General features: G+C 52.3%; 53 protein-coding genes and 1 pseudogene (2 of these 54 cut by a window edge). 11 read left to right on the top strand and 43 right to left on the bottom strand.

What is annotated here, in order from left to right; translation table 11 throughout:
• The 14 genes from BLT35_RS14280 to BLT35_RS14345 all read right to left on the bottom strand — a co-directional run.
• Positions 1-609, bottom strand: the 5' end (the start) of a protein-coding gene (locus BLT35_RS14280; RefSeq protein ID WP_074728562.1) for an AMP-binding protein. 951 nt of this gene lie to the left of the window's left edge; 609 of the gene's 1,560 nt are visible here — the first part of the coding sequence; its start codon is at positions 607-609; its stop codon lies off the left edge, out of view.
• Positions 587-1,111: a (2Fe-2S)-binding protein gene (locus BLT35_RS14285; protein ID WP_054817503.1), complete on the bottom strand. Its 525-nt coding sequence runs from the start codon at positions 1,109-1,111 to the stop codon at positions 587-589. The genes BLT35_RS14280 and BLT35_RS14285 overlap by 23 nt, the downstream gene beginning before the upstream one ends.
• The gene (locus tag BLT35_RS14290) at positions 1,108-1,992 is read right to left on the bottom strand and encodes an FAD binding domain-containing protein (RefSeq protein WP_074728564.1); all 885 of its coding nucleotides are present in this window, start codon (positions 1,990-1,992) and stop codon (positions 1,108-1,110) included. The genes BLT35_RS14285 and BLT35_RS14290 overlap by 4 nt, the downstream gene beginning before the upstream one ends.
• Positions 1,993-2,045: 53 nt before the next feature.
• Positions 2,046-2,501, bottom strand: a complete 456-nt coding sequence (locus BLT35_RS14295) for an SRPBCC family protein (RefSeq protein WP_074728567.1) — start codon at positions 2,499-2,501, stop codon at positions 2,046-2,048.
• The gene (locus BLT35_RS14300; RefSeq protein WP_074728569.1) at positions 2,498-4,939 is read right to left on the bottom strand and encodes a xanthine dehydrogenase family protein molybdopterin-binding subunit; all 2,442 of its coding nucleotides are present in this window, start codon (positions 4,937-4,939) and stop codon (positions 2,498-2,500) included. The genes BLT35_RS14295 and BLT35_RS14300 overlap by 4 nt, the downstream gene beginning before the upstream one ends.
• Complete coding sequence (locus tag BLT35_RS14305) at positions 4,936-5,541, bottom strand: nucleotidyltransferase family protein (RefSeq protein ID WP_074728571.1); 606 nt, start codon at positions 5,539-5,541, stop codon at positions 4,936-4,938. Before BLT35_RS14305 ends, BLT35_RS14300 begins: the two co-directional genes overlap by 4 nt.
• Positions 5,538-6,650, bottom strand: a complete 1,113-nt coding sequence (locus BLT35_RS14310) for an XdhC family protein (RefSeq protein ID WP_074728573.1) — start codon at positions 6,648-6,650, stop codon at positions 5,538-5,540. The genes BLT35_RS14305 and BLT35_RS14310 overlap by 4 nt, the downstream gene beginning before the upstream one ends.
• A 106-nt stretch (positions 6,651-6,756) precedes the next feature.
• Positions 6,757-7,524, bottom strand: a complete 768-nt coding sequence (locus BLT35_RS14315) for a helix-turn-helix domain-containing protein (protein ID WP_074728575.1) — start codon at positions 7,522-7,524, stop codon at positions 6,757-6,759.
• 16 nt (positions 7,525-7,540) lie between these two features.
• Positions 7,541-9,082, bottom strand: coding sequence for a class I adenylate-forming enzyme family protein (locus tag BLT35_RS14320; RefSeq protein ID WP_074728577.1), 1,542 nt, complete (start codon positions 9,080-9,082; stop codon positions 7,541-7,543).
• 396 nt (positions 9,083-9,478) lie between these two features.
• Complete coding sequence (locus BLT35_RS14325; RefSeq protein ID WP_074728579.1) at positions 9,479-10,183, bottom strand: glycerophosphodiester phosphodiesterase; 705 nt, start codon at positions 10,181-10,183, stop codon at positions 9,479-9,481.
• Between the two features lie 108 nt (positions 10,184-10,291).
• Entirely contained in the window at positions 10,292-11,131 is an 840-nt protein-coding gene (locus BLT35_RS14330; RefSeq protein WP_074728581.1) for a carbohydrate ABC transporter permease, read from the bottom strand.
• Complete coding sequence (locus BLT35_RS14335; RefSeq protein WP_074728641.1) at positions 11,121-12,080, bottom strand: carbohydrate ABC transporter permease; 960 nt, start codon at positions 12,078-12,080, stop codon at positions 11,121-11,123. Before BLT35_RS14335 ends, BLT35_RS14330 begins: the two co-directional genes overlap by 11 nt.
• A gap of 6 nt (positions 12,081-12,086) precedes the next feature.
• The gene (locus tag BLT35_RS14340) at positions 12,087-13,400 is read right to left on the bottom strand and encodes an ABC transporter substrate-binding protein (RefSeq protein WP_074728583.1); all 1,314 of its coding nucleotides are present in this window, start codon (positions 13,398-13,400) and stop codon (positions 12,087-12,089) included.
• Positions 13,401-13,681: 281 nt separating this feature from the next.
• Complete coding sequence (locus BLT35_RS14345; RefSeq protein WP_062409791.1) at positions 13,682-14,677, bottom strand: ComEC/Rec2 family competence protein; 996 nt, start codon at positions 14,675-14,677, stop codon at positions 13,682-13,684.
• 319 nt (positions 14,678-14,996) lie between these two features.
• On the opposite strand from BLT35_RS14345, the gene BLT35_RS14350 reads away from it, so the two are divergent.
• The 6 genes from BLT35_RS14350 (at position 14,997) to ssuD (ending at position 19,864) form a co-directional block, all read left to right on the top strand.
• On the top strand, positions 14,997-15,548 hold the full coding sequence (locus tag BLT35_RS14350) for a TetR/AcrR family transcriptional regulator (protein ID WP_054817497.1): 552 nt from the start codon (positions 14,997-14,999) through the stop codon (positions 15,546-15,548).
• 94 nt (positions 15,549-15,642) lie between these two features.
• Positions 15,643-15,798, top strand: a complete 156-nt coding sequence (locus tag BLT35_RS14355) for an SMR family transporter (RefSeq protein WP_082660873.1) — start codon at positions 15,643-15,645, stop codon at positions 15,796-15,798.
• Between the two features lie 119 nt (positions 15,799-15,917).
• A complete protein-coding gene (locus BLT35_RS14360; RefSeq protein ID WP_074728645.1) occupies positions 15,918-16,721 on the top strand; it encodes an ABC transporter permease subunit in 804 nt (267 codons plus the stop codon).
• A 23-nt stretch (positions 16,722-16,744) separates the two neighbouring features.
• Positions 16,745-17,815 (top strand): taurine ABC transporter substrate-binding protein, encoded by a 1,071-nt coding sequence (locus tag BLT35_RS14365; protein WP_074728585.1) that lies wholly within the window; start codon positions 16,745-16,747, stop codon positions 17,813-17,815.
• A gap of 34 nt (positions 17,816-17,849) precedes the next feature.
• On the top strand, positions 17,850-18,722 hold the full coding sequence (locus tag BLT35_RS14370; protein WP_083351303.1) for an ABC transporter ATP-binding protein: 873 nt from the start codon (positions 17,850-17,852) through the stop codon (positions 18,720-18,722).
• An 11-nt stretch (positions 18,723-18,733) separates the two neighbouring features.
• Entirely contained in the window at positions 18,734-19,864 is a 1,131-nt protein-coding gene (ssuD, locus tag BLT35_RS14375) for an FMNH2-dependent alkanesulfonate monooxygenase (protein WP_074728587.1), read from the top strand.
• A gap of 71 nt (positions 19,865-19,935) precedes the next feature.
• Here ssuD and BLT35_RS14380 read toward each other — a convergent pair whose 3' ends face one another.
• From BLT35_RS14380 to BLT35_RS14420, 9 genes are all read right to left on the bottom strand, one after another.
• Positions 19,936-20,784 (bottom strand): SDR family oxidoreductase, encoded by an 849-nt coding sequence (locus BLT35_RS14380; RefSeq protein ID WP_062409793.1) that lies wholly within the window; start codon positions 20,782-20,784, stop codon positions 19,936-19,938.
• Complete coding sequence (gene uxuA / locus BLT35_RS14385; RefSeq protein WP_054817495.1) at positions 20,784-21,857, bottom strand: mannonate dehydratase; 1,074 nt, start codon at positions 21,855-21,857, stop codon at positions 20,784-20,786. Before uxuA ends, BLT35_RS14380 begins: the two co-directional genes overlap by 1 nt.
• A 94-nt stretch (positions 21,858-21,951) precedes the next feature.
• Positions 21,952-23,055 (bottom strand): type I phosphomannose isomerase catalytic subunit, encoded by a 1,104-nt coding sequence (locus BLT35_RS14390; RefSeq protein ID WP_062409794.1) that lies wholly within the window; start codon positions 23,053-23,055, stop codon positions 21,952-21,954.
• A 31-nt stretch (positions 23,056-23,086) separates the two neighbouring features.
• Positions 23,087-23,914, bottom strand: a complete 828-nt coding sequence (locus BLT35_RS14395) for a carbohydrate ABC transporter permease (RefSeq protein ID WP_054817493.1) — start codon at positions 23,912-23,914, stop codon at positions 23,087-23,089.
• Positions 23,914-24,870, bottom strand: coding sequence for a carbohydrate ABC transporter permease (locus BLT35_RS14400; protein ID WP_054817492.1), 957 nt, complete (start codon positions 24,868-24,870; stop codon positions 23,914-23,916). Before BLT35_RS14400 ends, BLT35_RS14395 begins: the two co-directional genes overlap by 1 nt.
• 75 nt (positions 24,871-24,945) lie before the next feature.
• Positions 24,946-26,265: an extracellular solute-binding protein gene (locus tag BLT35_RS14405; RefSeq protein WP_074728591.1), complete on the bottom strand. Its 1,320-nt coding sequence runs from the start codon at positions 26,263-26,265 to the stop codon at positions 24,946-24,948.
• Positions 26,266-26,412: 147 nt separating this feature from the next.
• On the bottom strand, positions 26,413-27,072 hold the full coding sequence (locus BLT35_RS14410; protein WP_062411046.1) for a GntR family transcriptional regulator: 660 nt from the start codon (positions 27,070-27,072) through the stop codon (positions 26,413-26,415).
• Positions 27,073-27,237: 165 nt separating this feature from the next.
• Entirely contained in the window at positions 27,238-27,993 is a 756-nt protein-coding gene (locus tag BLT35_RS14415) for a response regulator (RefSeq protein ID WP_062409797.1), read from the bottom strand.
• Positions 27,986-29,587, bottom strand: coding sequence for an ATP-binding protein (locus tag BLT35_RS14420; RefSeq protein ID WP_082660877.1), 1,602 nt, complete (start codon positions 29,585-29,587; stop codon positions 27,986-27,988). The genes BLT35_RS14415 and BLT35_RS14420 overlap by 8 nt, the downstream gene beginning before the upstream one ends.
• An 88-nt stretch (positions 29,588-29,675) precedes the next feature.
• On the opposite strand from BLT35_RS14420, the gene BLT35_RS14425 reads away from it, so the two are divergent.
• Together BLT35_RS14425 and BLT35_RS14430 are read left to right on the top strand one after the other, a co-directional pair.
• Entirely contained in the window at positions 29,676-30,704 is a 1,029-nt protein-coding gene (locus BLT35_RS14425; protein ID WP_074728593.1) for a DctP family TRAP transporter solute-binding subunit, read from the top strand.
• Positions 30,705-30,815: 111 nt separating this feature from the next.
• The gene (locus BLT35_RS14430; protein WP_074728595.1) at positions 30,816-32,120 is read left to right on the top strand and encodes a dicarboxylate/amino acid:cation symporter; all 1,305 of its coding nucleotides are present in this window, start codon (positions 30,816-30,818) and stop codon (positions 32,118-32,120) included.
• A gap of 249 nt (positions 32,121-32,369) precedes the next feature.
• Here BLT35_RS14430 and BLT35_RS26250 read toward each other — a convergent pair.
• A pseudogene (locus tag BLT35_RS26250) lies at positions 32,370-34,049 on the bottom strand (SulP family inorganic anion transporter).
• Positions 34,050-34,221: 172 nt separating this feature from the next.
• Positions 34,222-34,545, bottom strand: a complete 324-nt coding sequence (locus tag BLT35_RS14445; RefSeq protein ID WP_235594164.1) for an ArsR/SmtB family transcription factor — start codon at positions 34,543-34,545, stop codon at positions 34,222-34,224.
• A 204-nt stretch (positions 34,546-34,749) separates the two neighbouring features.
• Between BLT35_RS14445 and BLT35_RS14450 the strand changes: the two genes are divergently transcribed.
• Positions 34,750-35,262, top strand: a complete 513-nt coding sequence (locus BLT35_RS14450) for a Crp/Fnr family transcriptional regulator (RefSeq protein WP_054817483.1) — start codon at positions 34,750-34,752, stop codon at positions 35,260-35,262.
• Positions 35,263-35,274: 12 nt separating this feature from the next.
• Here the strand turns inward: BLT35_RS14450 and hmpA are convergent, their stop codons facing one another.
• From hmpA to BLT35_RS14475, 5 genes are all read right to left on the bottom strand, one after another.
• Complete coding sequence (gene hmpA / locus BLT35_RS14455; protein WP_074728649.1) at positions 35,275-36,522, bottom strand: NO-inducible flavohemoprotein; 1,248 nt, start codon at positions 36,520-36,522, stop codon at positions 35,275-35,277.
• Positions 36,523-36,699: 177 nt separating this feature from the next.
• Positions 36,700-37,515 carry a carbohydrate ABC transporter permease gene (locus BLT35_RS14460; protein WP_074728601.1) on the bottom strand — a complete coding sequence of 272 codons (816 nt, stop codon included), beginning with the start codon at positions 37,513-37,515 and terminating at the stop codon, positions 36,700-36,702.
• Between the two features lie 17 nt (positions 37,516-37,532).
• The gene (locus tag BLT35_RS14465) at positions 37,533-38,405 is read right to left on the bottom strand and encodes a carbohydrate ABC transporter permease (RefSeq protein WP_062409801.1); all 873 of its coding nucleotides are present in this window, start codon (positions 38,403-38,405) and stop codon (positions 37,533-37,535) included.
• 3 nt (positions 38,406-38,408) lie between these two features.
• Complete coding sequence (locus BLT35_RS14470; RefSeq protein ID WP_074728603.1) at positions 38,409-39,707, bottom strand: ABC transporter substrate-binding protein; 1,299 nt, start codon at positions 39,705-39,707, stop codon at positions 38,409-38,411.
• A 27-nt stretch (positions 39,708-39,734) separates the two neighbouring features.
• Entirely contained in the window at positions 39,735-40,913 is a 1,179-nt protein-coding gene (locus BLT35_RS14475; protein WP_074728605.1) for an LLM class flavin-dependent oxidoreductase, read from the bottom strand.
• 206 nt (positions 40,914-41,119) lie between these two features.
• On the opposite strand from BLT35_RS14475, the gene BLT35_RS14480 reads away from it, so the two are divergent.
• The gene (locus tag BLT35_RS14480) at positions 41,120-42,019 is read left to right on the top strand and encodes a helix-turn-helix transcriptional regulator (protein WP_074728607.1); all 900 of its coding nucleotides are present in this window, start codon (positions 41,120-41,122) and stop codon (positions 42,017-42,019) included.
• 67 nt (positions 42,020-42,086) lie between these two features.
• Here BLT35_RS14480 and BLT35_RS14485 read toward each other — a convergent pair whose 3' ends face one another.
• The 13 genes from BLT35_RS14485 to BLT35_RS14540 form a co-directional block, all read right to left on the bottom strand.
• Positions 42,087-43,427, bottom strand: coding sequence for an LLM class flavin-dependent oxidoreductase (locus tag BLT35_RS14485; protein WP_074728609.1), 1,341 nt, complete (start codon positions 43,425-43,427; stop codon positions 42,087-42,089).
• 124 nt (positions 43,428-43,551) lie between these two features.
• Positions 43,552-44,730: an amidohydrolase gene (locus BLT35_RS14490; RefSeq protein ID WP_074728612.1), complete on the bottom strand. Its 1,179-nt coding sequence runs from the start codon at positions 44,728-44,730 to the stop codon at positions 43,552-43,554.
• A complete protein-coding gene (locus BLT35_RS14495) occupies positions 44,700-45,746 on the bottom strand; it encodes an LLM class flavin-dependent oxidoreductase (RefSeq protein WP_074728614.1) in 1,047 nt (348 codons plus the stop codon). The genes BLT35_RS14490 and BLT35_RS14495 overlap by 31 nt, the downstream gene beginning before the upstream one ends.
• A gap of 25 nt (positions 45,747-45,771) precedes the next feature.
• Positions 45,772-46,641, bottom strand: a complete 870-nt coding sequence (locus tag BLT35_RS14500) for a LysR substrate-binding domain-containing protein (RefSeq protein ID WP_054817481.1) — start codon at positions 46,639-46,641, stop codon at positions 45,772-45,774.
• Between the two features lie 235 nt (positions 46,642-46,876).
• Entirely contained in the window at positions 46,877-48,916 is a 2,040-nt protein-coding gene (locus BLT35_RS14505; protein ID WP_074728617.1) for an ABC transporter ATP-binding protein, read from the bottom strand.
• 12 nt (positions 48,917-48,928) lie between these two features.
• Positions 48,929-49,822, bottom strand: a complete 894-nt coding sequence (locus BLT35_RS14510; protein ID WP_074728619.1) for an ABC transporter permease — start codon at positions 49,820-49,822, stop codon at positions 48,929-48,931.
• Between the two features lie 17 nt (positions 49,823-49,839).
• Positions 49,840-50,769 (bottom strand): ABC transporter permease, encoded by a 930-nt coding sequence (locus BLT35_RS14515; RefSeq protein ID WP_074728621.1) that lies wholly within the window; start codon positions 50,767-50,769, stop codon positions 49,840-49,842.
• Between the two features lie 12 nt (positions 50,770-50,781).
• Positions 50,782-52,395 (bottom strand): ABC transporter substrate-binding protein, encoded by a 1,614-nt coding sequence (locus BLT35_RS14520; RefSeq protein ID WP_062411049.1) that lies wholly within the window; start codon positions 52,393-52,395, stop codon positions 50,782-50,784.
• Between the two features lie 157 nt (positions 52,396-52,552).
• The gene (locus BLT35_RS14525) at positions 52,553-53,626 is read right to left on the bottom strand and encodes an LLM class flavin-dependent oxidoreductase (protein ID WP_074728623.1); all 1,074 of its coding nucleotides are present in this window, start codon (positions 53,624-53,626) and stop codon (positions 52,553-52,555) included.
• Between the two features lie 216 nt (positions 53,627-53,842).
• Entirely contained in the window at positions 53,843-54,376 is a 534-nt protein-coding gene (locus BLT35_RS14530) for a GNAT family N-acetyltransferase (RefSeq protein ID WP_062409810.1), read from the bottom strand.
• The gene (locus BLT35_RS26985) at positions 54,369-54,533 is read right to left on the bottom strand and encodes a hypothetical protein (RefSeq protein WP_160327391.1); all 165 of its coding nucleotides are present in this window, start codon (positions 54,531-54,533) and stop codon (positions 54,369-54,371) included. The genes BLT35_RS14530 and BLT35_RS26985 overlap by 8 nt, the downstream gene beginning before the upstream one ends.
• 22 nt (positions 54,534-54,555) lie before the next feature.
• A complete protein-coding gene (locus BLT35_RS14535) occupies positions 54,556-55,023 on the bottom strand; it encodes a DinB family protein (protein ID WP_074728625.1) in 468 nt (155 codons plus the stop codon).
• 375 nt (positions 55,024-55,398) lie between these two features.
• Entirely contained in the window at positions 55,399-56,631 is a 1,233-nt protein-coding gene (locus BLT35_RS14540) for an MFS transporter (protein ID WP_367888798.1), read from the bottom strand.
• 512 nt (positions 56,632-57,143) lie between these two features.
• On the opposite strand from BLT35_RS14540, the gene BLT35_RS14545 reads away from it, so the two are divergent.
• Positions 57,144-57,671, top strand: the 5' portion of a protein-coding gene (locus BLT35_RS14545; protein WP_074728629.1) for a Crp/Fnr family transcriptional regulator. The gene runs 147 nt beyond the window's last position; only the first 528 of its 675 coding nucleotides appear in the window; it begins with the start codon at positions 57,144-57,146; the stop codon falls past the right edge of the window.

Here is a 57,671-nt window from a genome sequence, read left to right on the forward strand (position 1 = left end):
CATGACGCCTATGGTGCTTTCCTGAACTTCATATTGGTTTTGGATAATATGGGCGATCGCCGCCGTGTACTCATTTTTGTGGCTTCGCGGTACGCCTTTGGGACGTCCGGTCGTGCCTGACGTATATAGCATGAGACAAATGTCATCATCGTGAATTTTCGGCTGAACCGGTTTTCCCGATCCCTTTTCCCGCAATTGTTCGTACGTCACATCGGCACCCTGCGCGCCCTGCACGCTGATTTTCAAAACTTGCAGGTCTTTGACCGCTTCCAGCACCGTTTTTTCGCTTACCGGTTCATAAATGATGGCTTTAGCTGCCGCATCCTGTACACAATACTTGATCTCCTCCTGGGACAGCCGAAAATTGATCGGAGTAAAAACGGCTCCAAGCTTTTGGACCGCCCAATACAGCGTCACCATTTCGAGGCGGTTTTTCAGTACCGGCACTACCCGGTCGCCCTGTTCCACCCCCATGGCTTGCAGAGCGGAGGCCACCTTATTAATTTCAACGTTGATCTCTCTATAAGTGAACCGGGTGTTCCCCTGAATGAGAGCTTCGAACTGAGGATGCCTCTCGACCGCAAATTCAAACAGTGTCCCCAGATTCATTGACGTTCTCACCGTCCTTTCGTCTGATCGCCTCTTTCTCAATCGCTTCAATAATCCCCTTGTAACCGGTACATCGGCATAAATGGCCTGACAGCATTTCCTTAATCTCATCTGTCGTCGGGTCGGCATAAGTACCCAGGAATTCGACAGACGACATGAGGATACCAGGGGTACAGAAGCCGCACTGCAAAGCGTGGCACTCGTTGAATGCCTCCTGCAGGGGATCCGGCCTGTCGTCTTTGGCCAAGCCTTCCACAGTTGTGATCTCCATGCCCTCCGCCTGGACGGCGAACATCAGACAGCTTCGGACCGCCGATCCGTTCACCAGTACGGTACACGCTCCGCAGACTCCATGCTCGCAGCCGATATGCGTACCAGTTAATCCGCAATCCTCGCGCAGAAAGTCGCTCAGCAGCTTTCGAGGCTCCACGCGTTCGGCGTACACCTTGCCGTTAATGTTCACACGAACCTCTATCGTTTCGTTAGCGGACACTTGAATCATGCGTCCCCCTCCTTTCCGGTCGCTCTGTGGTAAGCGGCTTTTATTGCCTTCTTGGCGAATACGCCCGCCAAATGAAGCCTGTATTCCCGGGACGCATGGAGATCCCCTTCCGGATCGACATGAGCGGAAGCCAGCGTTCCCGCTTCTTCCAATATTGACTCCGTCAGTTTCTCTCCTAGAAGGAGGTCCGCCGCCTCTTCCGCCAGCAGCGGAACGGCATCCACTCCGCCCAATGCGAGCCGTGCGGTTGTAATTCGTCCCTCTGCATCGGTATCGATCACACAGGCGGCCGCCACCAAGGCAAAGTCGCCATGCCGCCGGCTGTATTCGTGAAACGAGTACCCCTTGGGCATCCCCTTCAGCGGGATTTTCAATTCCGTAAGCAGCTCGCCGGGCATAATGTCAGTGGTCAGATACGTGATGAAAAACTCGCGCAGCTCTACCTCCCTGGTTTCGTCGGCGCTTTGAATGACGGCTCTTCCATTCAGCGCCAGCAGTGACAAAGGAAGCTCTGCCGTAGGATCCGCATGGACCACGCTGCCGCCTACGGTCCCCCGGTTGCGGGTTTGCATATGCCCGATGAACGGAACCGCCTCCGACAGAAGCGGGCTTAGCTCCCGAATCAGTCCCGAGCGCTCCACATCCCGCTGCCGGGTCGTGGCGCCGATTCGGATCCATTCGTCCTCCCGGCGGATATAGTTCATATCCTGCAACCCGCTGATATCAATCAAGCACCCCGGAGCAGAGAGCCGCATATTCAAAATCGGTATAAGACTTTGTCCTCCGGCGATAAGCTTTCCCTCGTCCCCGGACTGAGACAGCAATTGAAACGCTTCTTCCACCGTCGAGGGACGGAAGTAATCAAAGGATGCCGGTTTCATGCCCTTCCCTTCCTCTCGTAGCTAGGCTTGTGTTCTATGCTTTAGAACCGTTCCTACGCCGATTGTTGGTCATTTTCAATTTCTTTTTTTATTTTTTTGAAAAAATCGCTGATAATCAGCTTCGCCACTCCACCCAGCATTCTTTGCCCGATCGCTGCCACTTTCCCGCCGACCTCCGCGTTATAGCTGTAAAAGAGCGCCGTTTTTCCATCGTCCAGCGAGGTCAGCCGAAGCTGCCCTTCCGCATCCAGAAAGCCCGGCCCTCCTTCCCCATGCACAATTAACTTGTAACTGGCCGGGGCCTGCACATCGGCCAGCGTGATCGTCGCGTCATATTTTCCCTTTACCGCCGCAATACCGACCGTAAGATCCGCACGGTATTTTCCTTCCTCCACCAGCTCCAGCTTCTTGCATCCCATGATGCACTCTGCCAGCACATCGGGATCCATTAATTTGTTCCATACCTGATCGATAGGCGCATTCAAGCTGATTTCACCACTGCCGTTCATATAACCGGTTCCTCCTTTAACAACTTCGTTCTATTTCGGGCTTCCTGCATTAAAGTCCATATTCGATTCGGCGACAAAGGCAAGCTGTCAATCGAGATACCCAAAGGCGAGAGAGCGTCGGCAACCGCATTCGCGATCACAACCGGGGCGCTCATGGTGTTCCCCTCGCCCAGGCCTTTGGCGCCCAACGGCGTCAGCGGGGAAGCCGTTTCGCAATGCTTGATCGTCACCCTCGGCATTTCGGTCGCCGTCGGGCACAAGTAGTCCATGAAGCTTCCGGTAAGAAAGTGACCGTTTTGATCATATACCAACTCTTCGTATAACGCTCCGCCGAGCCCGTGAGCCAATCCTCCCATAATTTGACCGTCAACGATAAGCGGATTGAGCAGTTTGCCGGCATCATGAATCGTGATATAGTCGAGGATCTTTACTTCTCCCGTATCCGCATCGACCTCGACCGTGACCGCATCAGCCACAAAGCCGTAGGTGGCCGAACCGTTAACAAAGTCGTTCTCATCCGGCGGAAGCGCAGTCGGGATGGAATAAAAAGCGGTTTCATGGATGCCGGGCTCCACCCCCGCCGGCAGGCCCTGCGGGTTCCAGTGCGCCGAGCCGATGAGTCTTTTCAATGAAATTTGCTGCTGCGGATCGTCCAAGGCCACCACTTTACCGTTCTGAATGTCCAGACTCTCTGTCGGCTTGTTCATTTGACCAGAAGCAATATACAGTAATTTTTGTTTAATTTTTCCAGCCGCTTGATAAACGGCGCTTGACCCGATCGGGGCAAACCGGCTGGAATAGCTCCCCGATGCCACCGACCAGGGACTCGTCAGGGTATCCATCTCGGCAATCACCCGGACTGACCGCGGATCTACGCCCAGCACTTCCCCTACGATTTGGGCCGCAACCGTTTCATGGCCTTGACCGGTTGGCGTCGTGCTGATGCGGACGGAAATCCCGCCTGAGGGATCGATCGATACGGTGGCCCCTTCGGCGCATCCCGATTTGGGCAGTGACTTCGCCCGCTGCTCCGGAGTGAGGGCAATAGTGATATACCCCATATTCGATCCGGAAGGTTCTACGATACACGCCAACCCGATTCCCAGATATTTGCCTTCCTTACGGGCCTGCGCCTGACGCTCCCGGAACCGCCTATAATCGACGCTCTCCAGAGCTTTCTCAAAGGCAGCGTGATAATCTCCGCTGTCGTATATCCCTCCGGAAGCGGTATGATAAGGAAATTCCTCCGCCCGAATCAGATTTCGTCTGATGACATCCGCCGGATCCATTCCAAGCTTGTCGGCGACCATTTGCATGATCCGTTCGAGCGGAAAATACAGCTGCTGACCGCCATATCCCCGAATCAGACCCGTAGGGCACTTGTTTGTCATGACGGCGATGGTTTCCATAAACAGATTTTGAATCCGGTACGCTCCGGTACTGTTGGAGTGCGTTCGATACAGGCAGGCCGGCTCAGGAGCCCGGATGTAGCCGCCGACGTTATCGACCATTTTCATCTTCAACCCTGTTACGGTTCCGTCCTTTCGCACCGCCGCCTCGATCCAGGTCACCCTGTCGGTTCCGCTGGAGCTGGCCATCAGGTGCTCCTGACGGTCCTCGATCCATTTGACCGGCAGCCCGAGCTTTTTGGAGACCACTCCCATCAGGACCATGTAAGGGAATACGCCCGATTTGATGCCGTAGCTGCCGCCCACATCCTTGGGGATGATGATCCGCAGATGATTGCTCGGCATTTGCAGCGCGGCCGCCATCACCGACTGCAGCGTGAAGGGCCCGTGAAAATTCGACCAGATTGTCAAATGGTTGCCGCTGGACTCGTAATGGGCAATCACCCCATAGGTCTCTACCGGGGTGGCGCTGTATTTTGGATACAGAAACTTATGCTTTAATACGATATCCGCTTCAGCAAAAGCTTGATTCACATTCCCGTAATCAAAAGTACGATGATTGGCGACATTGGAGCCGACCTCCTCATGGAGCAGCGGGGCATCCGCTTCCAGCGCTTCTTCAATGTCAACCACGGCAGGCAGCGGTTCGTATTCCACTTCAATCGCCTCAAGCGCATCCTCCGCCAAATACCGGTTTTTCGCTACGACCACAGCGACAGGCTCGCCTACAAATCGCACTTTCCCGACGGCCAGCGAATAATATTTTACCGGCGCGGTAACTCCTACGGGGAACGGCGCTGTCATCCCCGCAATGTCCTGTCCGGTAACAATCCCCTTTATCCCCGGCATTTGCGCCGCCCTGTCCGTTCGAATCGCTTTGATTTTTGCGTGGGGATACGGGCTGCGCAGGATCGCCGCATGATGAATATTGGGAAGCGGATTCATGTCCTCAATGTAGGTGCCCTGTCCCGAAGTCAGTCTGGCATCTTCCACCCGGGACATCGGCCGGCCAATTCGATTCGGATTCATCGATGGAAGCCTCCCTTCTCCTTCAGTCTTTCATAGTCTTCATAGACATCAATATCTTCCGGCTCGGCTGCCGGCACATGGACCAGCCGCCGCGCCTCCGCGTATTTCTTGATCAGCTCCCGCCCGCCTTGATCGCCGGTGACCTGCTGCAATTCATCGAATACCGTCCGGCTAAACAATACGGGGTGACCCGGCTTGCCCTGATACGCGGCCTGGACTATCGGCGCCCCGCTGTTCTCGTAATCCGCCAGCACTTGCTCGATGACGGACGGATCCATTCCCGGCTGATCCGCCAGCAGCATGCATCCCGCATCCGCCGATACGCGGGCGAGGTAATCCACCGCTAAACGGAGAGAGGAGCTCATCCCAAGATGGGACTCGGAGTTGGACAAGACGACCAGAGGCAAATCGTGAATGGCGGCGGCCAGTTCGGGAAATTCGGCATTAACGACAACGACGACGCCGGCCGCTTTTACACGCAGGGCTTTTTGGGCCACATAGCGGAGCATCGGCTCCTCCCCAATCGGCAGAAGCTGCTTCCGCATGCCCATGCGTCTGGAATAACCGGCGGCAAGGATGACTAACCATACCGATCGTTTCATAGGTTCACCACGAGAAGCCCGCCGCTATACTGCCGTTCATGCAGGAGCCCCTTGCGCAGCCGGAGGGATTGGCCGCTGCGCGCGTTTTTGCGGCAAACCAGTTCGGATAGAATGCTTAAAGCGATCTCCTCCGGCGAATCCGCTCCGATATCCAGACCGACAGGGGAGTGAAGCTTTTCCAATGACTCCTCGTTCAGCTCTCCACAGTCCGCCTGAATCTCATCGAGCATACGCTGAATCCGGTTGTGGGATCCCAGCACCCCCAAATACGAGATCGAACCGGGGAGCAGCGATTGAACCAGCATGCGGTCCAGCTCGTAGTTGTGCGTCATCACGACAACATAAGCTTCATTCATAACGGACATATGCGAATATTGATGTCGGGACATCAGCACACGCTCATCCGCTGCCGCAAAATGATCCCGATCGAGGTAATCCTGGCGATGGTCCGCTACGGTCACATGCCAGTGAAGCCTCTTGGCTCCCTCCACCAGCGGAACGGCATCTGCACCGGCCCCGAATATCATCAATCTGGGCCTGGGCTTCACCGTTTCTACAAACAGCTTAACGGAAACGCCGTGTACCGTATTGTTCGCAAGTCCGCACGTTACACCGGCACTGGCAGGATCCCCGAATTCCGTTTCCCCGCGGTTTAAAAGCAAGTATGAGCCCGCCGGAACCCGGGCCGGATCTTTCGATTCCAGCACCAGGCCCGATGTATATTCATTAAGAGCGGACACCCTTTGTTCAAACGCTTGCAGCTGCCGCTGCGCTTGTTCGGGTCGATGCACGGGGTCAAAAGGCTGAAGCCAAATCGTCAGGGCGCCATTGCAGCCCACTCCCAATCCCCAGAACAGGTCGCCTTCCGACCTGAAATCATAGCGGATCTCCCGGGGGATGCCCGTGTCTATCACCTGCCGCGCATGCTCGAGCAAATCCCCCTCTACACAGCCGCCGCTGAGCGTTCCGATGACGCTCCCGTTTTCCAGGACCAGACACCTTGCTCCTTCCCGCCGGTATGCCGCACCATCCACATCCACAATCGTCGCCAATGCGGCTCGTTCCTTGTTCGTCCAACATTGCTGCAGCGCTTTCGCGATCTCAAGCATGTGTCATTCACCTCACTCGTCGTCTCTGCGAGTCCGTATTTTTATTGTAAAAAAGATTCGTCAGGAACGGTTTTGTTATTGCTTTAATCTCATTTTAACAATTATGCTAATTATTCATTAAATTGGAAAACAAGCTTCGGTACTCTGTAGGCGTCTTCCCTTCCAGCCGCTTAAAGGTTGTGGCAAAATAGCCGGCATTCGCAAATCCGGTATTATTCGCAATGACTTCAATCGGCAGCGAGGTCATTTTGATAAGCCGCTTCGATTGTTCCACCCTGTATTTCGTCAAGTATTCGATAAACGTAACGCCCATCTCCGCTTTAAACAAACGGCTGAAATGAGAAGCGCTAAGATACACCCAATCGGCCACTTCGTTCAAGGTAATCGGTTCGTAGAAATGGTTGTGAATATACCGGATTACGCTTTGAATCGGATTTCCGAGATCCATCTCGACCGGTTTGGAGGGGGATGGCGGGGTCCCCAAATAATTGGTTTCCATCATTAACCCCGGAAGCAGAAGGCCGTCCAAGGCCGTAAGCAGCTCCGTGTCAGTAAGCGGTTTCAGAAAATATTTGGAAAATCCTGCGTTTATGGCCATTTGTACGGTTTCGAACATTTTCAAATACGTCGCTACGATGATCGAAACCTTCGGATTCATTTCCATCATCTTTTTCCCCAGCTTGATCCCGTCCAAATCGGGCAAAGACAAATCCAGGATGACGATGTTCGGCTGATTTTGCTTTAACAGAAACAACCCCCGCTCGGCAGAAGCCGCTTCATAAACGGAGAGGTAGTTGTACTGGCTTTCTTCAATGATTAAACGAATGGCTTGGCGACTTTCCGCTTCATCGTCTACAATCAGTAGTCCAGTCAAGACCGTCCCTCCTGCCTTATAATTCCGTGATCGTTAAATGTTCTTTCCGCAATTCGCGGCGCAGCGTTTTTCCCGAAGGGCTTTTTGGAATCTCGTTGACAAAAACGTATTTCCGCGGCCGTTTGAAATTGGACAGCTTGGGATGCTGCTTACAGAACTGATCGAGCTCCTGGGCCGTGAGACTGCTGTCTTTGGGTACGATGAATGCGGCAACAATCTGTCCCCAGCGTTCATCCTCCTCACCCATAACTACGACTTCCCATACCTTAGGGTGCTGAAGCAAAACCTCCTCCACTTCCGTAGGAGCAATGTTTTCTCCCGCCGAAATCACCATTTCATCCACTCGGCCGACCACATACAGATCTCCGTCTTCATCAAAGTATCCCAAATCGCCCGTATGATACCAATGATTCCGGATCGCTTTTCTAGTTGCGTCCGGCCGGTTCCAATACCCTTTAAAGGCTTCTATCGATTCGGCCTGGACCGTGATTTCCCCGATTTCTCCCGGGCGGATGATGGTATCGGAAGAAGAGGCTTGGGAGCCGTCGGTTGGAACCAGCCGGATTTTTTGATGAATCCCGGGCCTTCCGGCGCATCCCGGCTTTTTATCCAGGTTCGAACAGGTGGTGAAGGTATAGATTTCCGTACTCCCATAATGATTGATAAAGTGAGCCGGTTTTAACATCTCAAAACACTTTTTGGTTAGCGCCGCAGACATCGGTGCACCTGCATAGCCGATTTTCTGAAGAGAGGACAGATCAAAATCTGAAAAACGGGGATCCTTCAACAATTCCAGGTACATGCTCGGATACATATAGAGGCAGGTGATCTTTTCTTCAGCCAGAAGCGCAAGGGCTTTTCGAACGTCGAAGTCCGGGGATAGCACATATTTGCCGTTCAATACGCACATGGAAAGAAGCGAGCGGATCCCCATCGTGTGATATAAAGGCATGGCCCCCAGCGTGCTGTCGAATATTTCATAGCGGTTTTGGATAATGTGCGCCATCGTGGAGGCATATTCATTTTTGTGATATCTCGGGACCCCCTTGGGCACCCCGGTCGTGCCTGAAGTGTACAGCATGACGGCTATATCGTCGCTATCATTATGGGAAAAACCGGAAAAATCGCCGATCCCTCTGGAAATCAACTCCTGATAAGAAAGGTCGCCTTCATCCGGATCGAGACTGATAAGAATGGGACGCTCATTAAATTTGGCGCATTGAACGGAGCGCTGACTGAATTTCTCGTATACAACGATTTTGGGTTCCGCATCATTGATGCAGTACTGCGTATCCTCGGGAGAAAGGCGAAGGTTAATCGGCGTAAAGATCGCGCCCAGTTTTTGTACGGCCCAAAACAAACAAACCGTCTCCAGCCGGTTTTTGAGCAGCGCCATAACCCGGTCCCTCTTGACGATTCCCAGTTTTTGAAGAGAAAAGGCCAGCCGGTTTACTTCTTCATTCAATTGCTGAAAGGTCAACACTTTATGGTCCTGCACAAGAGCGATTTTGTTCGGGTATCTCTCAATGGCATAATCAAACGCTGTTCCCAAATCCATTGTGACCGACTCCTCAAACGTTTGTTATTTCTATTGTACAATGATGGCGGCACTACAGTTTTTGTAATTTTGATATTCGGTCTTTTAGAAACCGATCACATTTTTTTCCTTTCTGTAATAAACATTCGTTAATGACCGGCAAAAACCCTCTTGCCTTGAGGCTAATATCGCTTTCACATTCGGCCGATCGAAAGAAAAGAGCTTCTGAAGCGAAGCCCTTTCGAGGAAGAACCATTCGTGGTTTAGATGAAGCTTTTGATGGGGTCTGTCTGACCACCGCCGTGCAGTCCCAACGCGCGCCTCTCCCGGCGCTCGTTGCAGTGGTCGCGATAAAGCGGGGAAAATGTTCAATTTATTTTCAGCTTTACAGCAGTCTCCGATGACATACCAGTAATGCTAAGCTTGCCTCAAAGCAGCCGCCCAGCCCTCCAAATTGTTCGTGCAGACCAGCAGGTCGGAATAAGCGGTCAAAGAGCTTAGCGTCTTCTCGTCGTCCGGTGTCCAGACGATCAATTGAACGTTCTCGGCCCGGCACATTTCCATATAGGCCTGTGTCAAAAAAACGTACTTCATCGACAAGTAACGGATGTTCCATTCCTTCATATACGGGAAAACCGCCGGAGCTGCACCATAAATAATCAGCCCCAAATCAAGCCCGTTATGCAGCTTGCGCGTCCGTTCGACGGCATAGTGGTCAAAAGAAGTCACAATAACCTGCTTCTCCATCCCGGTGCGCCGGATCACATCCACTGCCGCTTCTTCCAAGCCCGGATAAAAATCGCCGGTTTGCTTCAGCTCTATATCAACAATCATTCTGTCCTTGGCGAACAGCAACGCTTCTTCCAATGTCGGAATGCGCTCGCCATCCCCCGCATCCAGCTCGCGAAGCTCCTGAAGCGTATAAGACTTGACGAGTCCTTGCCCATTCGTTGTCCGATTGACGCTGGGGTCATGAATGACGACGGGAACCCCGTCGCGTGTCAGATGCACGTCAAGCTCCACGTGGGTAAAACCAAGCTCCAAAGCGGCTCGGAAGCCGCGTATTGTGTTTTCCGGGAATTTTTGAGGATATCCTCGATGGGCTAAGCCTTTGATTTCCATCCATCACTACCTCCATATTATGAACTATTCCATGATTCCGAAGCAGCCTTCCCCTGCCAGCCTACTACTACCTGTTACCATATCTCCCGAATTTGTGCCGCGGTATATTTATTTAAAGGTTGAATTGGCCATAGCGGCCACAATATGCTTTTGCATAAGCGAAAAGATAATCACAATAGGGATGATCGCCATCACACTCGCCGCCATGATGATATGAAACTCCATGGCTTCGTTGCCGGCGATGGAATCGCGCAGCATGGCAATCCCGACGGTCAATACACGCATCTCGTTGGAATTGGTCATGATCAGCGGCCAGAAGTAGGAGTTCCAGCCGGATATAAAAATGAGAACGCCCAGCGTCACAACGGTCGGAAGCGCCATAGGAAGCAGAATGCGGTACAGCAACCCGAACCGGCCGGCACCGTCGACGCGGGCCGCTTCCAATACATCGTTATTGAGGGACTTCAGCGCCTGACGAAGCAGAAAGATGCCGAATGCCGATGCGCCGTGCGGGACGATGAGCGCCCAATAGGTGTCCAGCCAGCCCAGCTTGGACATCATGACATATACGGGCACGAAGGTGACCTGATCCGGAACAATCATAGCTGCGAGCACGAGGAAAAACAAAGGCTCCCTTCCCGGAAAACGCCCCTTGGCAAAGGCGTACGCCGCCATGAGCGATACGTTCAATTGCAGCACCACCATCCCGAGGGACATGATGAGCGTGTTGCCGAAAAAACGCGCATAGGGAATCACCTGAAAGGCTGCCATATAATTTTCCCATGCGAACGATTGGGGCCATAATGTCGGAATGGCCGACCTCATTTCAAACTGGGTCTTCAGGGAGCTTACCAGCATCCAAAACACAGGAAAGAACATGAGCAAGGTCACGATGACCGCAGCTGCGGCTCTTACCGCGGCCGTCAGACGGTTTCGGCTACCCCTCATAATGCACCTTCTTTCGGCTGATCATCCATTGTACAAGAGTAAGCGCCAGAATCATCACAAACAAAATGATGACCAAGGCCATAGCCCGCCCTGTCTTGAATTCGTCGAACGCCATGGTGTAAATCCAGTAGACCAATGCGTTGGACGCCTTCAGCGGCCCTCCGTTCGTCATAATGTCTACCGATTGGAATACCTGCATGGATGAGATGAATGTCGTGATCACCAGAAATAATGTCATAGGCGACAGCAAAGGCAGCGTAATATGACGGAATAAATGGTACCGGCCGGCACCGTCGATGGACGCCGCCTCATAATATTCTGACGGTATGCCGCGCATACCGGCGATAAATAAAATCATCGCAAAGCCCGCGCCTTTCCACACGGAAACGGCCACAAGCGCGGGAAGCACCGTCTTTTGATCCACCAGCCAATTGACCGGCTCGAATCCAAGCATGCCTATGAGATAATTAAGCAAACCGTATTGATTGTTATAAATCCAAATAAATACCATCGCGGCTACGACCATCGATACATAATAGGGCAGAAAGATCACGCCGCGCATAAAGGCGTAAAAGCGGGAATTGGCCACATTAAACAGCAGCGCCAGCAGCAATCCCGCGACCAGCGTGAACACGACGTCCATCCCGGTATAGATCATGGTGACCTTCAAAGATTGGTAAAAATCCTCACTGGTTAACAATCGGACATAATTGTCCGCCCCGACAAATTTTTTGATGGGACGGGTCATGTTCCAGTTTGTGAAGCTGATATAAATGGAATAGAAGAGCGGATAGTACAAAAAGAGACCTAAAAATCCCAATGCCGGCAAAGCAAACGAAAAATCCTTCAGGGCTTCCCACCGTAGGGGACCGGATCGGCGGCGGGAGGAAGCGGCTTCCGTAACGGACGCCGCCTTCCCGCTGTGATGAGCATGCCATTCCTTCTTCATGTTCATTTACTCGAAATCCGCCAAGATATCGTTTATTTTGTTAGCGGCTTCCTTCATCAGGGGGACCGGGTCTTCATTGTTTAACGCCATTTTCCCCATCACTTCCAAATACTGCTTGCTGAATTCCGGATAAGCCGGATGCTGAAGGCGAGGGGTCACGCTGTCGAAATTATCGAATACCGCTTTATACTGCGGCCATCTTTTGAAATATTCGCTGCCTTCGTTCGAGGAAATCGCCGATTTGCGCGTCGGCAAATAGCCAACCGATTCGGCCCACTTAATATTGTGTTCGGAAGACGTCATGAACTCGATGAATTTCCAGGCGGCTTCCTTCTTTTTCGCATCCTCCTGCTCCATCATGACGATACCCGCTCCCCCGATATTGGAGGTGCGCTGTTTGTCACCCGGCAGGAACGATACGCCCACTTCAAACCCGGCATTTTCCCGATACATTTTCAGCATGGCGGACGTGTGCTGAACCATGGCGATCTGACCGTTCAGGAACATTTGCCGCATGTTGTCGGATGCCCCTTTTCCATATCCGATATGCATGTGCCCTTCATTTTTCCACTTATAGAATTTTTCAATATAGCGTAGTGACTCCGGTGTCTCCACAGCCGATTTTTTCATATCGGAGGTGAGGATCGTTCCTCCGCCGTTCACCAGCCACGGATCGTAGTACCAGGTATCCCAGCCCGGCACGGAGAAGGCATAGCGAACCGTCTTTCCATTCTCCTTCTGCGTCACCTTCTCGTTGAAGGCGTCAATGTCGCTCCACGTTTGCGGAGGCTGCACGCCCAGCTGATCCAGCAAGGTTTTGTTATACACGAATACGCTTGTGCTGACAATCAGAGGGAAGCCGTACTGCTTGTTGTTATATGCGTAAGCCTGCAGCATCCCTTTGGAGAAGTCATCCAACTGCACCTTGTCTCTTTGAATCCATGGCGTTAAATCGGCGAATACACCGCTGTTGGCAAAGTTCGGCAGGGAGGATACTTCCACGTTGGTAACGGCCGGCACGTCTCCCGCCGCAACGGCTGCCTGCAGCTTTTTATGGAGTTCGGCGTAAGCGCCTTGGAAAACGGGTTCTACCGTAATATGGGGATATTTCTTGCTAAACTCGGCGACCATGTAGTTCAAGCCTTCCATTTGGGCCTCGGCATGGGAGTGCCAGTATTGAATGGTTACCGGAGTAGTATCATCCTTCAACCCGGCATCCGCCTGAGCCGTTCCTTCCGTCGTTGTTCCGCCGGAGCAGGCAGCCAAGCTCGCCGCCAGTGTACCGGCTGCCATCGCTGTCATCCATTTTTTCATTTTCATGCCGCATTTCGGCTCCCTTCACTAGTAAAAATCATTGGAAATTAAAAAAGAGACTTCAAGAAACCCGACCAAAAGACAGACCACCCCCTACAAAATACATCGTAAGCAGCGCGCTTTTGGGTTTTCTCATCGTCTCCACCCGTCCGCTTCATTATGAAATTGTTTCCATATCCCGCTTGTAAGCATCAGGCATGGAGCTTTAAGCAGAATCTTGTGCTACCAACGGAATCAAGATTAATCCCAGTCTACTACCCGATTGTTATGAGAATGTTATGGTATTGTTATGGTTTTGTAATGTTTTGACGAGTTTGCTCGGGATACACGGTCACCTTTTCACCGTCGGACACAAACAAGACGTTTCCATTCAATCCGGTGCTGTATACCGTCGCGTTTTCCTTCTCATAGCGTTTAAGAATATCCAGGCTTTGCAAAACATTCGCGCTGATCATTACAATCTCCGGCCGAACGCTTCTAATAAACGGGCCGGACGAAGAGGTCATGTCTCCGTGATGCGGGGCGTGCAGCAGCTTGGCCTGCAGACGATCTCCATACTTCTCGACGAGAGCGTATTCCTGGTTTTTGTACAAGTCGCCTGTCAAAAGAATGCGGTTGCTCCCATGGGTAATCAGCAGCACCAGCGAATGATTATTCAACTCCTCGGTTCCCCATTTTTCGAAAGACCCGGGCGTTGTGCCGACCGGAGGATTCAACACCTCGACCGTTACATCCGATGCCCACGAAAGCCGGTCTCCTTCAAGGAGCTTCGTCTGCGGAATGCGCTTATCCTCCAGCAGCTTCTGCACCTTCCTGTACGTTTCCGTATCGTGAGGAATTCCGTTGTGATAGTATGCCCCTACCGGTTTCGTCAGAAGAAGCGTGGTTAACCCGCCGATATGATCGATATGCGGATGGGTGCTGAGAACCGCATCAAGCTTATGGATGCCAAGCTTGTTAAGCCTCTCCTCGATTTGCGGTCCGGCGGATGGAATACCGGCATCGACAAGCAGCTGCCTGCCGTCAGGAGCCGTAAGCAGGATGGCGTCACCCGATTTTTCCCCGGCTTCCAGGTCAAAGTATCGGATGGCCAGTTTGTCTTGATGCAGTGACGTGTCATAAAACGCCGCTTTCTTTACCGGATTCGAAAACGATTCGCCTTCAGCCGCCCCCCCGCTTGTGCTCGGTTCGCCCGTACAGGACACGAACAGCAGCAAAGCCGTCACAGCCGCGATACCTGTCAGCTTCAATCGCCGGAACCGATTCTTTTTGTGCTCCATCATTCATCACCTCCTGCAACCAAATGAATATCCAAGCCTTGCACAGTACAAGCGGATAACGTTCTAAGGTTAACCTTCGATTGTTAGGACAGTGTTAATGGAGTGTAAAACATATCTTGGACCGCGCGCGGAACCTTCCCGCATGAACGGACCGCTATAGAACGATAGGTAGCCAGGCTTCTCTCGGGATTTCCCGCATCGGTTTCGAAGCGAATTCATTGAGCAGGCCGTATCTAATCCCTATTTTATATATAGGAATTATACGAATTTTGTATTGACGACTGTACCGTCCGGACAGTATAGTAAATTATGGAGGTGAGCCATGAACCGAAATTCGAAACGCACCACGATTTTGCAGGTAGCCTGCCGGCTGGTCAGAAAGTTGGGGGCTTCCCATCTGACGCTGGATGCCGTTGCCAAAGAGGCGGGCGTTAGCAAAGGCGGTCTGCTCTATCACTTTCCCACGAAAGAAGCGTTGATTCAGGCTGCCCTGGATGACTTTCTGGACCGGTTCGATTCGGACACGGATGAAGAAGCCGCCCGCAACACGGCGCTTAACAACCGGTGGGCGCAGGCGTATCTGATCAAGACGTTCGAGATCAGCAAGGAGGATCTGGAGATGAGTTTCGGTATTCTGGCGGCCGCCGCGAATCAACCCAATCTGCTTGAACCCATGCGGCAGCGGTACCTGCTCTGGCAAAGCCGGATGACGGAGGAATGCAAAGACCCGGTTGAAGCGACGGTTGCCCGGCTGGCGGCGGACGGATTATTCTTTTGCGAGCTGTTCGGGTTCGCTCCGCTCGACGATCAGCTTCGTTCCGAAGTGCTGGCCTACCTGCTGACTAAGGTGGAGAGCCGTGAACCGCAACCGTAGGGGGCGGCCGTACGTGTACTTTGGCGGGCTCGGGCGCCCGGACTGAAAGCTCCCACGGCTTTCCGGCGACGGTACCGGGGGGCATCCCGCCGGTTTGCGCTGCAGGGAGCTGCGCCTTTACGCCAATCAGGCCTGTCTCCTCCCGATCGGTACGGCTTGCGCCGTATTCACAGGAATCGGCTCAGCCGGTTCCGTGGCGGCAGGCATCCTGCTGTTCCATGAAACATACAGCAAACGGAAGCTGTTCTAAACTAAGCGCCATCGCTGCGGGCATGATCGGACTGCGCCTTATTTCGTCATTTTGCCACAAAAACCTACTATTTCAATCTGATTAATAAGTTTCGAACGAAAGGATGTGATCGTGTGGCCATCAAAATCCGCCAATCCAACGGCCGCCGGTCGTCCCCGGGAAATGGCTTTTATCTCGCCATTTCCGCCTGCTCGGTCATCGCCGTCCTGCTGTTATGGTGGATAGCCAGCCGCCATGCGTGGGTAAACCCGCTGTTCCTTCCCTCCCCTTCGGAGGTATGGTCGGCATTCGCCGATATCGTCCATGAGGGTTACAAAGGATCGACCCTGCTTGCCCATATCGGCGCAAGCTTCCGGCGGATTTTCCTCGCCTTGATCCTGGTCTTCCTTACAGCGGTGCCGCTTGGGATTGTCTGCGGGAGAAATCGTCTGCTCCGCGCCATCTTCGATCCGTTCATCGAGTTTTACCGGCCGCTTCCGCCGCTTGCCTATTACTCGCTGCTGGTGCTCTGGTTCGGGATTCAGGACACGTCCAAAATTGTTCTGCTGTTCCTCGGCGGCTTCGCCCCGATGTTCATTGCCGCCGTGTACAGCACCCGCCGCATTCCCGTCGACCGGATCAACGGAGCCCGCTCGTTAGGCGCGAACGGACTCCGCCTGTACCTCTTTGTCATCTTCCCTTCCTGTCTGCCCGATCTGTTAACCGGCCTGCGGACGGCGGTCGGAGTAACCTACGCCACCCTCGTGGCGGCGGAAATGGTCGCAGCCGTTTCGGGCATCGGCTGGATGGTGCTGGATGCCAGCAAATATTTGCGAAGCGATATTATTTATGCCGTGATCATCATTATGGGCATCATTGCGATTCTCATCGATTTGGCGATAAGGCTGCTGATTCGGCGGGTATCCCCCTGGATTGAACAATAACAATGGATTAGGAGCGATTAACCATGAACCGATTCGTCAAAATATCTTCCCGTTTGTTCGCCGTTTCCCTCATTGCTTCGCTGCTGCTGCTTATTGCCGCCTGCGGCGGCGGCACAAAGGAAACGACCGGTACCGGCGCCACATCTGCCGGCGAACCCAACGCAGAGCTGCCCAAAGAAATCCGTATCGGCTACCAGGTATCCCCGAACGGCGAACTGATGGCCAAAGCTCTCGGACTCGCAGAGAAGAAATTTCCCGGCGTAAAAATTTCTTGGCTGAAGTTCGATTCCGGACGGGACGTCAATACCGCCATCGCCAGCGGAAGCATCGACTTTGGCCTGGTCGGTACACCGCCGGGCGCTTCGGGCATCGCCCAAGGGCTGCCGAACCAAATCTACTATATACATGACGTCATCGGAGAGAGCGAAGCGCTTGTCGTGCAGGAGAAATCCGGTATCCGGTCGCTGCAGGATTTGACAGGCAAAACCATCGCCACGACCTTCGGCTCCACCTCCCACTTCAGCCTGCTGTCGGCGCTGAAACAAGCCAATATCGATCCAGGGACGATCAAAATCATCGACATGCAGGCGCCGGATCTTCTTGCAGCCTGGCAGCGGGGAGACATCGACGGCGCTTATACCTGGCAGCCTGTTCAATCGAAGCTGCTGGCCGCAAGCGGCAAGGTCATCATCAACTCGAAAGAGGTTGCCGATCAAGGCGCACCGACCGGCGAATTCGGCGTCGTCCACAACGACTTTATCGCCAAATACCCGAACGTCGTCAAACAGTATATCGAAGTGCTTGACGAAGGAACAAAGTATTACCGCGACCACCCGAAGGAAGCGGCCGAGTCGCTGTCCAAAGAGCTTGGCCTGACGCCGGAGGAAACGCTCAAGGCGATGAACGAGATTACCGTGCTCGACGCCTCCCAGCAGACGGACGCCAAATATATGGGAACGCCGGAACAGCCGGGCGTATTCGGTGCGCTGCTGAAAGCAACGGCCGACTTCCTCGTTGAGCAGAAATCCATTAAAAGCGCGCCGGATGCCGCTGTCTTCCAAAAGGCCATCCGCAGCGATCTGTATACCAAGTAACGCAACAATCCTATCTCGGAAAGGTGGCATGATCATGTGCGCATATGTTGAATCGCCAGCCGTTCCCGGCCTGACGGAACCCGGTCGACCGGCGTTATCCGCTTCTCCTCCAAAACCGGCGGACACGGCGGGGATCCGACTGACGGACATTGCGTTAACGTACCGTCAAGGCTCCACACCGCTGCATGTGCTTCAGGACATCAACCTTGCTCTGGAACCCGATGAGTTCGTTTGCGTGCTGGGGCCTTCGGGCTGCGGCAAGTCCTCCTTGCTGAACATTATCGCGGGCTATTTGGAACCGACCGACGGCTCGGTGCGCATCAACGGCGCGCTTCATACGAAGCCCGATCCGCAGGTTGGCGTCGTCTTTCAACACGCCAACCTCTTCCCGTGGCTGACCATTGCCGGAAACGTTGCATTCGGCCTGCGGATGGCCGGCGTCCGCCGGAAAGAGCGCAGGCGCATAGCCGCCGACTATCTGGCCCTGGTCGGATTGGAAGCGGCGGCCGACCTGCTGCCGCATCAGCTTTCCGGCGGTATGAAGCAGCGCGCCGCATTGGCGAGGACGCTGGCCGCGAAGCCCAGCATTGTACTGATGGATGAACCGTTCAGCGCGCTGGACGCCCTCACCCGGGAATCGATGCAGCTGCATTTACGCGACATTTGGCGGCGGACGCTTACATGCATGTTTTTCATTACCCACGATGTGGACGAGGCGCTTCTGCTGGGCCGTCGTATTTTGGTCATGCAGCCGGACCCCGGGCGGATCGTGCAGGACTTTGTCAATCCGCTGTTCCGGCGGGAAGGCGGCGTGTCGTTCAATGAACTGCGCGCCGACAAGGAATTTGCCGCATTACGGCAGCATTTGGTGTCCCTGATCGCAGGAGGCCGTACAGCACAATACTAGGAGGAATCGACGTGGAAATGTTTTGGTATTTGCCCACGATGGGCGATGGGAGGTATCTGGGCACCACAAAAGGCGCCAAAATCACGAATATGCACTATTTCCGCCAGATCGCGCAGGCGGTGGACCAGCTCGGTTATTCCGGAATGCTTGTTCCCACGGGACACGCCTGCGAAGACGGATGGGTCGTGGCTTCGGCGCTGATGCAGGCGACGGAGAAGCTGAAGTTTCTCGTTGCGGTCCGTCCAGGCGGTATTTCGGTAAGCATCGCCGCCCGGATGGCGGCGTCGTTCGAAAGGCTGTCGTCCGGACGGCTGCTGATCAATGTGGTGACCGGCGGCGATCCCATCGAAATGAAGGGCGACGGCATCTTCCTCTCACACGGAGAGCGTTACGAAGCGACCGACGAATTCCTGACGGTATGGAAACGGCTGATGAGGGGCGAAACCGTTACCTTCCACGGAAAACATATCCGGGTGGAAGGGGCGAAACTGCAATACGTCCCTTTCAGCCGGCAGTCTCCGCCGCTCTTTATAGGCGCCTCTTCGGAGGCGGGCCATGCCGTGGCTGCCAAGCATATCGATACGTACCTGACGTGGGCCGAAACGCCCGCCATGGTAGCGGAAAAAATCGCCGATGTGAGAAGCCGCGCCCAAGCCCTCGGCCGCCGGATCAAATTCGGACTTCGCGTCCAGATTATTGTCCGCGAAACGGCGGAAGAAGCATGGGCGGCAGCCCGGAAGCTGATACAGTATGTGTCTGAAGAGGACGTTCGCGAGGCGCAGGCGATGCTCGAACGGTTCGATTCCGTCGGCCAGCGCCGCATGACCCAGCTCGTACGCGACAATCGGCACAAGCCGGAAATCAGCCCGAATCTTTGGGCCGGAATCGGTCAGGTGAGAGGCGGCGTTGGAACCGCACTGGTCGGCAGCCCCGACGAAGTGGCCGAACGGCTGAAGGAATATGCGGCTCTTGGAATCGATACGTTTATCCTTTCCGGTTATCCGCATCTCGAAGAAGCGTACAGAATTTCGGAGCTGCTGTTCCCGAGATTGCCCGTCACGTATCCCCAACGGCCGAAGGAAACGGAATGGACGCCGATGGGCGAGCTGCTGGCGGAAAACATAAAGCCCAAATCATCTTGAACAAACAAAAGCCCCTCCCAACAAGAGGGGCTTTCCCGACATTTTCGGACAGCTTTCGCACCGCCTGATCATCAGACCCCTGAATACGCCATGAATCCGCCGTCTACCGGAATCGTAATTCCGGTTACGAAGCCCGACATCTGCTCATCGGCCAACCAGATCATCGTTCCCAGAAGATCTTCGGGAGATCCGAATCTCCGCATCGGGGTATGGGCCAAAATTTTATTCGATCTTTCCGTTAAAGACCCGTCTTCGTTGGTTAACAGCTTCCGGTTTTGTTCGGTCAGGAAAAAACCCGGAGCAATGGCATTGACGCGAATGCCCACATTCGCCATATGCACCGCCAACCATTGAGTCAGGTTGTCAATCGCGGCTTTGGCCGCACTATAGGCAGGAACCTTGGTCATCGGGGACGGCGCGCTCATAGAGGACATATTAATGACCACCGCGCCTTTGCGGTTTATCATTTTCCTGGTGAAGATTTGTGTCGGAATGAGCGTACCCATTAAATTCAAATCAAAAACATATTCGAACCCTTCTTTGCTCAAATCAAAAAAAGTCGTGATTTCATGATTATCAATATCTTCCAATTTTAAGATTTCATTCGTCGTCGTTCCTTTGGGATGATTACCTCCCGCTCCGTTGATCAGGATGTCGCAAATGCCCAGCTCTTTCGAAATGATTTCCTCGGCCTTCTTTACGCTCTCCACATCCAATACGTTGCAGGGGACAGCTATGGCCGTACCGCCTGAATTTCTGATTTCCTGAGCCACCTTTCGGCCCTTTTCTTCATTCAGATTCAAAATGGCCACTTTGACGCCTTGTCGTCCAAGCTCTTTGGCCATGGCCCCGCACAGGACTCCGCTTCCACCGGTAACGACCGCGACTTTCCCTTGCAAATTGCTGTTCAACTGCAGCATTACGCTCTCTCCTTTTGCAGTCTGTCTAGTGTATCCCAGATTCCCCACAGGTACATGATGCCGAGAGCCCTGTCATAAAGCCCGTAACCGGGACGGCACTCTTCATTCCAGATATGTCTGCCGTGGTCGGGTCTGGCATACCCGGTAAACCCGTTTTCATGATAAGCTTTGACGATATCATATATGTCTACCGAACCGTCCCGGGTTCGATGGGAAGTCTCAATAAAATCGCCGTTATCGTACACCCTTACATTGCGGATATGGGCGAATGGAATCCGGTCCGCGAACTCCCGAACCATCTCCGCTATATTATTGTTTGGATTCGCGCCCAAAGAACCGCTGCAAAGCGTGACGCCATGGTATGGATTATCGACAAGCTTTAACAGCCTTCTGATGTTCTCCCGATTGGTGATAATTCTCGGCAGTCCAAATACGGACCACGGCGGGTCGTCGGGGTGAATCGCCATACGGATGTAGTTCGCCTCGGCTACGGGAATAATCTGCTCCAGGAAATAGTGCAGGTTATTCCATAAATCTTCCTCCGTTACATGCTTATAGGCTTCGAATAATTGGGAAAGATAAGCTAATCTCTCCGGCTCCCAGCCCGGTATCGTAAACTTTGGATTGTCCGCAATTTGATGCACCAATTCCATCGGGTCTATCTGATCCAGCTTCGCCTTTTCATAGAAGAGGGCGGTGGAGCCATCCTCCAGCTCCTTGTACAAGTCGGTTCGTATCCAATCAAAAACCGGCATGAAATTGTAGCAAATCACCTTTACACCAACGGACGCCAGCTTCTCTATCGTTTTTTTATAGTTTTCAATATACTGATCCCGGGTAGGAAGACCCAGCTTAATATCCTCATGAACATTCACGCTTTCCACGACATCGATGTTGAACCCATAGTGTTCGGCATGGTTTTTAACTTCAATGATTTTGTCCATGGGCCACTCTTCCCCTACGGGAACGTCATGAAGCGCCCATACGATACCCTCTACGCCGGGGATTTGTTTAATTTGGTCAAGAGAAACATGATCGTTTCCCTCGCCAAACCATCTGAATACCATTCTCACGCTTGCTCCTGCCTTTCAGTCATTATCGGGATTCCACACAGTAAACATGCACATCAGCTTTCCAACGGCCTCCAATCGGGCAGCAGCCCGCATCTTATTCGGGAGGATAGCAAAGAATCACTTTCATCGGCTCCTTACCGGTATTGATCCAGTTCACTTGCTCAAGAACGGCAGGAAAAAAGATCTCGTCCGCTTGGCTGACGTCCTGGGCTTGCCCCCGGCAAACGATGGTTCCCGTGCCGGAAATCACAATAGCGATAGAAAATGTGCCGTTCCCTTCGACCTGCAGCTCGTCTAGAATCTCCAGCAAATGCATGCGGAACCGGTCTGTAGAGCTTTGATCTATGAGTGCGTACTCGCTTCCGCCGGCCAGCTGTCTGACTAAAGCCGGTTCTTTCTTCCATCGGCTCAATGTTTCCTGTTCGTCATAGGCTTCATAATGGAAGCATTCCAGCATCCGCTCAAAGCCTAACCCTTGATGGCAGGCGAAATCCGGCAGCGAATGGCCTCTGGGCGTCGTTCTTTCCACCCGCAAGGTGTAATCCGTAGGCTCTTGAATTTCGATTAAAAAGCATCCGCTCCCGATGGCATGCGGAACCCCGCCTTCCACAAGAAAGACATCGCCCGGCTGCACAGGAATTTTATGCAGCGCGCCGATCATGCCCGGAATATCCTGATCTTCAAAAAGCTGCTTCCATTTGGCCTGCGTCATTCCCGGTTTGAACCCGAGCAGCACATACGGATCTTCCCCGCCGATGGTGCGGCCTCCGAGAATATACCAGGCCTCCGTTTTGCCGAATACGGATTGGAAGGCGGATTGCGCGAATTCACGGTCCGGATGAACCTGAATCGTCAGCCGCTCCCCGGCGTCCAGAACTTTCACCAGCACCGCCGTTTCGGAACCATATTTCGCCGTATGCCGACGGCCTAAGATATCTTCCGGATTGGAACGGATGAGATCCTTTAAAGTGATGGACTTTCCATTCTCCAGTACAATCTCGCTTAATCCTTCCACCACTTCTTCTCTTCCTGCATTCGAAGCGATCACCGTCGAGGCTACCCATTCCTCGGGAAAAGAGCTGTCCGATGGATGGGAGCCGCCCTGCCACCGCTCCAGGCATTCCCCTCCGGCATATGTTCGCCAAACCCGGTTTCTCGATAATTTAAACGGCTTTAATTCGATCTGATTCGCAGCCACGCTTTTCACCACCTGCAAAGTCTAAAGGATTCTACTTCAGTCCGGTCATACTCACGCTTTCGATAATATATCTGCGCAAGAAGATAAACACTATGAGAATCGGCAAAACGGAAATCACTGCACCGGCTGAGATAATATTGAGCTCTATTCCGAATGAAGATTGCAGCATGGCCAGCCCAAGCTCCATCGTATAGTAGGTTTTCTTCCCCATGACAAGAAGCGGCCAAACGAAAGCATTCCATGCCTCGATGTAGGCAAAAATGGCCAGTGCGCTCATCGGAGATTTGCAAAGCGGAACAATAATTCTAACAAAAATTCCCCACTCCGACGCACCTTCCACTCTTGCGGATTCAATGATTTCATCGGGAATTTGTTGAATGATGTTTTGCCTCATGAAGAAGATCCCGAAGCTCATAATCAAATAAGGGATAAACAAGCTTTGGAAGGTATTGATTAAATCCAATTCCTTCATTTGCAAATAGAGCGGGATCATATAAATCTCAAAAGGGACGATCGCCGTTGCCAGAACGAGCGCAAACAAGAAGTTCTTGCCTTTGAACCGGAACTTGGCGAATATATATCCCGATAACGTCGAAGTAAAAACGATCGACGCCGCTGAGATCAAGGCCATGCCCAAGCTGTTTCTCAAGTACAGTGGAATTTCCACTTTACTAAACACCTCTGCAAAATTGTGCAGGTTCCATTGCTGCGGCCACATACTGGGCGGCCATTGGTTCAGTTCCGGAGCTGTTTTGAATGCCGTCAGAATCATCCAGATAAAAGGGATCAGCATGACGATCGAGCCCAGCATCAGAACGCTTCCCGCCAGTATGTTTTGTAAACGTACAGTACGAATCATCAGCTCAGCCCCTTCTTCGAGGACGTTCTTTCTTTAGCCAATCCCAATTGAATCAACGTTAAAGCGAGTACGATCAAGAATAAAATAACGGCTTCGGCAGAAGCATATCCCATTTTAAAGAAGCGGAATCCGTTCTCGATCATGTCGTACACAAGCACCCTTACCACATAACCCGGAGCGCCTTGCACGTCGGATGCCAGAATATAGATTTGACTAAATACATTGTAGCTGTGGATTAAGGTGATGACCGAGACAAACACCGTGATGGGCTTGAGAATCGGCACCGTAATGTGCCAAAACGCCTTAATCCCCGTCGCTCCGTCAATGGCAGCCGCTTCGTAGTATTCTTTGGAAATCCCTTTAAGCCCTACCATGAAAATGACCATATTGTACCCGAGCGTTTTCCATACGGTCAGCATAATGACCGAAACAATAGCCAGCTTGGGATCCAGCAGCCACGCTTTGGAGGAAATGCCGAAGAATGAAATAAAGTAGTTCATTAATCCATTGTTCGCATCCAGAATCCATTTCCAAATCACCGTCACCGGAACCATGGGTGCAATAAAGGGCAGGAAGTAGATGGCCTCATACCATGACTTGAACCGAACCTGGTTTAATATAAGCACGGCTAACATTAAAGCGAACGGTACGCTGAATAGAAAGACATTAAAAGCGATAATCGTCGTGTTTTTCAACGAGATCAGAAAGTTTTCATTCTGGAACAAGGTGATGTAGTTTTGCAAGCCGATAAACGGCTTCTTAGGAGAAACCATGTCCCATTGAAACAGACTCATATAGAACGTTTTGACAATAGGAATGAGACGGATATAAGTAAATAAGGCAAGGATCGGCAGCAATCCCAGGAAACAAAACCAAGTCGCTGATCTTGTCAGTTTATTGGAACGCTTCACACGTTTAGCCGGCGAACCTTCCGGTTTAATCGTTGTTGATGACAAGAGAACGATTCCCCTTCCATTAGGATATTGACAGATCCGGCCATACAATGACCGAATCTGCCAATTTGTCATTGATTATGGAGCCAGATGTCCGTATTGTTTCAAGATGTCATTCGTTTCCTTGGCAGCCTCGGCCAACAACGCTCTGATTTTGTCCGGATTGTCCACTAAGCTGGCATCGGTAAATATTTTATTGGCAAGCCTGTCTGCAAACTTGGTCATAATTTCATCAAACTCCGGCAGTGGCGGATACGTTTCCAATTCACGTTTTTCAAAGAAGCTCTTATATTGAGGGACTTCCTTGAACAGGCTCTCCAAATCCAAATCCTCCCTTGCGGGCTGCCAGCCGGTCATGCGCATCAGCTCCACTTGATTTTCAGGCTTCATCATAAAGCGAATGAAGTCCCAAGCGGCCGCCGCAACATTGCCTTCCGCCGACTTGCTGACATGGAAGTTAAAAGGAACAACCAAAGTCGCCTTCGGCATGGGGGCCGTATCATACTGCAGATTTGGAGCTTTCTTCTGAATATCGCCGACCACCCAGGACTCCCGTGAGAAGAAGGCCGCCGCTTCCATTTCAAAAGCTTCTGCATCGTGCTTCAATGTCGGATCATCGGTTTTATATTTGTGAACCATGTCCACATACATTTGAACCGTCTTCAAACCCGCATCGTTGTCATAATTCGCTTTATATTGCCCGTCGCTTATTTTCTTCACGACGCTGCCGCCGTTTTGCATGAGCAAAACCCAGAATTTCTCGGCAACGCCGCTGCCGCCGCCGCTCAAGCGGAGAGATTGTCCGGCTCGAATCAGCTTTCCGGACGCGTCTCGTTTTGCTGTTTTTTGCGCATACTCCAAATATTGATCCATCGTGGTCGGAGGACCGCTAAGACCCGCTTCTTCAAACATTTTTTTGTTATAGAATAAAACGGCTTTCGATATATGAAGCGGAATGCCGTATACATTGCCGTTATAATTTGCGGTCTCCGAAATGATCTTAGGGAAGCTGCTCTCCGTGTTGACCAATTTGGCCAGATCTTCCGGGGCCTTATGCAGCATATCGCCTTCAATATATCGCAAAGCCACGACAGGATTGATCGTTACAATTTCCGCCGCGCTTTGGGAAGGCAGGGCCGCTGCAATTTTCTTTTCAAAGTCACGCAGAGGAAACGATGAAATCGTCACGTTTACGTTGGGCTTCTCTTTTTTATATTCTTCAGCCATTTTCTTATACCAGGGATCGATTTCCGGATGGCCTCCCCAAAGATTCAATTCAACCGGTTCCGTAGAAGCGCTGCCGGGTGAAGCTGGCGCCTCTTCGTTACTTGAACATCCTGCAAGCAGCGTTGTTGCTGTAAGAACAGCAAGCGGAATGGAAATGAGTGCTTTCTTCATGTTTTTGACCTCCTAATGATCATATGAATTAAAGCGTTTACAAAAAGAACCTTCATCCGTTGCCCCTTATCACCACCTTATGTTAATTCAGAATATGTATCCGCTTTCAAATCCGATCCGCTCCTTGTTTGCAAGGAAGCGCTTTATCTATTTGAAAAAGGCGGGATATTTCATTTTCAACGCATCCCGATCGTGAATAACCAGATTCAGATGCTGCCGTATGATGGTTTCAGCCCGATCGGACTGCCGTTCTTTGATCACTTGTACGATCTCTTGATGCTGCATCAGAATGTCGGTCCAATTGTAATCCGTAGCCAATCTCAGCATACGAATCCGGTCCAGGTCCATCTTCATGGATTGAATCGTCTGCCATGAGCGCTTTTTATTGCAGCCTTCAAAGATCGTTTGATGGAATTGCTCGTCCAGTTCAAACAATTTGGTATAGTCGTGCTCCTGAGTGCAAAGCTCCTGCATTCTCAGATTTTTTTCAAGCTCAAAGAGATATTCCTTTGGAAAATGGTCACAAGCCAAAAGAATGACGGCTTTTTCTACCTGCTCGCGCATAAATCTGGCTTCTTCCACCCGTTCCAGATCAATCAAAGAAACAACGGTACCTTTTTGCGGATAAATTTCCAGCAGGCCCTCTTGAGCCAAGCGAAGAAAAGCTTCCCTTATCGGGGTTCGGCTCACTGTGAATTTTTCAGAAATCTCATTCTCCGAAATGTTGGTTCCGGGTTCCAACTGCATGTTTAAAATGTTTTCTCTTAGTAATTGATACACATGATCCCGGGTAGATCTGGCCATCATCTTTCTTCCCCATTCCAATCTGGATCAACTCCTCCCACACTAGTATACAACCACACTACCATTCTTGTATATAAGTTTTTTTAAAAAAATCAACAAAAAAACGATCGTAAGCAAGGTTGTTTTTCAACCGTTCCCGCGATCGTCCTATCTATTTCGTTATCGCACTTATTTTTGGTCGTTTTGATCATGCAGCAATTCATATCTATTGACGGGACGGCCTATCGTGCCGTAATGTACCTCGAGACGCACGATCCCGCGTTTCTCAAGAAATTCCAGGTATCGTCTTGCCGTCACGCGGGAGATGCCTACTCCTGCAGCCGTTTCCTCCGCGGACAGGCGGCCGCCCTGATGCTCCATGACGCTGAGCACCTGTTTAAGCGTCGCCGCATTAAGCCCTTTAGGCAGATCGTCAGACGAAATTTGCCAATAATCCACCGGCGTTTTCTTCATTTCCGCTTCACCTGCGGATTCGCCGCTAATCAGAATGTTATCCAACTGATCCTGGGTTACCGATGCTCCGGGCTTAAGCGTCATGTGCCGTTCACGGTACCGCTCCAACGTCTTGTGAACCCGTTCGATCTTGAACGGTTTAATGATATAATCAAACGCGCCGTTGCGCATCATTGAACGCACGGTCTCGGCATCTTTGGCAGCCGTCACGACGATCACGTCGACAGGCATCGTTGCAGAGCGGATGCGCTGCAGGGTGGCAATTCCGTCAAGCGAGGGCATGAAGATGTCAAGAAAGACCAGATCCGGCTTCAACTGCTCAATCAGCTTCAGTCCCTCTAAACCGTTGGTTGCCATGCCTACAACATGAAAACCTTCCACCTGCTCCACAAACTGGCGGTTCACTTCCTGGACCATAGGATCATCCTCAATCAACAGCACCCGAAAATACGGCTTCTCTGTGTTATTCATCACGTGTACCTGTCCCGCCTTTCATCGGAAATATGATTTCCATCGTTGTGCCCAAACCGACCGACGATTCACATGTTAACTTGCCGTTGCCTTTGGTTACAATATCGTTCAGCAAATACAGGCCCATCCCCCGATTCTCCCCCTCCTTGGTGGAAAAACCGCGTTCCAGCATGCGGTCAATCGTCTCTTGCGACATGCCGCACCCGTTGTCTTCGACCGCGATGGACAGCAGTTCCTCATTCTGCTCAATGCTGACATATACTTCTTTATGCTCGGCTTCCACATCGGCAAGGGCATCGAAGGCATTTTCGATCAGGTTACCGAGCAGCAGTACGAAGTCATGGCGGTCAAGAAGCTCCGGAAAGCGTTTCAATCTGCTGTTCGGGTTAATGCGGAGCTCAATGCCAAGCTCCTTGCCGCGGCTGATCTTGCCCAGAAGCAGTCCGGCCACGCCGTCATCGTCAAAATGCTGCTGCAGAAACCGCGTAATCTCTTCCTGCTGATCTGCGATTTCGAACAGGTAATTGAGCGCCTCCTGCTGTTTTCCAAGCTGAATCAATCCCGCCGCGGTGTGTATCTTGTTCATATGCTCATGATTTTGCGCCCGTAGAGCATGGACAAATTCACGTACGCCGGTCAATTCCTCGGCCATCCTCGTCACTTCCGTCCGATCCTGGAAGATCCCGATGGCTCCGACCGTATCCCCCGCCTCGCGGATCGGAATCAGGTTGCTCCACAGGATCGTCCCTCCGAATTTCAGTTCCTTGCCCAGCGCCGGCTGTCCCGAATCGAGCACTTCCATCAGCCGGGTTTCCGGAATGACATCGCCGATGGCCCGTCCCGTCGCATCATGTTTTATGCCGAAAATTTGTTTGGCGCGTTCATTGAATATCGTAATGACTCCGCTCCGGTCGATGGCAATAATCCCCTCCTGCATCGCCTGGAACGCCGCCGTACGTTCTCTGAACATTCTGGCGATTTCCTGAGGCTCCAGATTAAACATCTGCCGCTTGATATGGCGGGCCAGCAGTACGGAGCCGAAGATGCCGAACAGAAGCGATATCAGGGAAGTAACGGCGAGCGGACGTTTTTCCTCGCGGATCAGCTCATCTATACCCGGGAGCAGGCCGCCCGCCACGACCACCCCGACCTGCTCATGCGCGGCGTTCATGACCGGTACAAAAGCCCGAAGGCCGACGCCCGCTTCGTTTCGCACCTTTGAGACATACGTGTGCTCGGCGAATGCCGTCTCGTTCTCTTCTGCGGCGAACGTTCCGCCGATGCGCTCCGATAACGGATGGGACAATCGTCTCCGGTTCATGTCAAGCACGCTGATATAGGAGACACGATTTAAAATCCGGATCTTGTCCGCAACCGGAGCAATATGAGCCGCGGCATCGGGATCATCGATGGTTTCGATGACATTCGGCAGATTGGCAACGGTTTGCGCCGTTATCGTAAGCCGGTTTCTCAGTTCATCCTCCTTGAGCCGGGTAAGGCTGCCGATCAGTACAATGCCGCCAATCAGGAGGGAGAAAAGGACCAATCCGAACGAAAGAAGCATGATTTTCCAATAGATGCGCAGCCGGTTCACCGTTTCCCCTTCCTTTCGTGCGGTTTATTTTTCTACCTTATTGTGAAATAATAGGGCTGAAATAGCAATAACCCGGAGGTGAGTTCATATCAAAACAGTTGCGGGAATCGGCATCTTTCTTGTGCTTGGCTTGCTTGCCGCATATGTCATCGGTTTTCAACCTGATATCAAAGGCGAACTGCCTTACGATGAGGAGTTTACCGGCCTCAAAGACCGGATTATCATCAAATTCAGCCACGTCGTCGCCGAGAATACGCCCAAAGGACTCGCCGCGGCTCATTTTGCCCAGCTCGTCAAAGAGAAGTCGCAGGACCGTGTCGAAGTCCAGGTGTTCCCGAACGGCATGCTGTACACGGAAGACACCGAAATCGCCGCCCTGCAGCATGACGACGTTCAAATGATCGCTCCCTCATTTTCTAATATGAACAAAATCGATCCCATGTGGCTTGTCATGGATCTCCCGTTCCTTTTTCAGAATCAGGAGGAAGTCGACCGATCCCTTCAAGGAGCTTTGGGTCAGCGCCTGCTCGCGACGCTGGAGGCTAAAGGTTTGAAAGGAGCCGCCTTCTGGCATAACGGCTTCCGGCAGGTCACCAATAACGTCCGTCCGCTGCGGACGCCTGAAGACTTTCAAGGCCTGAAATTCCGGATTCAGCCAAGCACGGTGTTGGAGCGGCAGTTTAAAGCGCTGAACGCATCGACGATCAGCACGCCTTTTAATGAACTTTACCGGACGCTGGAGACTGGCAGAGCGGATGGGCAGGAGAATACCATCTCCAATATTCTAAGCAAACGGCTGTACCAGGTTCAGCGTTTTATGACGATAAGCAACCACGGTTATCTTGGCTATGTCGTCACATTCAACAAGCGGTTTTGGGAGAATCTCCCTCCCGACGTACAGCAGCTTCTCCAGGAAGCGTTAAAGGAAACGTCGGATTGGAATAACCGTGAATCGTTATTGCACCAGAATCAGCTGCAATCCCTTTTTCAAAATCAGTCTCTGCAAATCATCACGCTTTCCGATGAGGAAAAGGCCCTCTGGAAAAAACGCTTTGAGCCGTTATACGAGGAATTCACCGTCATCATCGGGAAAGACTTGATGAATGAGATCCGTTGACCAAAAGATACTAAACAAACAATATGACCGTATTATTGTTTTGATCCGCTTTCTTTAATACACTTGGGACACGAAAAAACGTTTTCAAAAAAGTGAAAGTGAGGCTGTCCCATGAAATTCCGGATCAATTTGAGAAACTTAACCGTTCAAGTCGTTATTGCCATCATACTAGGCATCCTCCTTGGACATTTCTTTCCCGCAACGGGCGAAAAATTGAAAGTCCTTGGAGATGTCTTTATCAAGTTAATCAAAATGGTTATTGCGCCTATCGTGTTCTTTACCGTTGTGCACGGGATCGCAAACATGGGCGATATGAAAAAAGTTGGCCGCATCGGCGGGAAAGCGCTTTTATATTTCGAAATCGTTACCACGATCGCGCTGGCGATCGGTCTTGTGGTTGTCAACTTGGTTAAACCGGGTGCAGGGATCGACGCTTCCAAAGCAACCGGAGACATTTCCAAGTACACGGAGAAAGCGGCGGAACAATCCAATCACGGCTTTATCGACTTTCTTGTAGGCATCGTACCCGATAATGTCGTCGCCGCCATGGCCGGCGGAGATCTGCTGCCGATTCTGTTCTTTGCGATCCTGTTCGGTTTGTCTTTGACCGCTATGGGCGACAAGGCCAAGCCGGTCATTGATCTGTTCGATAAGCTTTCGCACGCCTTTTTCGGTGTCGTAAACATGGTCATGAAAGTGTCTCCGATTGCCGCCTTCGGCGCCATGTCGTATACGATCGGCAAATTCGGGATTGAGTCCCTTACTTCTTTAGGAAAGCTGATGGGTTCGGTTTATATTACGATGGCTTTGTTTATCATTGTCGTTCTCGGAATGATCACCAAAGCATACGGCTTCAGCATATTTAAATTTATCGCTTACATTAAAGAGGAAATCATGCTGGTGTTGGGCACTTCTTCCTCTGAGTCGGCACTGCCGCGCATGATGGATAAGCTCGAAAAATACGGCTGTTCCAAGTCGGTCGTCGGTTTGGTCGTCCCTACCGGCTACTCGTTCAATCTGGACGGCACGGCCATCTACCTGTCGATGGCCGCCATGTTTGTCGCCCAGGCATCCGGGGTGGAAATGACCATCTGGCAGCAGCTTACGCTGCTTGGCATACTGATGGTAACCTCAAAAGGCGCGGCGGGCGTCACTGGTTCGGGATTCATCACGCTTGCCGCCACTTTGGCCGCCTTTCCTTCCATCCCTCTGGCGGGTATGGCTCTGCTCCTCGGCGTCGACCGGTTCATGTCGGAAGCGCGCGCCATTACGAATCTGATCGGCAACGGCGTAGCCACCGTCATCGTCGCCAAATCGGAAAACGAATTTCATCCTGGCGGGCAGCTTGAATCCGCAGCAGGACAAACGGCGGAAGAAACTCAACCGATCAAAAACAGTGTTCCCAAATCGGTCTAACCTTATAAAGAACATTCATCCTTAATTGAAAAAGGGCCGTTCCAATAGTCATGAAAATGACGGAGGGACGGCCCTGTTCTTCATGGCGCTCTTAACAAGATGGGTACATAAAATCGGGGCCGACTCAACCGCAGTCGTTTTAACTGCAGTTGGTCGGCCCATTTTCGGTGCAGCCGGCCTTCCGGATCGTTCTCAGGCGCCGGCCGGATGTACCGGTTCGCAGCACCATGGACATGCCGTCAGGCGAAATTATTTCATCGCTGTGCTTTCGGCATAGCGGATTCTCGCCGGTCTTTTTATAGCAAATTCGATCGCCTCGCTCGTATGACCGAATACGTGATCACGACCTACACGTTGGAGCAGCCCTGTCCTTTCCAGAATGGATAAGGGCTGCTGCCCTATTTCCGATAACAGCACCACACCGCCCGATTTCACCACATGCCCGATCAGCCGGTCCAGATGGGCCGCCCCTGTCGTATCGATATACGGAACCTTCCCCATCTGAAGCAGCAGTATCTTTGACTTATGATGCAGATTGCCGAGAATACTCTCTTCCAAAGGAAGAGCTGTCCCGAAAAAAAGAGGCCCTTCAATCGTATAAATGTTCATATGGTGCAATTCCCGGCTGTCGGCGTCCATAAGCGCTTTCACCTTCACTTGCTTGGCCGAATGGTTCGACGGCATTTCGTAAACGGTATTCAAGTCACTCATTCGCTTGACAAACCATAATACGGATAAAATTAAACCTATCCCTACTGCGATGGTCAGCGTTGTAAATACGGTTAATAAAAATGTGACCAAGAGAATGATGGAATCATTGGTTTTCGTCTTTAGGATACGTACGAATTCTTTGCGCTCGCTCATATTCCAGGCGACCATCATTAAAATCGGAGCCATGCTTGCAAGCGGAATAAGGGATGCGTACGGTGCCAGTAGAAGCAGCACCAATAGTACAATAAAGCCGTGAATAATACCGGACATGGGGGAAACGGCGCCATTTTAAATATTGGTTGCCGTCCGTGCAATGGCCCCGGTAGCCGGTATGCCTCCGAATAACGGAGTCACCATATTGGCAATGCCTTGACCGATTAATTCCCGGTTGCTGTTGTGGCGGGTTCCTGTCATTTCATCGGCAACCAGCGCGGACAAAAGCGATTCAACTCCGCCTAACATGGCAATAATACAAGCCGGGATCAGCATCATTTCGATTTTCTCCCAGGTCAGAGACGGCCATTGGAAGTGCGGCAGGGTGTTTGGAATAGGCCCGAAGGTCGAAGCGATCGTAGCCACTTCCCCGTTAAACAACAAAGTAGCAACCACACTGGAAACGATAAGCCCTATTAATGCCCCCGGAATTTTAGGCGTAAACCGGGAACACAATAAAAGAATCACCAAACAAATACACGCCGTCAGAATGCTGTAGCCGTTAAACGTCGGTAGGTGGATGGCGATTTCTTTCATATTGGAAAAGAAATCTTCATGTTTGGCGATATCGCGCAAGCCCAAAAAATTGGCGATCTGTCCGCTGAATATGATAATGGCGATGCCGGCGGTAAAGCCAATCGTGACAGGCTTCGGAATAAACCGGATCAGAGTCCCTAATCTAAATATTCCCATCAGGACGAGAAGTATCCCGGCCAAAAATCCGGCAATCAGCAGGTTTTCATATCCATACTGCAATACGATGGCAAGCAGGACCGGAATAAATGCGCCGGTCGGCCCGCCGATTTGAAATTTAGAGCCCCCCAGTAAGGAAATTAAAATTCCGGCTACGATGGTTGTGTAAATCCCATACTCCGGCTTGACGCCGGATGCAATGGCAAAAGCCATTCCAAGCGGAATGGCAATAACCCCCACAATCAGTCCGGAAACCAGATCTTTGCGAAAAGCAATCATGGTATAACCTTTAAATCTGCCAGTGGGTTTCATTCGGACTAACCTTCTTTTCTTTAAATATTTGATTATTTGAATATATAAAGGATGATACGTCCCTGTTCCACCTTTGTCAAATGCCAAGAATGATCATCTCTTTAAAGTACAATCATCAAATCGATTTAAAGCGAAACCACGCTTCATTTCCTGCCCTTTTCCTTGTTCGGAACTAATCTTTACGGATATCTTCCAGCAGCGTAATCGCATCGACCAGGTGATTATCGAAAATTTGTTTGGCCACAGCCAACAGATCCTTAATTAATGGATCGCGTAAAGAATAAATGACGGAAGTCCCCTCTTTTCGGCCATAAACCACATTCTTATTCCGCAGCACGGCCAGCTGCTGCGAAACGGCCGAACCTTCAGAGCCTAATATATTTTGCAGTTCGTTGACATTCTTATCTCCTTCGCTTAACACTTCAAGAATCCGGATTCTCATCGGATGAGCCAACGCTTTGAAAAATTCCGATTTAAATTGTTGAATATTTTGCATAAGACTTCCCCTTTGTCCATTCCAGTATACAAGTATCATAACACAGTTCCAAGGGAAGATGCATTTAAAGGGATTCCTGCTTAACGCGGTCTCCCTTCTCCATTCGTATGTTCTTGCAGCCGTCCGGAAAAGTCTATATCTTTAAATAAGTAAAAAACGCCCGTCATAAACCATCGGGCGTTTCCAATAAATGAGGTGTTTGGGATGCTGCTGCATAAGGGTGAGACACTGTTTCGCCAAGGGGAAACCGGCCCCCTCTATCACGTAAAAAGCGGACTGCTCAAAATCGTACGCTTACACGAAAACGGAAATCCGGTTTTAATCAATATCATCGTACCCGGGGAAATCATTCCTCATCATTCCTTGATCAGTCCAATGCCTTATCACGCAACGGCTATTGCACTTACAACAAGCGAAATCGAAACGCTTCCCCCGCAGCAGTGGTACGGCAGCTTGAAACAGGAGCCCGAGAAATGCCTTGAGATCGCCCGGCTCCTGCAGGACAAGCTTCGCATGATGCAGCAAAGAATAGACCAATTGAGCCAAATCGCTCCTGCGGACAAACTGCGAAAGCTGCAGCAATGGTTTGCAACCTATATCGGACCCAAACCTTTGACGGATGTGCTCACACAAGACGAAATCGGCCAACTGATCGGGCTCCGTCGCGAGACGGTCAACAGGCTGCTGCGGGCCCAATCGAATAAAGCCGACGTTTAAATTCAGATCGGGTTAGCCGCCTGCTCCCGCCGGCTCGGCGACATCGTCCAGACTCCCCGCCGGTCCGAAAAATTCATAATGCATATCGGCTGCGGGAATACCCCAGGTTTTCAATGCCCGGTATACCGTCTTCATCAACGAAACCGGACCGCAAAAATAGAATTGGGCATCCGTGGTCGGAATCACCGTTTTCATCCACGGCAGGTTCAAGTATCCCTCATGATGGTGCACACGGGCCGTTTTATCAGAATCCGTCGGTCTTGTATAACAGAAGTAAACCGATAAATGAGGAAGCTTGGGCAGCAGCGATTTAACTTCCTCCCTCATGGCATGCATGTTTCCGTTCACAGCCGTGTGTATGAAGATCACCGGACGCTGCGGATCCGTATCTGCCAGTGTATTCAGCATGCTCATCATCGGTGTTATTCCGACTCCGCCGCTGATCAAAACAACCGGACGCGGGTCCTCGCGGTTTAACGTGAAGGCACCGCCGGGAGCCGATAACCGGAGGATATCGCCTTCCTTCACCTGCCGGTGCAAATATACGGACACCTTGCCTGCCGGGCGATCCGGATGCCCCTCTTCGCGTTTGACGGAGATGCGGTAGTACGGTTTTCCGGGAGCATCGGAAAGGCTGTATTGCCGAATTTGAGTATATTCTTCCCCGGGAATTTCCAGCTTGACGCTTACGTATTGCCCTGGTTCAAAACCGGCCAACGGCCCGCCATCCCGGGGAACAAGGTAAAACGACGAGATCACGTCACTCTCTTTCACTTTGCGCTTCACCACAAAGTCCCGATACCCTTCCCAGCCGCCGGCCTGCCGCGCGGACTGCTCATACATGCCGGCTTCCATGCCAATAAAAACATCAGCAATGACTTTATAGGCTTCAGCCCATGCCGCTATAATCTCCTCCGTTGCGGCCTCGCCCAGCACATCCTGGATGGCGACAAGCAAATATTTCCCGACGATCGGGTAATGCTCCGCCTGAATGCCAATGCTGCGGTGCTTATGTGCAATCTGCTTTACAGCGGGGAGAATAGCCGGCAAATGATCGATATGCATGGCCGCGGCGTAGACGGCATTCGCAAGAGCGGTCTGCTGCCGTTCCTGCTTCTGATTCGCATGATTAAAAATATGCAATAGTTCCGGATGATTCAAAAATAACAGCTGATAAAAACGTTTGGTAATGTTCACTCCGTGGATTTCCAATACCGGCACGGTTGACTTGATGATCCGAATCGTTTCTTTGCTTAGCATAACCATTCCCTCCATTGTCACAAGCAGTTTGCTTTCCATAAGCCAAGTATAATAGCTGAAACCGCCCGGCTGTGTGATTGCAATCACAGCAAATCGCAATGATCTGTGACATACCTGGAGAGAGTTTATATGGCAAAGAACCATTCTGGCCATCCTTATTTTCAATAAGTCCTGACGTCAGCCCTTAAGCGAACCCGCGGTAAGTCCTGCAACGAAATAGCGCTGGAGGAACAGAAACAGCAGGACCATCGGCACCGAGGTGACCACAACTCCCGTTAAAAGCATAGGATAATTGGTGACATACTCTCCGCGAAACTGCAGCATGGCCAGCGGCAGCGTCAGCTTTGACTTGCCGTTAATCATCAGCATTGGAATCAATAGATCATTCCATACCATCACGAACAGGAACGAGGCCGCAGCTGCGATCGAGGGGGCGGACAACGGCAGGGCAAATCGGGTAAACAGCGTCCACTCTCCCGCTCCGTCGATGCTCCCCGCTTCTAGAATTTCCTTGCTGAGCAGCTGCATAAAGCCCGCCAGCATAAAGACCGTCACCGGCAGCAATAAGGCTACGGTGACCAGTACGAGTCCGTACAGCTGATCAGACCAGCCCAGCTTGTGCGCAAGCGAGTAGATCGGCAGCATGTTCACCTGCGAAGGAACGATCAGACCCGCTGCGAACAATGCGAAGATCCCTTTGCCTATTTTGCCTCCGAGGCGAAAAATCGCATAAGCGATCATGCTGCCAAGCAAGAGCTCCAACAGTACGGAACCCAAGGTTACGATGATGCTGTTCAGAAAATAGCTCCAGATCGGCTGCTCCTTGAACATGGACACAAAATTAGTCAACGTGAACGGCTTGGGCCAGTTCAGCGGGTTGGCAAAAAACGTCTGCGGCGACTTGAACGCGGAAATCAATACGACATACAGAGGCAGCGCGATCAGCAGCGCATACAGAAGCAGTATCAGTCGGCCAGTCCATTTCATCAGCATGACGCTTCAACCTCTCTTTAATACGATACACGGTCTGCCCGCAGGGCTTTAAACTGCAGTACCGTCAGAACAGACAATAAAATGAGAAACAATACCGAAACGGCCGAAGCCTCTCCGAAGGAATAGCTGGCAAAGGCCAGGTGATAAATATAAGTCGTTAAAATTTCAGTCGAATAGTTTGGCCCCCCATCGGTCATCGTAAAAATGAGATCGAACGCTTTGAACGACTGAATCGTGGTATAAGCCACTACAATCGTTGCCGACGGAGCCAGCAGCGGCCAGGTGACCATACGAAAAACCTGCCATCGTCCGCCGCCGTCTATTTTCGCCGCCTCATACAGCTCCACAGGGATGGAGTGCAGCCCGGCGACGAATACGATCATCATCTGTCCGGCATGCGCCCAAACCTGAACGGCCGCAATCGAATACAATGCGATCTTCACATCTCCGATCCAGCTCTGCGTCCAGGCTTGAAGCCCCGCCTGTTGCAATCCCGTATTCAACAGGCCGATGGAAGGGTCGTAAATAAATGCCCAGATCAGTCCCACGGAAACCGAGGACAAAATGGTTGGAAAGAAATAAAGGGCGCGCAGAAATACGTTGATTTTTGTATTTTTGACCAAAAGCAACGCCAAGGATAACGAAATGAGCGTTTGAAAAAGAACGACAACCAACATAAACTTTACATTATTGGCCAACGCTTTTTGGAACACAATGTTTTGTACCGTATGGATGTAATTGTCCAAGCCAATGAACCGATAGGACGGCGAAACGCCGTCCCAGTTGGTGAAGGAATAGAATAAACCCGATATCGTCGGATACAGAAACAAAAAACCATAGAGCAAGGTGCCGGGCAGAATAAAAAGCCATAGAGCCTTACGATTTCTCATCGCTTATTTCTTCAGCTGCTGATCGACAATCGCCTGCGCTTCCTTCGCAGCATCCTCTGGCGATTTGCCGCTCAACACGGCTTGAATGGAATTGGTGACCGCCTTTTGATTCTCGGCATTTGTAATCGTAAATCGCGGCTGGAACAAGGTTTTCTTATTCGCCCATTCTGCCGCTGCTTTCAGCTCATCGGTGGTGTATTGCACATCCTTAACGGTCACATTCTGCCCTGTCTCGTTTGCATATTGGCCCGCGATATCCTTGCGGCTTAAGAACTCAATAAATTTCTTAGCTTCTTCCGGATGCTTGGACTTGTTATTTACCGCCAACAGGAAGGTGCTTGTATGAACGCCTTCATAGACGGCTTTGTCGGCGGTGACAGTGATCGGAGCGAGCAGCTTTTGCACCAGATTCGGATTCTGCTGCTTGTTCTGCGCCAGCTGATAAGAACCGCTGGCCAGAATGGCCGCCTTCTCCTGGATGAACAGTGCGCCTGCTGCGGCATCCTTCGTGCCAAGTGCGTTCGGCTGGAAATAGCCTTTATCGTTTAACTCTTTGAACTGCGTTAACGTCTTTACCCAAAATTCATCGGTCAGCTTCGCTTCTCCTGCTTCGACCTTCGTAAAGATATCGGCCGGTCCGTTGTTCATGACCATCGTGTTCATCAACTGTCCCGGACCGATATCGGCCCCCGCGAACGCAATCGGAATAATGCCGTTCGACTTCAGCTTCTCGCAAAGCGTCAGAAAGCCTTCCCAGTCCTTCGGCGGGGTCAGATTGTATTTCTCAAACAGCTTCACGTTATAGATGGGATCGTTATATACGAGCTGATAAGGGATGGCAAGCTGCTTCCCGTCTTTCTTCCCGACCTGAATTAAAGGCTCGTTGAAATTCTCCAGAAATTTCTCTCCGGTGAGATCCTTAAAAATGCCTGCCTTCGATAACGCCTGAAACTGGGCTCCCGGGAAGGAGGTAAAAACGTCGCCTACGGATCCGTCGGCAAGCTTCGCCTGCGCTGTGGATTGATACTGATCGGAAGGCATCGTTTGCATCTCTACTTTAATGTTCGGATATTCCTTCTGGAACTGCTCAATGATGCCGTTAAAGGACTTTACGTCCTCGCCCCGCCAATGAAGGAAGCTGATCGTGACCGGCTTGTCGGAAGCCTGCGGAGACGCGGCATCCGAAACCGGAGCCGATGGAGACGCTGTTCCTCCGCTTGTTCCGCCGCAAGCAGATAATAGGGAAATTGAGGATACGGCGCCAGCCAATAAGATCGATCTAACTTGATTCCATTTCACCATGAAGACCTCCTGTACTCCATATTTGGATTATGATTGCTGCTTTTGTGCCCATTTTTTGCGGAAAAGCGGCAGTGCTTCCCGTCCGAAAATTTCCGCTTCCTCCAGGTGGGGATAGCCTGACAGGATGAAGGTCGATACGCCGAGTTCAGCGTATTCCAGCAGCCGGTCAGTCACCTGCTCAGCGGTGCCGACGATGAGAATCGCTCCCCCGGACCGCACCAGCGACAGTCCCGTCCACAGATTAGGGCCGACTACGAAGCGATCGTTCCTGGATTGCTCCCTCAATTCATTCTGCCTGCGTTGGTTCGTTGCGTCCGTTTGGGCAAACTGCCGCTGCGCCTGTTCTATGGCCTCCGGAGATACCTTGCTGATCAGTTCCCATGCCGCAGCCCAAGCTTCCTCTTCCGTGTCGCGCACAAGAACCTGGGCTCGAAGGCCATAGCGCAGAGGACGGTCAATGCCCTTTTCCGCACGGTACTCCGCTCGTATGCTCTCGATTTCCTTGATTTGCTCTTGAATCCAGGCATGCGGCTCGCCCCACATGAGGAATGTATCTGCATATTCAACAGCCACTCTCTTGGCAATCGGAGAGCTGCCCCCGAGATAGAAGGGCGGATACGGTTTTTGGACCGTCAGCGGTGTACTTACCGGCCGCTGAAATTGATAGTACTTGCCGACAAAAGGCTGCTGCTGCCGTTCCGGATCCGACCCGATGTTACTCCTTGTAAATTCCGAAGCGGATAAGCCGCCCGATTGTGTCCAGGCCCGGGTCATGACCTCGAGATATTCCCGTGCTCTTTCGTACCTTTCGTCATGAGCATGGGCCAGCGGGTCTCCCAGCTCCTCCAAGTCTTGAACCGAGCTGCCCGTCACCACATTGATCATCGCGCGGCCTTCCGACAGGATGTCCAGCGCCGCAGCCATCCGGGCCGCCAGGACGGGAGCCGTCAAACCGGGACGAACCGCTACCAACGGCCGCAGCGTCTTCGTATGGCTCATCACGGCGGACCCGACGACCCAGGCATCCATACAAGCTCCCCCTGTCGGAATGAGTACGAACCCGAATCCGGCATGTTCCGCCGCCTGAGCCACCTGGATCAAATAATCGAGTGTCGGTTTTCTTTCCGGTGCCACCCCCACATACTTTCCGTCACCCGCTGTAGGCAAAAACCACCCAAACTGAATTTCCTTCTGCTGATTACTCATCTTGTAGTCTCCTTTTTTGAACATTCTCCAGTGAACCGGTCGATATCCAACAAAACTGCTTGGAATAGTTTGTGATTAAACTATAGCAAGCGCCCCGGGTGGGGTCAATGTCATTATGAGGTGATTTTAATTTGTCATTTTGTGGCGTTATGATACAATAATGAACAAAATCAACCGGAGAAACATAGCAAAATGAGGTGAAACCCATGACTGGCAATATGCGCGAGGACCATCATGAATACCTGGAGATTTACTTTTTCACCCCCTCCGAATTCGAGAAATCCGGGGCGGCCTGGCCGATCCGCTTGGGACATAATATAGCAAAGCCTAACTACCATATCGGCCCTCGAACGTCTCCATACTATTACCTGCTGTTTGTACTGGAGGGTCAGGGAACATTCATTCAAAACCATCAAACCTTCAGGCTGAAGAAAAATGATATGTTTTGCCTGTTTCCTCAGGTGATACATGAATATTACACGGACCCGGATGCCCCTTTGCGCAAAATATTTTTTGCGTTTGACGGCAAGCAAGCCCTCCATTTGCTGGACCGCATCGGTCTCCGGCCGCACACTCCCCATGCGGCGGACGCCCTCACCCCCCAATCTATTCAACTGATGTGGGAATTTTACCGTCTGGTCAGCTCTCACGAGCATACGGATTTAGCGAGGCTCCGGATGTTCTACAGCATCTTCGAAGAGCTTTCCGGCGCGAATATCCAGCCCAGTGCGCAGGACAACCGGACGGTCTCCTGGCTTCAGAAAGGAAAGGAATATTTGGAAATTCATTATGTGGAAGGGATTACTGTAGAGCGTGCAGCAGAGTTTGTCGGCGTGGACCGAACCCATTATACGAAACAATTTCGCAAAGCTTACGGGGTTACGCCCATCCAATACATTCAACAGCTGCGGATGAAGGAGGCGAAGCAGCTGATAGAGCAGACCAATTATACGATGACGGAAATTGCGCAATCGGTCGGATACCCCGATCTGTTTACCTTTTCCAAAGCGTTTAAGAAAATGGTCGGCGTCTCTCCAAAGGAGTATCGGATAAAACAAAGCAGCAGGCGCGAGGAAAATGAAGACGTTTTAGACTTTTCCATATAAATCGAAAATCCCCCCGTACCGACAGTCTCGTGCTGTCTTCCGAGGGGATCCTCTTCTCCAACGTTTATTACTGCGTGACGGCCTTTCGTTTCTGCGCGTAGCGGTTCTCAGGAACCGGCAAGCCGAGATGGCCCCGCAGCGTATCCGATTCGTACTCCTTGCGGAATAACCCGCGCTGCTGCAAAATCGGCACGACAAGATCAACGAATTCCTCCAGTCCCCTTGGCACGGCTGAACTGACAATGAAGCCGTCGGCCGCTCCCGCCTCAAACCAGGCTTGAAGCTTATCGGCAACGGCTTCCGGCGTACCGATAAACGTCGGCTTCGGTGTCGCAACCCGCAGCGCCACCTGACGGAGGGTGAGACCCTCCTGCTTGGCCCAGGCTTTCATCTTGTCCGTTGCGCTCTGGAAGCTGTTGCTTCCAAGATCCCCGATATCGGGAAACGGTGCGTCAAGCGGATACTGCGAGAAATCGTGATGTTCGTAGAAGCGTCCCAGAAAGTCCAAAGCTTTATCAATCGATACCAGACCTGCTATTTCTTCATATTTACGCTCCGCTTCCTCCTGCGTCCGGCCGATAATCGGACCGATACCGGGCATAATGACAATTTCATCGGGGTTGCGCCCCAGTGCTTTAGCCCGGCCCTTGACGTCGTCGTAGTACTGTTTTGCCTCCTCCGTCGTCTCTTGGCCGGTGAAGATGGCATTTGCCCATTTGGCCGCGAAATTTTTTCCGGACTCCGACGCCCCCGCCTGGAAGATGACGGGCTGCCCCTGCTTGGATCGGGCGATATTCAGCGGTCCTTTGACCGAGAAATACTCACCCTTATGATTTAGCGTGTGCATTTTGGACGGGTCGAAGAAAACGCCGGACTCCTTGTCGCGAACGAACGCGTCATCTTCCCAGGAGTCCCACAGCCCCGTCGCCACTTCCAGATATTCGTCGGCTATCTTGTAACGCTCCGGGTGCGACGGATGCTGCTGCTTCGTCTTGCCATAGTTTAGCGCAGAGCCTTCCAACGGCGAAGTCACCACATTCCAGCCTGCCCTTCCGTGACTGATCATGTCCAAGGAGGCGAATTGACGCGCAACCGTGAAGGGCTCGCTATAGGAGGTAGACAGCGTGCCGACCAAACCGATCTTCGAACTGATTCCGGCCAGAGCGCTCAGGATCGTGACAGGCTCGAAACGATTTAAGAAATGAGGGATTGATTTTTCGGTAATATAGAGGCCATCGGCAATAAAGACGAAGTCAAATTTGCCCTCCTCCGCTTTCTGCGTCCATTTCTTATACAGCTCAAAATTGACGCTCGCGTCTGTGATCGCATCCGGATGCCGCCATCCGGAAATATTGCCGCCGATTCCGTGCAGAATGGCGCCAAGCTTAATGTTTTTCTTTGCTCCCATAGTTTTCCCTCCTGCCAGATATGGTGGTAAAACGCGACAATGAAAACATCCCCGGCTCCACGGCCGGCTTCTTCCCTTCCAGAAGATCGGCCGGTACCGCTCCGACAAGCGCCCCTCCCCGGCATTACAGCTCCGAAGCGAACCGTTTCAGCTCCGCAGACGCCAATTCGGCGAAATAAGAAGCGCTGATGAACAAGGCCCGTTCATCGACGTCAAAGGCAGGATGGTGCCACTCCTTCGGCCCGGACGTCCCTATAAAGGCGAAAAAGCCCGGTATTCGTTTCTGGTAAAAGGCGAAATCCTCTCCTGCCGGAGACGGCTTCGGCGTAACGACGGCGATGCCGAGCCGTTCCGCTGTCCTCCTGGCCGCCTCCGCCAGGTCCGCATCATTGTTGACGGGAGGCGGGCCTTGAATCCAACGCAAGTTGGCCTTCGTCCCGTATGCGGCGGCAACCCCGTTGACGACCTCGCCGAATCGTTCAACCACCCTTGTGCGCACCTCCTCGTCGAAGGTTCGCACGGTACCGTCGAGCACCGCCGTCTCCGGTATCACGTTCCAAGTCGTTCCGGTGTTCAAACGCGTTACACTGATCACAGCGCTCTCCAACGGACTTACATTGCGGCTGACGATCGACTGAAGCGCCGTGACCAAATGAGCCGCAGCCACAACGGGGTCAACGCTTGCCTCCGGTACGGCCGCATGCGACCCAATTCCCTCCAGCTCGACAAGAAAGCCGTCGGCGGCGGCCATTAGCGGCCCGGGTCTGATGCCGATCGTGCCCACAGGCAGATCCGGCTTGTTATGCATGCCGTAGATTGCCCGTACCCCTTCCAGCGCGCCGCTCCGCAGCACCTTTTCAGCTCCGGCGGCCTTCTCCTCCGCCGGCTGGAACACTAGCCGGACGGTACCTGGCAGCTCGTGCTCCTTCTCCTTTAACAGAAAGGCTGCGCCTAGAATGACAGCCGTATGGAAATCGTGACCGCACGCATGCATCTTCCCCGGAATCCTGGAAGCAAAGGGCAGCCCCGTATCCTCCTGTATCGGAAGCGCGTCGATATCGGCCCGTAATGCAATGACGGGTCCCCCTTGCAATCCCCCGACTTCGGCGATAAGCCCGGTCTTTAAAGTGTACTGCGCCGCAATCCGTATCCCCGCATCCTCAAGGAGTTTACGGATATAAGCGGTCGTCTCGAATTCTTCATGGGACAGCTCCGGATACTGGTGCAGGCGGCGCCGGATGTCCACGATTTTCCGCTCTATTTGTTCGGCATTTACGATCGTTCCGCTGCCGTTTGCTTCCATGCTGCCGCCTCCTCCTCAGCGAATGCCTCCTTCAGTAACGTGTAGGAGCGCATGCGCTGTTCAGCATTTTTCAAGTGGTTAGAAACAACGATACATTCTTGAATGCCGTAAACACGCTGGAGCTCAAGGAGCTGGGTGCGCACCGATTCCTTCGTCCCTTTTATGATTTGCGCCTGCTGCGTCTCGATCGTATATTCCTCGTTGGACTGCCGACCGTATTCCTCCGCCTGCTCAATCGTTGCGACAGTCAGGGTCCTGCCGCCGGCCAGCTTGATTTTGACCAGCGTACAATCTCTTGCCAGCTCCTGCGCTTCCTTCTCGGTATCTGCAACGATAACCGACAAAGCCAGAATCGGCTGCGGATTACGGCCGTGCTTCGGCTGGAATCGTTCCAAGTACGTCTTGAACGCTTCTTGGGCCGTCTGCTCGCAGTTGTTGATAAACAACGCATAGACATAAGGCAGGCCTGAAGCCGCCGCGATTTCCGCGCTGGCCGCACTGGTGCCGAGCACATAAATTTCGGCCGGTTGTTCGGCAACCGGCCCGGCAACAATGCCCGCAAACGGATGATCGTCCGGGACCCGGTTCGTAACATAATACTGAAGCTCGGTCAGTTTCTCCGATAACGACGCCGCTTCCGTGACTCCCTGCTGCAGCGCCCTGGTCGAACGGGGCAGCCCACCCGGTGCGCGGCCTACGCCCAGGTCGACCCGTCCCGGCGCGAGCGATGCGAGCACATTGAAATTTTCCGCGACCTTGTAAGGGCTGTAATGCTGCAGCATGACGCCTCCGGAGCCAATGCGGAGACGCTCCGTCTTCGCCAGCAGATAGGAAATGAGCACCTCGGGTGAAGTACCTGCGACCCGCACGGAATCATGATGCTCCGATACCCAGAAGCGGTAATAGCCCAGCTGCTCGGCCAAACGAGCTAACTCGACCGTATGCCGAAAAGCCTGCGAAGGCGTTTCCTCCGGCATGAGGGGGGTTTGGTCCAAAATACTGAGCCTGATTCCCATGACGTTCAACTCCCGTTCATTGTCCTCAATCAAATCGATTAGAAATTAAAAACTGTACAATCTCCGACGGGTCTTCGTTTAGCGTGATGATGTTCGTCTGCAGGGCAATCCCCGCCACTTCGACTACATCCATCGGAAACAGAAGCTGTTCCCGAACTTCCTTGCGCGCGCACAGTCCCGGCAGAAAGCAGATGCCGGCCTTGTTCAACACCAGCTTCTTTGCCGTTTCCGCATTATCGGTATGGATCTCGATCGCCGGAGGCTTGTTTAAGCTCTGAAACACCCGGTGAATCTGAAGCCAGTCCAGAGATCCGCATTCGAAGAAGACGAACGGCTGATCAACGATCCATTCCACCGGTACCTCCGTATGGCCCGCAAGAGGATGGTCCGCATAGGTGTATAAACGAATCGGATCCTCATAATACTTCACCGATTGCAGATTCGGGTGGCTTACATTGCGCACAAAGCCGATATCCAGCTCCCGATTCAGCACCTTGTTTACGATGTCTTCGGTAACGGACGTCGTCACCTTGATCTGCAGGCCCGGGTATTGCGCCTTCAGCTTCGGCAGCAGCTCCGGTATCATGTAGTTGGAAACCGATACCGTACAGCCGATCCGCAGCTCATGGGGGATCGCCCGCTGCCGCTGGATGTGCTGCTTGCCCTTGCGGTAAATTTGCAGCAATTGCTGCGCGTACGGAAGAAATTGCCGTCCTTTCTCAGTCAGCTGCACCTGCTTGCCCAAACGATCGAACAGCCGGCAGTCCAGCTCCCGCTCCAACGATTGAATCCGTGCAGTTACCGATGGCTGTGAAAGAAAGAGCACCTCTGCCGCCTTATTGAAGCTGCCATAATGAAACACATATACAAATGCTTCAATGTTCTCGATATTCATACGCATTTCTCCAAATTGACATAGAATAGGAAAATCAGGTGTGTAAAACAAAAAAGACCCTTGAAGCGCATCAAACTCAAATTCAGGATGAAGGCTTGGCAGGTCTCCGGCCGCCCGGTTGACAGCTATAGATTTATCCTATACTTTACCTATTATTACCAAGTATGTCAATTGGATTTAAGAAATTGAAACGAGACTTTCGATGGCTGCTTGGAAGCTCGGCATATTGTCCGCCTTATATCACAGGATCATGACAAGCCGCATAATGGCCGTGCCCAACCTCTTTGAACAAGGGCTGCTCGATAGCGCATCTCGCCGTAGCAGCCGGACAGCGCGTACGGAAGCGGCAGCCCGAAGGGGGGCTTGCCGGCGACGGTATTTCTCCTTCGATAGCGGCAAATGTGCGCTGACGGTGCGGATCCGGTACCGGAATGGAGGATACGAGGGCCTTCGTGTAATGATGCGCCGGATGACGGAACAGCTGCTCGCTTGGGGCAATTTCAACCAGCTTGCCCAAGTACATGACGCCGATCCGATCCGATACGTACCGGACGATATTGAGCCCATGACCGATAAACATCAAAGTTAAATCCAACTGTTGGCGCAGATCCTGCAGCAGATTGACGATCTGCGCCTGAACGGAAACGTCGAGCGCCGATACCGGCTCATCGGCCAACACGAACTTCGGACGCAGGGCAATCGCTCTCGCGATGCCGATACGCTGCCGCTGTCCGCCGGAAAATTCGTGCGGATAACGATCGTAAGCGGCAGGGTTCAGACCAACGAGCTGCAGCAGTTCCCCGACAGCCTCCCTCTTCTCCCTGGCGTTTAAAGCACCGTGAACGGAGAACGGCTCCCCGATGATATCCCCAACCTTCCATCGCGGGTCGACGGAACCGTACGGATCCTGGAAAATCATCTGCATATGCTTGCGCTCCTCCCGCAAGCGGGCGCCGGACAATAAAGCCAGATCCCGGCCCTCGAGCAGAACAGTTCCGGAGGTAGCCTTTTCCAGATGAAGAAGAACTCTGCCGAGCGTCGATTTCCCGCTTCCGGATTCGCCGACCAGGCCGAACGTTTCACCCTTGCGAATCGAGAAAGAGACGTCATCGACCGCCCGGATCGCTTTCTTCTCTTTTGAGAAGACCGATCGTCCATAGGGATAATGTTTTGTCACATGGACAAGCTCGAACAGCGAATCCGTATGCGGCTTTGCTTGCTCGGCCGCCGGCTGCAGAGAAGCGGAGGCGATTTCGGCATGGGGCGCTGTAGGCGCAGCAGGGATGTCCGAATCGCCGCCAATAAGCTGCTCCACGTTCCAGCAGGCCGATTGCCTGCCGCCTCTGTCCTGCAGAGCCGGCGCCTCCCGGACACACTGCTCCGATGCATAGGGACAGCGGGGATGGAAGCGGCATCCGCCTGGCAGGTCGGCAAGACTGGGAATCGAGCCCGGAATCGCATACAGACGCTTTGCGCGGTCGCTGTCCATCGTCGTTATCGACCGCAGAAGACCCTGTGTATAGGGATGATGAGGCTGCTCAAACAATTCCGACTTCGACGCCTTCTCGACCACCTGCCCGGCGTACATCACGATGATGCGATCGGCGATTTCCGCAGCGATGCCAAGATCATGGGTGATGAGCAAAATCGACATGTTGTATTCCGTTTTCAAATCCTGCAGCAACTGCAGAATTTGCGCTTGAATCGTGACATCGAGCGCCGTCGTCGGTTCATCTGCGATCAGCAGCTCCGGTTCGCAGCTTAAGGCCATGGCGATCATCGCCCTTTGCAGCATCCCGCCGGAAAGCTCGTTCGGATACTGCTTCATTCGCAGCTCCGGCTCCGGTATGCCGACGCGGCGCAGCAGTTCCACGGCTCGGTGCCATGCCTGGCTAGAGGTTTCCTTCCGGTTATGGCGCCGAATGGTCTCGACAATCTGGCTCCCGATCGTAAATACGGGGTCAAACGCCGCCATCGGCTCCTGGAACACCATCGCCATCTTCTTTCCGCGCAGCGACCGGAGCGCGTGCCGCGAAAGCCCCGCCACGTCAACGCCGTCCAGTTTGATCGCGCCCGCAGCAATGGACCCGTTCTCATCATCGATCAGCCGCATGATGGCTTTGGAGGTCACCGTCTTCCCGCTCCCTGATTCGCCTACCAAACATACGATCTCGCCGGCTTTCATCGAGAAGCTTACGTCGCTGACCGCCTGCAGCCTCCCCCGGCCCGTATCGAATTCGACACTCAGCCGTTCTATGTCCAGTAAAGGATTCATCTGCAGCTCCTCCTATGAACGGCGCTTCTTCGGATCGAGGGCGTCGCGGAGCGCGTCACCGATCACATTAACGGACAAAACGAACAGCGTAATCGCCAATCCGGGAAACGTGCAAATCCACCATGCAACCGTCAGATACCCTCTTCCTTGCGACAGCAGTGCGCCCCAGTCGGGTATTTCCTTCAACTCGCCGAGACCCAGGAAGCTTAGGCCCGAACCGGTCAGAATGGAGGTGCCTACGCCGATGGCGGCCATGACCAATAGCGGAGACAACGAATTGGGCAGAACGTGCCGGATGAATACCGGGAATTCGGCAGCGCCGATCGAACGCGATGCCATGATGAACGGGCGGTTCTTGATGCTGAGAATTTGCCCTCTCATGATCCTGGCATAATTCGGCACGGTCGATAAGGCAACGGCTAAAATAATATTCCACAATCCCGGACCCAGCGCAGCGGCGACCGCCAGTGCAAGCATTACGCTAGGAATCGTCATGAGAACGTCAATTACCCGCATCAGCGCGTTGTCCACCCGGCCGCCAAAGTAGCCTGACAAAGCCCCGATGGCTCCTCCGGAAAGACCGCCGACAATCACCGAAGCGAAGCCGATGAACAGCGACTCACGGGCTCCATAAACAATGACGCTGAAAACGTCCCTGCCGAAATAATCCGTGCCCATCCAGTGCGCCGCCCCGGGGGGCAACAGGATTTGATCCGCCTGCATATCCGTAGGGGAGTAACGGGCAATCCACTGCGGAGCAAGCGCACAGACGATAAGGAAAAGAACGATAAGCGCAGCGGCATACACAAGCAATCTCGAAACGGTTGGTTTCGGGAGGGCGCGATGATACGCCGCAGCTGTCCTTTTCACCCGCCATATCGGTTTCATGGTTGCGGCTTCTCTCATCTTCATTCATCCTCCTTCTAGCTTTGCGGGCGTCTAACCCGCGGGTCAATGTACAAATACGAAATGTCGACCAATACGTTCACAATGACATACACCATGGCCGAAAACAAAATGACTCCCTGCACAACCGGTAAGTCCTTGGCCATAATGGCGTCCGCTATAATCCGGCCGATGCCTTGCCTTGAGAAGACCGTTTCGATGACGACCGTGCCCGCCAGCATCTCGCCGATCAGGATCCCCAGCATGGTGACGGCCGGTATGAGGGCGTTGCGCAGCGCGTGGCGGTACATGACCGCCCGTTCCGACAAGCCTTTGGCGCGAAGCGTCGTGATGAATGGTTCCCCGAGCACCTCCAGCATCGAGTTGCGTACAATCCGGACAATGAACCCCGCGCCGAGCATGCCGAGCGTTAACGCCGGAAGAACCAGTGTTTCCAGTCCGTCCGAGCCCATCGCGGGAAACCAGCCCAAGTACACTGAGAAAATGAGAATCAGCAGAATACCTGACCAGAAGGTGGGCATCGAAATCCCGAATAAACCGACGACCCGGGCAACGATATCAATGACCGTATTGCGATGGATGGCCGACAGCACACCCAGCACGACTCCGACGATCACAGAGACAACTGAAGCTGCGGCCGTAAGCGCCAGAGTGGCCGGGAAATGCGTGATGATTTTGGGCAGAACCGGCTCCGAATTCACCAGCGAGGTCCCGAAATCGCCCTGCAGGACACGGCCGAAATAGCTGAGAAATTGTTCATGGAACGGCCGGTCTACCCCCAGCTGGCGCCGCAAATTGGCAATGGCCTCAGGGCTCATCGAGCTTGGATCGATCATGTTCATTACGACATCGCCGGGAAGCACGTACAGAATGCAGAACACGAGAATGGAGGAGCCCGCAACGACACCCAGCGAGCTTAATAATCGAAATGCTATCGCCTTGCCCATCTCCGCGGCCTCCTACTTTTGGACTAGAGAGACGTCGTTGAAAATCGGATAGCCAAGCGAATCGAATTTTAAGCCCGTAACGTTCTTTGAGGCCGCCACCGTATAAGGGAAAACATAGATCGGAAGAATGACGGCATTGTCGATAATATAATGCTGCACCTTCTTGTAAATCTCTTTGCGCTTTGCCTCGTCATGCTCTACGACGCCTTGATCAAGCAGCTTGTCGAGCTCGGGATCAGACAGACGGGACAGCGATGGGCGCGCATTTGGAGCGGTTGTACGATAGAACGAATTCAGCGCGGCAGGATCCGAATTCACCTGGCTGTTGCCATATAGGTCATATGCCTGTTTGGTATAGATGACGGTTTGTACGTCCTTTGTAATTTCCACCTCGACGGCGATGCCGACTTTTTTCAACTCCTGCTGTACGATCGCGGCGATATCATTGCGCTTCTCCCGGTTCGGCGAACCGTCGACATAATGCAGCGTAAGCCTCTTGCCGTCCTTCTGGCGTATACCGTCTGCCCCCTTGACCCAGCCCAGCTCGTCGAGCAAGCGGTTCGCTTTGTCGAGGTCGGGCTTGATCGAATGTTCTAAAGAAGGGTCATACCCAAAAATATCGGGTGTCAGCGGCGACCAGGCCCGCTGGTATGTCCCCAGATACAACGTCTTGACAATAGCGTCGACATCAACGGCATACTGTACGGCCTGCCGCGCCTTTACGTCATTCCATGGCTCACGCTTCTGGTTAAAGAACAGCGTATACGGAAGCCCCCTTGTGTTGACCTGCAGCACCTGCAGCTTGGCATCTTTGTTCAATGCCACCACATGTTGGGGAGGAACGGTCTCGGCCGCCGTCACCTGCCCGCTCTGGACGCTGCCGATGCGCGTCCCCTCTTCCGGAATAATTTTGAATGTGATGGCACCCAGATAAGCTTTGCCTTTGTTGCCGACCAGTTCCGGCGCCCAGTTGTAGTCAGGGTTGCGTTCGACCTTAATCTCCAGATTATCGTTCCATTTCACGAATTTGAACGGTCCGGTGCCCACCGGATTTTTACCGAATTGATCGCCGTACTTCTTCGCTGCGGTCGGAGATACGATTCCCAGCATCGCTTGGCTTAAATTTCCAAGAAAGGCGACGGACGGCGTCTCCAGGTTCAGCTTGATCGTATACTCGTCGATAACCTCGGATGATTTGTAGGGCTTCAGCAGAGCCGACGCGTTCGCGGCCTTGGTGGCCGGATCAAGGATCCGGTCATAGCTGTATTTCACCGCCTCGGCATTAAACGGAGTGCCGTCATGGAACTTGACATCCTTGCGCAGCTTGAACGTATAGCTTTTACCGTCCGGAGATATCGTCCACTCGGTGGCCAGCCATGGCTTGATCGTGTTGTCGGGCAGCTGCACGACAAGATTGTCATAGATCGTGCGGAACACCCTTACGGCTACGGCCAGACCGCTGCGGTGCGGATCGAGGGAATCGGGCGAAGTGGCCAAAGCGTACGAAAATTCTCCGCCAGGCAAGGCTTCCGATTTATCTTCCGTGCTTCCGTCATTGCCGGGCAGGCTTGTTTCCGCTTTCGGATGAATACCTCCGCATGCCGACAAAACCATGATGACAGACATAAGAGCGATTAAATTGACCCATCGGGATCTTTTCACACAGTCCACTCTCCCAAAACGGATTTCATCATATCATTCCAAACCATTGCGTATGAATGATTTCAAATCCAGCTATTTTATAAAAAAGAAAACCGGATAACATCGGCCTGACTGACAACGGTCATGACGATCCTTCTATGGTGTGCGGCTGCTTGCGCTCTCCACTCCATACCGTACTTGGAATTTCCCGCCGCAGCACAGGGGCTACTTCGGCGGCAAAGCGCTCCATCTGCTCCCGCTGCTCCGCCTCGGTCAAGCCGTCTACGCTAATGGAAAGCACCTGGTGACCGAAGGCCTTATGGTACCTCAAAATCTTCTCTATCACGCTGTCGGGACTTCCAACAAGAATCGGGCCGTTCTCCAAATTGTCCTCAAGACTCTTGAACGGCGACTGATTGTGCTTTGCCGAATCGGTCGCATGAAATGCATCGTAATAAGGGCGGTAGCGCTTGATGGCTTCCTCGGTCGAATCGGCTAAATACAGGCTCCCCGCCCCTGCTCCTACGATCGCGTCTCTGGGATCGCGCCCGTAATATTCCCAACGCTCGCGGTAGTGGTCGATGAGCGCTTTATACTTGGCGAGCGGGTGAAACGTATTGGATGAGAAAATCGGCTCGCCGTATTTGGCCGCCAGCTCGGTGGACAGAGGGCTGGACGCGCTGCCGTGCCAGACTGGAATGGACTGCTGGTAAGGCCTCGGCAGAACGGTGACTTCATGAAGAGGCGGACGATACTTGCCCTGCCAACTGACACTTTCTTCACTCCACAGCTGTTTAAGCAGCGCGTATCTCTCGGCAAGCGAATCCCACTGCTCCTCCTCCGTAATTCCGAAAAGAGGATAATGCCGAGGATCGTTGCCTTTGCCGATGATCATCTCCAGACGTCCCCCCGAGAGATGGTCGAGGGTAGCATAATCCTCTGCTACTCGTACCGGGTCCAGCACACTTAGCACCGCAACCGTCGTTAACAAACGAATCCGGGACGTTCTGGCAGCAATAGCCGTCAAGAGCACCGGAGGCGAAGAGGAAAGAAAGGGCGGACCGTGTCTTTCTCCTATGCCATACGCATCAAAGCCCAGCTTCTCGGCAAGGATGGCTTGCTTCAGGATATTGCGGAACTTCTGCTGCGCTGTCAGCGTTTCTCCGGTTACCGCATTGCGGATATTCATGACCAAACTGAATAATGCGAATTTCATAGGCGCCCCCTGAATGAATAGGATTTACGCTGAAACTCCGCAAAATGTCCGGCGGATTGCCTGCGGTTGACCCGAAATCGCGTATACCCGCTTCCCGAATACCGACGCATCCGGGAGCCGGGGCTTTAGCCCGCAGCATTACGCCGAACCCGTCAGGCTGATGCTCAGACCTTTGGCTTGCGCTTGAATAAGGCGGTTCTCTTTTGCAAGGTCGTTCTATGTAGTTACTTGAGAGGAGCGAAGCTGTGCCTCATACAATGCTGGGTTTACAATTTTCCGCAGGAGATGCATCGTACCGTCTTCGTTGCCCCAGTCTATCGACTCTATGCGTTGATATCCCTTTCGTTCATACATAGCCAACAGCCACGGGTGCTTCTCGGCTGTTGCCAGCGTAAGGGCGGATGCTCCCAGCTTGTCACGGATAATCGTTTCTTCCACCCAGTCAAGCAGCCTGCTGCCGATTCGACGCCCTTGATATTCGGGATCTACCGCAAACCATTTGACAAAAGGAAGATCCGAGTTCCAACGGATCGGCTTATCCTTCGACAATGTCAGCGTGGCCACGATCTTTCCGTCCAGCTCCAGGACATAGCATTCGTTAAGTTTGATATTATCTTGGATCAGGGCAAGATCGGCATGAGCCGCAGGCCATTGAAGCTCCAACTCCCGAATCGTCACGTAAGCCTCATAAATGACGTCCAACAGTCTTTCTGCATCTTCCTGGGTGGCAAGACGGTAAACTTCACTCATCTAAGCCCTCCTCTTCCACAGGCAACATTTGCTGCTTGTTCACCCATGACAAATCCTTCTGATAAGCAAGCACTTGATCCCACGTTCCGCTGAATACCGGAGCAGCACAGCTGCTTTCGGGTACCGGCTTTTCCGGACGGGCAGACCCAAATGCCATGCACCGTCTCGCTGTCGGCGCCTTATATGGCGATGGAAGCCTGCTTGATTCGTTCGATTTGGCCCAAATGGGTGTTCACATGCTTCGTGAAGCCTTTGAGGATATCGGCGATCCGAACGGTTTCGCCCTGGGCATTCACCCCCGCCTTCTCCAAATCCTCATCGGTCAGGCGATGGAATAACAAGCTATTGTAATGAAGCAATTGCCCGAACAGCGACAGAAAGTCGGCCGCATCGCCATCATTCGCTTTTTGTCCTGCGACCCATGCATCCTGATTGAACGCAGGAAGCCGGGCCGTCGTGCCTGCCAGTATATCGCGAATCCGAAAGGATATAACGATGCTGTGATCGGCAAGATGGGCAAGCACTTCAGTCACGCTCCATGAGTCCGGCGCCGCCTTCCACGTTAACCGCTGCTGATCCAATCCCTTCACAGCCTGAACTAACTGACGATGCGTATCAAGGTATGCTTGAATATCGACTTGACTCATCCGATTTCCTCCTCAAATATGGTGTGGTCACGCCGGCCGGTGCGGACAGAAAGGGTTAACGGCTCAAACCGGTTCAGAAAATGCGGATTGGACTTCTCGTTGATATGTTTCCGACTCCGTCAAATGGCCCCCGGCTTTAAGCGTCGTTGTGTCATTTGCACCTCCTGCATTTCATTAAATACACATCGGTATTATCGGATTAACGCCGCACATCTATAATGTACACCAATCATCCGCCATACCGTATAAAGCTTTCTTCTATTGATCCATTCAAAACTTCTATATCTGCAGATGTAAAATATACCGGCGGCAGCGATGTCATTTGCTCTTCATCCAGCCGCTGATGCATTCATTTTCCGCAACCATTTTTAGAGCTTATCCGGTCAGCGTCCGGTCGGGCTGCTTAGAGAAGATCGCCTTAATGGTCCAGGCAGCACCAATCAACGTTAATCCCGTAAGCAGAAAAACGAATTGAATACCGATCCATCCCCCAAGAATACCGCCAGCAAGCGGACCTATCACGATTCCGAACTGGCTTGCAGTTTGGCTCAAGCTGACGGCCCTTCCCCGGAATTCATCGTCGGCATATTTGATGATGAGCGCATTCAAAGCCGGATAAACGGCTGCAAAAAACAATCCGTAACTGAAACGCAGAATACCGAAGCCCACAAGGTGATGAACACCGAGCTGAAGAATATTGCCGATGCCTCCGCCCAACAAGCCGATAAAAAGTGTTTTTTCATAACCGATTCGCCCCCCGATCCTTCCCCAACGTGGTCCCATGATGACCGTAGCAATACCTACTGCTGAAAAAACAATACCTGAACTGAGCAAAGCATGGTTTATGCTTCCGCCGAGTTCCACCACATAGATCGCCAATAACGGTTCCAAAATCATAGCCGAGGTCGAGACCAGCAAGATCAGCCCATATATCCTCATCAATCGGGTATTGACGGCAGCCTGCTTAAGATCGTCGAGAACACTGGGACGGGTCCCTGCCTGTCTCTCGCGAACCTCTATAACCCCAGCCATGACGATCATAGCGGAAAATAACGTAATCAGTCCGGATGCTATGAAGCATCCCCTCAATCCAATCCACTGGCTCATCAAGCCTCCTGCCAGCGGTCCAAGAATCCCTCCCGCAGCTGTGGACGTCGATATGACGCCCAGGGCATATCCCACATGCTTCTCCGGTGTATTCGTGCCAACCAAAGCGATGGAAGCGGGACTAAAGCCTGCCATAAGTCCCTGAAATACCCGGACAAGAAGGAAGGTACAGAGATCATAGACGAAATAGTTTGCCAGATGTGCCAAGCCTAAACCAATTCCCGAACGAATCAGCATCGGCTTTTTGCCGAATTTATCGGCGAGCGAGCCCCAAAACGGTGCACACAAACCGCTGATCAGAAAACTGATCGAAATCGAAAAACCGGACCAGGCTTCCAGACCGCTTTGAACGCCCAGATCGTTGTGCAGAAATAGAGGAAAAAATGGAACTGAAAGAGTAAATGCCATGTGATTAAAAAATAAACCCAGCCATAACATATAAAGATTGCGTTTCCAGTACCGTTCCATGCTCTCCCCCCATTGGTTCGTACATCGTCTCATCCGCCTGCTGTTTTCCTTTCGGTATGCGGCCGTTGTATTGGATTTGACATTGTCGAATTTACTTTATCACCCCCGTCAACCATCGGCTAATAGAGAAAATCTATTTTCTTATTCAATAGTCCGATTTCTGCATGGACAGAGCGTCCGAACGGAATCGCAAATGCCTGCCGCAAGAAGCGTTATTTCCCATCCCTTACCGATTTAAAGCTAACGTGGTTGGATTTTGTTTCAGAAAGTTTGTTCAGAAATATTGAACGTTAGAAAACCTTACGTTATACTTTACTTAGGAGGGGAGATTCCACTGTATTTTACTTGATCGAATTCTAAATCCCCTCTTTCGGCATCACTTTTGTGCCTTTTGAGCTTAGATCAAAACAATTAATGTCAATTAATCTAACAAATAAATTGAAACTTAAGGAAGGTATAAATTGTATTTATATAGAATGTCAAACTTACACAAATATATTGATGAATAATGCGACTCAACGACATTGGAGAAAGGAAGTGTTCTTATGCATGTGCAGTACGTTATTGATGAAGCTTTTCATCCTCGCCATTTCGGGCCGCTGCCGCCTGAGGTCAGTGAAGCAGCCGCACAAAGATTTTTCCCGCGGGGGAGTAACATCATCTTTCAAGGAGAGCCGGCAGAGCATTTCTTCTATGTACACACAGGACAGGTGCGGGCAACGATTATCCGGCCGGATGGAATCGAAAAAGCATTTGCCTTCGCGGAACGCGGCCAGTTTTTTGCCGATGTTCCTTTCTTCCAGCAGTCTGATCACTGGTATACGGTCGTAGCCGTGGAGTCGACCCAAGTTAGCGAGTTCTCCAGAGAAAGCATGGAGACCATCACCCGCGTTCGTCCGGATTTCGTGTTCTCGTTAATGCAATCGATAGCCCATAAAGTTTGGATGTTGAGCAATCAAATGATGACCCTTACTTTCGACCCCACCGAAGTGCGCTTAGCCCGTATTGTTGTTGAAATCCTCAACCGCAAGCCCGAAGGGTTTCGTTCGCTGGCTATTACTCATCAGGAGCTT

Source organism: Paenibacillus naphthalenovorans, from assembly GCF_900099895.1.
Lineage (GTDB): Bacteria > Bacillota > Bacilli > Paenibacillales > NBRC-103111 > Paenibacillus_G > Paenibacillus_G naphthalenovorans.

Excerpts from the sequence above, each read along its gene's own strand:
- BLT35_RS14285 (WP_054817503.1), bottom strand. The coding sequence starts at position 1,111 with ATGATTCAAGTGTCCGCTAACGAAACGATAGAGGTTCGTGTGAACATT.
- BLT35_RS14290 (WP_074728564.1), bottom strand. The coding sequence starts at position 1,992 with ATGAAACCGGCATCCTTTGATTACTTCCGTCCCTCGACGGTGGAAGAA.
- BLT35_RS14295 (WP_074728567.1), bottom strand. The coding sequence starts at position 2,501 with ATGAACGGCAGTGGTGAAATCAGCTTGAATGCGCCTATCGATCAGGTA.
- BLT35_RS14300 (WP_074728569.1), bottom strand. The coding sequence starts at position 4,939 with ATGAATCCGAATCGAATTGGCCGGCCGATGTCCCGGGTGGAAGATGCC.
- BLT35_RS14305 (WP_074728571.1), bottom strand. The coding sequence starts at position 5,541 with ATGAAACGATCGGTATGGTTAGTCATCCTTGCCGCCGGTTATTCCAGA.
- BLT35_RS14310 (WP_074728573.1), bottom strand. The coding sequence starts at position 6,650 with ATGCTTGAGATCGCGAAAGCGCTGCAGCAATGTTGGACGAACAAGGAA.
- BLT35_RS14320 (WP_074728577.1), bottom strand. The coding sequence starts at position 9,082 with ATGGATTTGGGAACAGCGTTTGATTATGCCATTGAGAGATACCCGAAC.
- BLT35_RS14325 (WP_074728579.1), bottom strand. The coding sequence starts at position 10,183 with ATGGAAATCAAAGGCTTAGCCCATCGAGGATATCCTCAAAAATTCCCG.
- BLT35_RS14330 (WP_074728581.1), bottom strand. The coding sequence starts at position 11,131 with ATGAGGGGTAGCCGAAACCGTCTGACGGCCGCGGTAAGAGCCGCAGCT.
- BLT35_RS14335 (WP_074728641.1), bottom strand. The coding sequence starts at position 12,080 with ATGAAGAAGGAATGGCATGCTCATCACAGCGGGAAGGCGGCGTCCGTT.
- BLT35_RS14340 (WP_074728583.1), bottom strand. The coding sequence starts at position 13,400 with ATGAAAATGAAAAAATGGATGACAGCGATGGCAGCCGGTACACTGGCG.
- BLT35_RS14345 (WP_062409791.1), bottom strand. The coding sequence starts at position 14,677 with ATGATGGAGCACAAAAAGAATCGGTTCCGGCGATTGAAGCTGACAGGT.
- BLT35_RS14350 (WP_054817497.1), top strand. The coding sequence starts at position 14,997 with ATGAACCGAAATTCGAAACGCACCACGATTTTGCAGGTAGCCTGCCGG.
- BLT35_RS14365 (WP_074728585.1), top strand. The coding sequence starts at position 16,745 with ATGAACCGATTCGTCAAAATATCTTCCCGTTTGTTCGCCGTTTCCCTC.
- BLT35_RS14370 (WP_083351303.1), top strand. The coding sequence starts at position 17,850 with ATGTGCGCATATGTTGAATCGCCAGCCGTTCCCGGCCTGACGGAACCC.
- BLT35_RS14380 (WP_062409793.1), bottom strand. The coding sequence starts at position 20,784 with ATGCTGCAGTTGAACAGCAATTTGCAAGGGAAAGTCGCGGTCGTTACC.
- BLT35_RS14395 (WP_054817493.1), bottom strand. The coding sequence starts at position 23,914 with ATGATTCGTACTGTACGTTTACAAAACATACTGGCGGGAAGCGTTCTG.
- BLT35_RS14405 (WP_074728591.1), bottom strand. The coding sequence starts at position 26,265 with ATGAAGAAAGCACTCATTTCCATTCCGCTTGCTGTTCTTACAGCAACA.
- BLT35_RS14410 (WP_062411046.1), bottom strand. The coding sequence starts at position 27,072 with ATGATGGCCAGATCTACCCGGGATCATGTGTATCAATTACTAAGAGAA.
- BLT35_RS14415 (WP_062409797.1), bottom strand. The coding sequence starts at position 27,993 with ATGAATAACACAGAGAAGCCGTATTTTCGGGTGCTGTTGATTGAGGAT.
- BLT35_RS14430 (WP_074728595.1), top strand. The coding sequence starts at position 30,816 with ATGAAATTCCGGATCAATTTGAGAAACTTAACCGTTCAAGTCGTTATT.
- BLT35_RS14445 (WP_235594164.1), bottom strand. The coding sequence starts at position 34,545 with ATGCAAAATATTCAACAATTTAAATCGGAATTTTTCAAAGCGTTGGCT.
- BLT35_RS14450 (WP_054817483.1), top strand. The coding sequence starts at position 34,750 with ATGCTGCTGCATAAGGGTGAGACACTGTTTCGCCAAGGGGAAACCGGC.
- hmpA (WP_074728649.1), bottom strand. The coding sequence starts at position 36,522 with ATGCTAAGCAAAGAAACGATTCGGATCATCAAGTCAACCGTGCCGGTA.
- BLT35_RS14460 (WP_074728601.1), bottom strand. The coding sequence starts at position 37,515 with ATGCTGATGAAATGGACTGGCCGACTGATACTGCTTCTGTATGCGCTG.
- BLT35_RS14465 (WP_062409801.1), bottom strand. The coding sequence starts at position 38,405 with ATGAGAAATCGTAAGGCTCTATGGCTTTTTATTCTGCCCGGCACCTTG.
- BLT35_RS14470 (WP_074728603.1), bottom strand. The coding sequence starts at position 39,707 with ATGGTGAAATGGAATCAAGTTAGATCGATCTTATTGGCTGGCGCCGTA.
- BLT35_RS14475 (WP_074728605.1), bottom strand. The coding sequence starts at position 40,913 with ATGAGTAATCAGCAGAAGGAAATTCAGTTTGGGTGGTTTTTGCCTACA.
- BLT35_RS14480 (WP_074728607.1), top strand. The coding sequence starts at position 41,120 with ATGACTGGCAATATGCGCGAGGACCATCATGAATACCTGGAGATTTAC.
- BLT35_RS14485 (WP_074728609.1), bottom strand. The coding sequence starts at position 43,427 with ATGGGAGCAAAGAAAAACATTAAGCTTGGCGCCATTCTGCACGGAATC.
- BLT35_RS14490 (WP_074728612.1), bottom strand. The coding sequence starts at position 44,730 with ATGGAAGCAAACGGCAGCGGAACGATCGTAAATGCCGAACAAATAGAG.
- BLT35_RS14495 (WP_074728614.1), bottom strand. The coding sequence starts at position 45,746 with ATGGGAATCAGGCTCAGTATTTTGGACCAAACCCCCCTCATGCCGGAG.
- BLT35_RS14500 (WP_054817481.1), bottom strand. The coding sequence starts at position 46,641 with ATGAATATCGAGAACATTGAAGCATTTGTATATGTGTTTCATTATGGC.
- BLT35_RS14505 (WP_074728617.1), bottom strand. The coding sequence starts at position 48,916 with ATGAATCCTTTACTGGACATAGAACGGCTGAGTGTCGAATTCGATACG.
- BLT35_RS14510 (WP_074728619.1), bottom strand. The coding sequence starts at position 49,822 with ATGAGAGAAGCCGCAACCATGAAACCGATATGGCGGGTGAAAAGGACA.
- BLT35_RS14515 (WP_074728621.1), bottom strand. The coding sequence starts at position 50,769 with ATGGGCAAGGCGATAGCATTTCGATTATTAAGCTCGCTGGGTGTCGTT.
- BLT35_RS14520 (WP_062411049.1), bottom strand. The coding sequence starts at position 52,395 with ATGTCTGTCATCATGGTTTTGTCGGCATGCGGAGGTATTCATCCGAAA.
- BLT35_RS14525 (WP_074728623.1), bottom strand. The coding sequence starts at position 53,626 with ATGAAATTCGCATTATTCAGTTTGGTCATGAATATCCGCAATGCGGTA.
- BLT35_RS14530 (WP_062409810.1), bottom strand. The coding sequence starts at position 54,376 with ATGAGTGAAGTTTACCGTCTTGCCACCCAGGAAGATGCAGAAAGACTG.
- BLT35_RS26985 (WP_160327391.1), bottom strand. The coding sequence starts at position 54,533 with ATGGCATTTGGGTCTGCCCGTCCGGAAAAGCCGGTACCCGAAAGCAGC.
- BLT35_RS14535 (WP_074728625.1), bottom strand. The coding sequence starts at position 55,023 with ATGAGTCAAGTCGATATTCAAGCATACCTTGATACGCATCGTCAGTTA.
- BLT35_RS14540 (WP_367888798.1), bottom strand. The coding sequence starts at position 56,631 with ATGAGACGATGTACGAACCAATGGGGGGAGAGCATGGAACGGTACTGG.